65 protein-coding genes and 1 pseudogene are annotated in these 57,193 nt (G+C 37.1%); 18 read left to right on the top strand and 48 right to left on the bottom strand.

What is annotated here, in order from left to right; all coding sequences use genetic code 11:
• Positions 1 to 8: 8 nt before the first annotated feature.
• The gene (gene mscL, locus BAU28_RS09445; protein WP_071718414.1) at positions 9 to 413 is read left to right on the top strand and encodes a large conductance mechanosensitive channel protein MscL; all 405 of its coding nucleotides are present in this window, start codon (positions 9 to 11) and stop codon (positions 411 to 413) included.
• Positions 414 to 463: 50 nt separating this feature from the next.
• Here mscL and BAU28_RS09440 read toward each other — a convergent pair whose 3' ends face one another.
• Entirely contained in the window at positions 464 to 736 is a 273-nt protein-coding gene (locus BAU28_RS09440; RefSeq protein WP_071718413.1) for a DUF3917 domain-containing protein, read from the bottom strand.
• A 146-nt stretch (positions 737 to 882) separates the two neighbouring features.
• Here BAU28_RS09440 and BAU28_RS30900 point away from each other — a divergent pair, with 146 nt between their 5' ends.
• Complete coding sequence (locus BAU28_RS30900; RefSeq protein WP_420271280.1) at positions 883 to 1,014, top strand: hypothetical protein; 132 nt, start codon at positions 883 to 885, stop codon at positions 1,012 to 1,014.
• Positions 1,015 to 1,048: 34 nt separating this feature from the next.
• On the opposite strand, the gene ccpA is transcribed toward BAU28_RS30900, so the two are convergent.
• From ccpA to BAU28_RS09410, 5 genes are all read right to left on the bottom strand, one after another.
• The gene (gene ccpA, locus BAU28_RS09430) at positions 1,049 to 2,047 is read right to left on the bottom strand and encodes a catabolite control protein A (protein ID WP_002173804.1); all 999 of its coding nucleotides are present in this window, start codon (positions 2,045 to 2,047) and stop codon (positions 1,049 to 1,051) included.
• Positions 2,048 to 2,367: 320 nt separating this feature from the next.
• Complete coding sequence (locus tag BAU28_RS09425) at positions 2,368 to 3,441, bottom strand: bifunctional 3-deoxy-7-phosphoheptulonate synthase/chorismate mutase (protein WP_071718412.1); 1,074 nt, start codon at positions 3,439 to 3,441, stop codon at positions 2,368 to 2,370.
• A 205-nt stretch (positions 3,442 to 3,646) separates the two neighbouring features.
• On the bottom strand, positions 3,647 to 4,663 hold the full coding sequence (locus BAU28_RS09420) for a CamS family sex pheromone protein (protein WP_048372089.1): 1,017 nt from the start codon (positions 4,661 to 4,663) through the stop codon (positions 3,647 to 3,649).
• A 111-nt stretch (positions 4,664 to 4,774) separates the two neighbouring features.
• A complete protein-coding gene (gene ytxJ, locus BAU28_RS09415) occupies positions 4,775 to 5,101 on the bottom strand; it encodes a bacillithiol system redox-active protein YtxJ (protein ID WP_025147632.1) in 327 nt (108 codons plus the stop codon).
• Between the two features lie 2 nt (positions 5,102 to 5,103).
• A complete protein-coding gene (locus tag BAU28_RS09410; RefSeq protein WP_002173808.1) occupies positions 5,104 to 5,613 on the bottom strand; it encodes a DUF948 domain-containing protein in 510 nt (169 codons plus the stop codon).
• A 187-nt stretch (positions 5,614 to 5,800) separates the two neighbouring features.
• Here BAU28_RS09410 and BAU28_RS09405 point away from each other — a divergent pair, with 187 nt between their 5' ends.
• Positions 5,801 to 6,916 (top strand): aminopeptidase, encoded by a 1,116-nt coding sequence (locus BAU28_RS09405; RefSeq protein ID WP_025147634.1) that lies wholly within the window; start codon positions 5,801 to 5,803, stop codon positions 6,914 to 6,916.
• A 102-nt stretch (positions 6,917 to 7,018) separates the two neighbouring features.
• On the opposite strand, the gene BAU28_RS09400 is transcribed toward BAU28_RS09405, so the two are convergent.
• The 15 genes from BAU28_RS09400 to BAU28_RS09325 form a co-directional block, all read right to left on the bottom strand.
• Positions 7,019 to 7,423 carry a PH domain-containing protein gene (locus BAU28_RS09400; protein ID WP_071718411.1) on the bottom strand — a complete coding sequence of 135 codons (405 nt, stop codon included), beginning with the start codon at positions 7,421 to 7,423 and terminating at the stop codon, positions 7,019 to 7,021.
• A gap of 76 nt (positions 7,424 to 7,499) precedes the next feature.
• Positions 7,500 to 7,991: a GNAT family N-acetyltransferase gene (locus tag BAU28_RS09395; protein WP_071718410.1), complete on the bottom strand. Its 492-nt coding sequence runs from the start codon at positions 7,989 to 7,991 to the stop codon at positions 7,500 to 7,502.
• Complete coding sequence (locus BAU28_RS09390) at positions 7,988 to 8,536, bottom strand: GNAT family N-acetyltransferase (RefSeq protein WP_071718409.1); 549 nt, start codon at positions 8,534 to 8,536, stop codon at positions 7,988 to 7,990. The genes BAU28_RS09395 and BAU28_RS09390 overlap by 4 nt, the downstream gene beginning before the upstream one ends.
• Before the next feature lie 56 nt (positions 8,537 to 8,592).
• The gene (locus tag BAU28_RS09385) at positions 8,593 to 9,498 is read right to left on the bottom strand and encodes a DMT family transporter (protein WP_071718408.1); all 906 of its coding nucleotides are present in this window, start codon (positions 9,496 to 9,498) and stop codon (positions 8,593 to 8,595) included.
• Positions 9,488 to 9,901 (bottom strand): MerR family transcriptional regulator, encoded by a 414-nt coding sequence (locus tag BAU28_RS09380; protein WP_002173814.1) that lies wholly within the window; start codon positions 9,899 to 9,901, stop codon positions 9,488 to 9,490. The genes BAU28_RS09385 and BAU28_RS09380 overlap by 11 nt, the downstream gene beginning before the upstream one ends.
• 273 nt (positions 9,902 to 10,174) lie before the next feature.
• Positions 10,175 to 11,485 carry a UDP-N-acetylmuramate--L-alanine ligase gene (gene murC, locus BAU28_RS09370; protein WP_048372078.1) on the bottom strand — a complete coding sequence of 437 codons (1,311 nt, stop codon included), beginning with the start codon at positions 11,483 to 11,485 and terminating at the stop codon, positions 10,175 to 10,177.
• Positions 11,486 to 11,735: 250 nt separating this feature from the next.
• Positions 11,736 to 12,854, bottom strand: a complete 1,119-nt coding sequence (locus BAU28_RS09365) for a nicotinate phosphoribosyltransferase (protein WP_002173816.1) — start codon at positions 12,852 to 12,854, stop codon at positions 11,736 to 11,738.
• A 61-nt stretch (positions 12,855 to 12,915) separates the two neighbouring features.
• Complete coding sequence (locus BAU28_RS09360; RefSeq protein ID WP_071718407.1) at positions 12,916 to 16,722, bottom strand: DNA translocase FtsK; 3,807 nt, start codon at positions 16,720 to 16,722, stop codon at positions 12,916 to 12,918.
• Between the two features lie 157 nt (positions 16,723 to 16,879).
• Positions 16,880 to 17,833, bottom strand: a complete 954-nt coding sequence (locus BAU28_RS09355; protein WP_071718406.1) for an N-acetylmuramoyl-L-alanine amidase — start codon at positions 17,831 to 17,833, stop codon at positions 16,880 to 16,882.
• A 41-nt stretch (positions 17,834 to 17,874) separates the two neighbouring features.
• Positions 17,875 to 18,219: a thiamine transporter gene (locus tag BAU28_RS09350; protein WP_071718405.1), complete on the bottom strand. Its 345-nt coding sequence runs from the start codon at positions 18,217 to 18,219 to the stop codon at positions 17,875 to 17,877.
• A 300-nt stretch (positions 18,220 to 18,519) separates the two neighbouring features.
• Positions 18,520 to 19,134 carry a YtpR family tRNA-binding protein gene (ytpR, locus tag BAU28_RS09345; protein ID WP_071718404.1) on the bottom strand — a complete coding sequence of 205 codons (615 nt, stop codon included), beginning with the start codon at positions 19,132 to 19,134 and terminating at the stop codon, positions 18,520 to 18,522.
• A complete protein-coding gene (locus tag BAU28_RS09340) occupies positions 19,131 to 19,943 on the bottom strand; it encodes a DUF1444 domain-containing protein (protein ID WP_071718403.1) in 813 nt (270 codons plus the stop codon). The genes ytpR and BAU28_RS09340 overlap by 4 nt, the downstream gene beginning before the upstream one ends.
• A gap of 79 nt (positions 19,944 to 20,022) precedes the next feature.
• Entirely contained in the window at positions 20,023 to 20,337 is a 315-nt protein-coding gene (locus tag BAU28_RS09335; RefSeq protein WP_000838192.1) for a thioredoxin family protein, read from the bottom strand.
• Between the two features lie 84 nt (positions 20,338 to 20,421).
• Positions 20,422 to 20,931 carry a DUF84 family protein gene (locus tag BAU28_RS09330; RefSeq protein WP_002173824.1) on the bottom strand — a complete coding sequence of 170 codons (510 nt, stop codon included), beginning with the start codon at positions 20,929 to 20,931 and terminating at the stop codon, positions 20,422 to 20,424.
• 519 nt (positions 20,932 to 21,450) lie between these two features.
• A complete protein-coding gene (locus tag BAU28_RS09325; protein ID WP_002173825.1) occupies positions 21,451 to 22,524 on the bottom strand; it encodes a M42 family metallopeptidase in 1,074 nt (357 codons plus the stop codon).
• A gap of 148 nt (positions 22,525 to 22,672) precedes the next feature.
• On the opposite strand from BAU28_RS09325, the gene BAU28_RS09320 reads away from it, so the two are divergent.
• Positions 22,673 to 22,984 (top strand): PepSY domain-containing protein, encoded by a 312-nt coding sequence (locus BAU28_RS09320; RefSeq protein ID WP_000118537.1) that lies wholly within the window; start codon positions 22,673 to 22,675, stop codon positions 22,982 to 22,984.
• A gap of 158 nt (positions 22,985 to 23,142) precedes the next feature.
• Here BAU28_RS09320 and BAU28_RS09315 read toward each other — a convergent pair whose 3' ends face one another.
• Positions 23,143 to 23,997 (bottom strand): YtnP family quorum-quenching lactonase, encoded by an 855-nt coding sequence (locus tag BAU28_RS09315; RefSeq protein ID WP_071718402.1) that lies wholly within the window; start codon positions 23,995 to 23,997, stop codon positions 23,143 to 23,145.
• Positions 23,998 to 24,067: 70 nt separating this feature from the next.
• Entirely contained in the window at positions 24,068 to 24,721 is a 654-nt protein-coding gene (gene trmB, locus BAU28_RS09310) for a tRNA (guanosine(46)-N7)-methyltransferase TrmB (protein WP_025150604.1), read from the bottom strand.
• 264 nt (positions 24,722 to 24,985) lie between these two features.
• Between trmB and BAU28_RS09305 the strand changes: the two genes are divergently transcribed.
• On the top strand, positions 24,986 to 25,264 hold the full coding sequence (locus tag BAU28_RS09305; protein WP_002112336.1) for a YtzH-like family protein: 279 nt from the start codon (positions 24,986 to 24,988) through the stop codon (positions 25,262 to 25,264).
• A gap of 4 nt (positions 25,265 to 25,268) precedes the next feature.
• Here BAU28_RS09305 and BAU28_RS09300 read toward each other — a convergent pair whose 3' ends face one another.
• The 4 genes from BAU28_RS09300 to pepV all read right to left on the bottom strand — a co-directional run bounded on the left by BAU28_RS09300 (position 25,269) and on the right by pepV (position 30,717).
• Positions 25,269 to 26,066, bottom strand: coding sequence for a phosphotransferase family protein (locus BAU28_RS09300; protein ID WP_002077574.1), 798 nt, complete (start codon positions 26,064 to 26,066; stop codon positions 25,269 to 25,271).
• A gap of 250 nt (positions 26,067 to 26,316) precedes the next feature.
• Complete coding sequence (gene pulA, locus BAU28_RS09295; protein WP_071718401.1) at positions 26,317 to 28,458, bottom strand: type I pullulanase; 2,142 nt, start codon at positions 28,456 to 28,458, stop codon at positions 26,317 to 26,319.
• 203 nt (positions 28,459 to 28,661) lie between these two features.
• Positions 28,662 to 29,207, bottom strand: coding sequence for an RNA 2',3'-cyclic phosphodiesterase (thpR, locus tag BAU28_RS09290; protein WP_002173829.1), 546 nt, complete (start codon positions 29,205 to 29,207; stop codon positions 28,662 to 28,664).
• Between the two features lie 103 nt (positions 29,208 to 29,310).
• Positions 29,311 to 30,717 (bottom strand): dipeptidase PepV, encoded by a 1,407-nt coding sequence (gene pepV, locus BAU28_RS09285; RefSeq protein WP_071718451.1) that lies wholly within the window; start codon positions 30,715 to 30,717, stop codon positions 29,311 to 29,313.
• Between the two features lie 358 nt (positions 30,718 to 31,075).
• Here pepV and BAU28_RS09280 point away from each other — a divergent pair, with 358 nt between their 5' ends.
• On the top strand, positions 31,076 to 31,297 hold the full coding sequence (locus BAU28_RS09280; protein ID WP_000805512.1) for a DeoR family transcriptional regulator: 222 nt from the start codon (positions 31,076 to 31,078) through the stop codon (positions 31,295 to 31,297).
• 82 nt (positions 31,298 to 31,379) lie between these two features.
• On the opposite strand, the gene BAU28_RS09275 is transcribed toward BAU28_RS09280, so the two are convergent.
• Positions 31,380 to 32,108 carry a pseudouridine synthase gene (locus BAU28_RS09275; protein ID WP_002173831.1) on the bottom strand — a complete coding sequence of 243 codons (729 nt, stop codon included), beginning with the start codon at positions 32,106 to 32,108 and terminating at the stop codon, positions 31,380 to 31,382.
• A gap of 42 nt (positions 32,109 to 32,150) precedes the next feature.
• On the bottom strand, positions 32,151 to 33,803 hold the full coding sequence (locus tag BAU28_RS09270; RefSeq protein WP_071718400.1) for a putative polysaccharide biosynthesis protein: 1,653 nt from the start codon (positions 33,801 to 33,803) through the stop codon (positions 32,151 to 32,153).
• Between the two features lie 310 nt (positions 33,804 to 34,113).
• Here BAU28_RS09270 and BAU28_RS09265 point away from each other — a divergent pair, with 310 nt between their 5' ends.
• Positions 34,114 to 35,385: a BaiN/RdsA family NAD(P)/FAD-dependent oxidoreductase gene (locus BAU28_RS09265; protein WP_071718399.1), complete on the top strand. Its 1,272-nt coding sequence runs from the start codon at positions 34,114 to 34,116 to the stop codon at positions 35,383 to 35,385.
• A gap of 235 nt (positions 35,386 to 35,620) precedes the next feature.
• A complete protein-coding gene (locus BAU28_RS09255) occupies positions 35,621 to 37,060 on the top strand; it encodes an MDR family MFS transporter (RefSeq protein ID WP_048374327.1) in 1,440 nt (479 codons plus the stop codon).
• A gap of 58 nt (positions 37,061 to 37,118) precedes the next feature.
• Here BAU28_RS09255 and BAU28_RS09250 read toward each other — a convergent pair whose 3' ends face one another.
• Positions 37,119 to 37,442 (bottom strand): ArsR/SmtB family transcription factor, encoded by a 324-nt coding sequence (locus BAU28_RS09250; RefSeq protein ID WP_002173835.1) that lies wholly within the window; start codon positions 37,440 to 37,442, stop codon positions 37,119 to 37,121.
• Positions 37,443 to 37,871, bottom strand: coding sequence for an SRPBCC family protein (locus tag BAU28_RS09245; RefSeq protein WP_071718398.1), 429 nt, complete (start codon positions 37,869 to 37,871; stop codon positions 37,443 to 37,445). It lies immediately after the preceding gene.
• A 501-nt stretch (positions 37,872 to 38,372) separates the two neighbouring features.
• Here BAU28_RS09245 and BAU28_RS09235 point away from each other — a divergent pair.
• The gene (locus tag BAU28_RS09235) at positions 38,373 to 38,600 is read left to right on the top strand and encodes a DUF3973 domain-containing protein (protein WP_048374325.1); all 228 of its coding nucleotides are present in this window, start codon (positions 38,373 to 38,375) and stop codon (positions 38,598 to 38,600) included.
• Between the two features lie 33 nt (positions 38,601 to 38,633).
• Here BAU28_RS09235 and BAU28_RS09230 read toward each other — a convergent pair whose 3' ends face one another.
• Entirely contained in the window at positions 38,634 to 38,816 is a 183-nt protein-coding gene (locus BAU28_RS09230) for a sporulation protein Cse60 (protein WP_000621746.1), read from the bottom strand.
• A gap of 1 nt (position 38,817) precedes the next feature.
• Positions 38,818 to 39,054, bottom strand: coding sequence for a DUF2553 family protein (locus tag BAU28_RS09225; protein ID WP_002173838.1), 237 nt, complete (start codon positions 39,052 to 39,054; stop codon positions 38,818 to 38,820).
• Between the two features lie 264 nt (positions 39,055 to 39,318).
• Here BAU28_RS09225 and BAU28_RS09220 point away from each other — a divergent pair, with 264 nt between their 5' ends.
• On the top strand, positions 39,319 to 39,813 hold the full coding sequence (locus BAU28_RS09220) for a CarD family transcriptional regulator (RefSeq protein WP_053081433.1): 495 nt from the start codon (positions 39,319 to 39,321) through the stop codon (positions 39,811 to 39,813).
• 78 nt (positions 39,814 to 39,891) lie between these two features.
• Here the strand turns inward: BAU28_RS09220 and BAU28_RS09215 are convergent, their stop codons facing one another.
• The 7 genes from BAU28_RS09215 to BAU28_RS09185 all read right to left on the bottom strand — a co-directional run bounded on the left by BAU28_RS09215 (position 39,892) and on the right by BAU28_RS09185 (position 44,569).
• Positions 39,892 to 40,677: a glucose 1-dehydrogenase gene (locus BAU28_RS09215; protein ID WP_071718396.1), complete on the bottom strand. Its 786-nt coding sequence runs from the start codon at positions 40,675 to 40,677 to the stop codon at positions 39,892 to 39,894.
• Positions 40,678 to 40,690: 13 nt separating this feature from the next.
• Entirely contained in the window at positions 40,691 to 41,548 is an 858-nt protein-coding gene (glcU, locus tag BAU28_RS09210; protein WP_071718395.1) for a glucose uptake protein GlcU, read from the bottom strand.
• A gap of 33 nt (positions 41,549 to 41,581) precedes the next feature.
• A complete protein-coding gene (locus BAU28_RS09205) occupies positions 41,582 to 42,004 on the bottom strand; it encodes a DUF3888 domain-containing protein (RefSeq protein ID WP_002173842.1) in 423 nt (140 codons plus the stop codon).
• Positions 42,005 to 42,097: 93 nt separating this feature from the next.
• Entirely contained in the window at positions 42,098 to 42,331 is a 234-nt protein-coding gene (gene moaD, locus BAU28_RS09200) for a molybdopterin converting factor subunit 1 (RefSeq protein ID WP_002173843.1), read from the bottom strand.
• Positions 42,332 to 42,333: 2 nt separating this feature from the next.
• Positions 42,334 to 42,798 carry a molybdopterin synthase catalytic subunit MoaE gene (gene moaE / locus BAU28_RS09195; RefSeq protein WP_002173844.1) on the bottom strand — a complete coding sequence of 155 codons (465 nt, stop codon included), beginning with the start codon at positions 42,796 to 42,798 and terminating at the stop codon, positions 42,334 to 42,336.
• Entirely contained in the window at positions 42,795 to 43,316 is a 522-nt protein-coding gene (gene mobB, locus BAU28_RS09190; RefSeq protein WP_071718394.1) for a molybdopterin-guanine dinucleotide biosynthesis protein B, read from the bottom strand. Before mobB ends, moaE begins: the two co-directional genes overlap by 4 nt.
• Positions 43,280 to 44,569, bottom strand: coding sequence for a molybdopterin molybdotransferase MoeA (locus tag BAU28_RS09185; RefSeq protein WP_071718393.1), 1,290 nt, complete (start codon positions 44,567 to 44,569; stop codon positions 43,280 to 43,282). The genes mobB and BAU28_RS09185 overlap by 37 nt, the downstream gene beginning before the upstream one ends.
• 83 nt (positions 44,570 to 44,652) lie before the next feature.
• Between BAU28_RS09185 and moaC the strand changes: the two genes are divergently transcribed.
• Positions 44,653 to 45,138: a cyclic pyranopterin monophosphate synthase MoaC gene (gene moaC, locus BAU28_RS09180; RefSeq protein ID WP_002173847.1), complete on the top strand. Its 486-nt coding sequence runs from the start codon at positions 44,653 to 44,655 to the stop codon at positions 45,136 to 45,138.
• Positions 45,139 to 45,179: 41 nt separating this feature from the next.
• Here the strand turns inward: moaC and BAU28_RS09175 are convergent, their stop codons facing one another.
• The 4 genes and pseudogenes from BAU28_RS09175 to BAU28_RS31560 form a co-directional block, all read right to left on the bottom strand.
• Entirely contained in the window at positions 45,180 to 46,193 is a 1,014-nt protein-coding gene (locus tag BAU28_RS09175) for a molybdopterin-synthase adenylyltransferase MoeB (RefSeq protein WP_002138701.1), read from the bottom strand.
• A gap of 16 nt (positions 46,194 to 46,209) precedes the next feature.
• Positions 46,210 to 47,223: a GTP 3',8-cyclase MoaA gene (gene moaA, locus BAU28_RS09170; RefSeq protein ID WP_071718392.1), complete on the bottom strand. Its 1,014-nt coding sequence runs from the start codon at positions 47,221 to 47,223 to the stop codon at positions 46,210 to 46,212.
• Between the two features lie 128 nt (positions 47,224 to 47,351).
• A pseudogene (locus BAU28_RS30365) lies at positions 47,352 to 47,537 on the bottom strand (BclA C-terminal domain-containing protein); the annotation flags it as partial.
• Positions 47,509 to 47,589, bottom strand: coding sequence for an exosporium leader peptide-containing protein (locus BAU28_RS31560; RefSeq protein WP_071718450.1), 81 nt, complete (start codon positions 47,587 to 47,589; stop codon positions 47,509 to 47,511). The pseudogene BAU28_RS30365 and the gene BAU28_RS31560, both read right to left, overlap by 29 nt.
• Before the next feature lie 285 nt (positions 47,590 to 47,874).
• Between BAU28_RS31560 and BAU28_RS09160 the strand changes: the two genes are divergently transcribed.
• Positions 47,875 to 48,987 (top strand): RNA-guided endonuclease TnpB family protein, encoded by a 1,113-nt coding sequence (locus tag BAU28_RS09160; RefSeq protein ID WP_071718391.1) that lies wholly within the window; start codon positions 47,875 to 47,877, stop codon positions 48,985 to 48,987.
• 193 nt (positions 48,988 to 49,180) lie between these two features.
• Here the strand turns inward: BAU28_RS09160 and BAU28_RS09155 are convergent, their stop codons facing one another.
• The 3 genes from BAU28_RS09155 to BAU28_RS09145 all read right to left on the bottom strand — a co-directional run bounded on the left by BAU28_RS09155 (position 49,181) and on the right by BAU28_RS09145 (position 50,156).
• On the bottom strand, positions 49,181 to 49,525 hold the full coding sequence (locus BAU28_RS09155; protein ID WP_071718390.1) for a hypothetical protein: 345 nt from the start codon (positions 49,523 to 49,525) through the stop codon (positions 49,181 to 49,183).
• Between the two features lie 23 nt (positions 49,526 to 49,548).
• Positions 49,549 to 49,770: a spore germination protein gene (locus BAU28_RS09150; RefSeq protein WP_048374316.1), complete on the bottom strand. Its 222-nt coding sequence runs from the start codon at positions 49,768 to 49,770 to the stop codon at positions 49,549 to 49,551.
• Positions 49,771 to 49,850: 80 nt separating this feature from the next.
• Positions 49,851 to 50,156 (bottom strand): rhodanese-like domain-containing protein, encoded by a 306-nt coding sequence (locus BAU28_RS09145; RefSeq protein WP_000141214.1) that lies wholly within the window; start codon positions 50,154 to 50,156, stop codon positions 49,851 to 49,853.
• Between the two features lie 174 nt (positions 50,157 to 50,330).
• Here BAU28_RS09145 and BAU28_RS09140 point away from each other — a divergent pair, with 174 nt between their 5' ends.
• Positions 50,331 to 50,513, top strand: a complete 183-nt coding sequence (locus BAU28_RS09140; RefSeq protein WP_002173851.1) for a hypothetical protein — start codon at positions 50,331 to 50,333, stop codon at positions 50,511 to 50,513.
• Between the two features lie 49 nt (positions 50,514 to 50,562).
• Here BAU28_RS09140 and BAU28_RS09135 read toward each other — a convergent pair whose 3' ends face one another.
• Positions 50,563 to 51,687 carry a homoserine O-acetyltransferase family protein gene (locus BAU28_RS09135; RefSeq protein WP_071718389.1) on the bottom strand — a complete coding sequence of 375 codons (1,125 nt, stop codon included), beginning with the start codon at positions 51,685 to 51,687 and terminating at the stop codon, positions 50,563 to 50,565.
• A gap of 153 nt (positions 51,688 to 51,840) precedes the next feature.
• On the opposite strand from BAU28_RS09135, the gene BAU28_RS09125 reads away from it, so the two are divergent.
• The 5 genes from BAU28_RS09125 to BAU28_RS09105 all read left to right on the top strand — a co-directional run bounded on the left by BAU28_RS09125 (position 51,841) and on the right by BAU28_RS09105 (position 56,997).
• A complete protein-coding gene (locus tag BAU28_RS09125) occupies positions 51,841 to 54,024 on the top strand; it encodes a spore germination protein (RefSeq protein WP_083594639.1) in 2,184 nt (727 codons plus the stop codon).
• Positions 54,025 to 54,041: 17 nt separating this feature from the next.
• A complete protein-coding gene (locus BAU28_RS09120) occupies positions 54,042 to 55,142 on the top strand; it encodes a spore germination protein (RefSeq protein ID WP_025148921.1) in 1,101 nt (366 codons plus the stop codon).
• The gene (locus BAU28_RS09115; protein ID WP_048374447.1) at positions 55,112 to 56,197 is read left to right on the top strand and encodes a Ger(x)C family spore germination protein; all 1,086 of its coding nucleotides are present in this window, start codon (positions 55,112 to 55,114) and stop codon (positions 56,195 to 56,197) included. Before BAU28_RS09120 ends, BAU28_RS09115 begins: the two co-directional genes overlap by 31 nt.
• Before the next feature lie 93 nt (positions 56,198 to 56,290).
• Positions 56,291 to 56,476: a hypothetical protein gene (locus tag BAU28_RS09110; protein WP_002173856.1), complete on the top strand. Its 186-nt coding sequence runs from the start codon at positions 56,291 to 56,293 to the stop codon at positions 56,474 to 56,476.
• 98 nt (positions 56,477 to 56,574) lie between these two features.
• Positions 56,575 to 56,997, top strand: coding sequence for a pyrophosphohydrolase domain-containing protein (locus tag BAU28_RS09105; RefSeq protein ID WP_071718388.1), 423 nt, complete (start codon positions 56,575 to 56,577; stop codon positions 56,995 to 56,997).
• Positions 56,998 to 57,193: the final 196 nt, after the last annotated feature.

The raw sequence follows: 57,193 nt of genomic DNA, 5'->3' as shown, positions 1-57,193 counted from the left end.
AATAACACATGTGGAATGAATTTAAAAAATTCGCTTTCAAAGGGAATGTCGTTGATTTAGCTGTCGGGGTTGTAATCGGTGCTGCATTCGGTAAAATCGTTAGTTCTTTAGTAAAAGATATCATTACACCATTACTTGGTATGGTGCTAGGTGGCGTTGACTTTACAGATTTAAAACTTACATTTGGTAAATCATCTATTATGTACGGTAACTTCATCCAAACAATTTTTGACTTCTTAATTATTGCAGCTTCTATCTTTATGTTTGTTAAAGTTTTCAACACTCTAACATCTAAAAAAGATGATGAAAAAGAGGAAGAGGAAGAAATTCCAGAACCAACAAAAGAAGAAGCTCTTCTTGGCGAAATTCGCGACTTACTAAAACAACAAAACTCTTCTAAAGATAGAGCATAATTGAACGGATAAAAGGCATGCCCCTTTCGGGGCATGCCTTTTTTTATATGTTATAACGTTTCCGAATTCATATGAATAAATATAATAATACCTGCAACCATAAGTACCATAATGCTACCTGCAAATAGTGTAATACCGATAAACATTAAACTCGTACTTAAATCTATCGAAATACTTTCAGTAAAAATAGAAATTACATACGTGATAAGGGCAATTCCTGCAAGAATACTTCCTGGAACAAATCGCTTTAAGCCATTTTGTTTTAACGTTATATATGCAAAAATAGCAGTCATGCAAAGCGTAATTATCCAAAGAACGATCATCTCTTCTCCCCCCTCACAAACCTTTTCTTTCTATTATACATGACATTGCCCTATAATAGTTAAATTTGCACTTATGTGACATATAACAAGGAATAACCCCATCTATAGCAAATGTCTTCCAACATAAACTAAGGAGGTTTCAAAAAGTGTTACATGTGTTCGAATTAAATGAAACACCATTTGAGACAGGAAAAGAATTATATGCAAGATTTTTACACGTTAAGAAACATGAACATGTAGATACAGTAGGTGAACAATATTATCCTGAATATGAATAAAAGCTCACAGCTATCGCTGTGAGCTCTTTTATGCTTACTTCGTTGAATCTCTAAATTGGATACGGTGAGGTAAGATAACTGTGTGATCTTCCACTTTTTCTTTGTTCATATATTTTGTTAGTAGACGCATTGCTACTGCACCGATATCATACATTGGTTGTACAACTGTTGAAAGCTGTGGACGTACCATTAAGGCAAGGCGAGTGTTGTCAAAACCAAGCACTTCGATATCAGTTGGTACGTTTAATCCAGCGTCTTGTGCTGCGTGGATTACACCTAGTGCCATTTCATCAGAAGATACGAAAATTGCTGTTGGTTTTTCATCAATGCTCCAAAGCTTTTCAAACGCTTCTAGACCTGAATCATATGTGTAATCTCCATCGATTACAAGATTTTCATCATATGAAATACCTGCTTCTTCTAAAGCTTTTTTATAACCTTGTAACTTCTTCGCGCTTCCCGCTTTATCAATGAAAGGACCAGAGACGAAACCGATACGTTTATGTCCTCGCTCAATAAAATGCTTCATTGCATCGTAAGCTGCTTGTGTATAATCAATATTTACTGATGACGTTTCATTTTGCTCATCAAATGACGCTGCTAATACAATTGGTACTGGAGATTTTTTGAACTCTTCAACGTGAGTATCTGTAATATCTTCACCCATGAAAACAATCCCGTCCACTTGTTTCCCAAGCATCGTATTTAATAAGTGGAACTCTTTCTCTTTGTTTTGGTCAGAGTTACTTAAAATGATGTTATATTTGTACATTGTTGCGATATCTTCAATTCCACGAGCAAGTTCTGCATAAAACGTATTTGAGATATCAGGGATAATAACACCCACTGTAGTTGTCTTCTTACTTGCTAGTCCACGTGCAACCGCATTTGGGCGGTATCCTAAACGATCAATTGCTTCTAATACTTTCTTTCTTGTTGTAGGCTTTACATTTGGGTTACCGTTCACAACACGTGATACAGTAGCCATTGAAACATTCGCTTCACGCGCTACATCATAGATTGTTACGTTCATCTCTTCGCACACTCCTTCTATTTATGTTATCTATTTTTATGTATCGGTTCACTTGAATGAAAAAAAGACATCAACTCTATTTGCAGATGCCAACAATCGTCCCGAGTTCTTCCTTTTACTAATGATACGATAAAAACGCAGGCTCATACAATATTTTCCCGCAAAAGTTTCGAAAAAATTCGCTTCTTTCCTCGTATTTTCGTATTTTTTATGCAAAAAAGGGCAATTTTTGTAAAAAGGAGATGTCCCATAAGTAAAAACTTATAAAATAAGAGAAGGCTGTTCCAAAATGTCCTTTTGGACCGCCTCTTTAAAAGTTTTTACAATTTACTTCCAAATGCTTTTAATTCTTTCATAAACTCATTGAATTCCGGAATATCCATTTGCTGTGCTGCATCTGATAAAGCAACAGCAGGATCCGGGTGTACTTCTGCCATAATCGCATCCGCACCAATTGCCATCGCCGCTTTTGCAGCTGGTAATAGAAGGTCACGACGCCCTGTAGAATGCGTAACATCGACAACGACAGGTAAATGCGTTTCTTTCTTTAAAATCGGCACAGCGGAAATATCAAGCGTATTACGCGTTGCTCTTTCATATGTGCGAATACCACGTTCACATAAAATGATATTGCCATTACCCTCTGCCATGATATATTCTGCCGCATTAATAAATTCTTCGATTGTTGCTGATAAACCACGCTTTAATAATACCGGTTTATTTACAGCACCAGCCGCTTTTAGCAGTTCGAAGTTTTGCATATTGCGAGCACCAATTTGAATAACATCAACGTAATCTAATGCCATTTCAATATCATTTGGATTTAAAATTTCACTAATAACAGCTAAATCATATTCATCTGCAACTTGGCGTAAAATTTGCAAGCCTTCTAATCCAAGACCTTGAAAATCGTATGGAGATGTACGAGGCTTGAAAGCACCACCGCGCATTAATTTCAACCCTTGCTCTTTCATCGCTTCTGCAACTTGGCGTACTTGTTCATAACTTTCCACAGCACATGGCCCCATAATAAAATGCTGATTACCATCGCCAATTTTTTCACCATTAATTTCGACAATTGTATCTTCTGTTTTTTTCTTACGAGAAACAAGTAGCGCCTTACGATGATCGTCTTCTTGTAACTCTAAACCAGCTTGGAAAATTTGTTTGAAAATATGTTGTAAAGTTGATGTTTCAAATGGACCATCATTCTTTTCTGCAATTAAATTAAGCATATTTCTTTCACGTACAGGATCAAAACGTTTCACACCTTGTACTTCTTTTAAATTCCCAACCTCTTGCACGAGACGGCCTCTTTCACTTAGTAATTCTAATATTTGTAGATTGAGTTGATCGATTCCAGAACGTAAACGATCCAATTCTTGTGATGCCATAAGAAAGCCACCTTTTTCAAAATTCTATATGTTACAGTCATTAATTTTTTTAAGATAACTTATTATAGCTGATACATATGCAGTTGTCACACGATATACAACAAAGAGTGACGTAGTGAACAGATAGAAAGAATACATGAGAATTTCATGCAAATATAGTAGTTTGCAATGAAAAAAAAGACAGTATTTAAACTGTCTTTTTTTATTATAGGAAAGAAACAAACGGCTTATCGCTGTCCTTCTCTTTTATAATAACAGCCTCGATTTTACTCTCGGACTTGATTTGTAATTGTACTTTAGCATCTTTAGGCAATTGTTCTAACATACTTTGAACAGCAATTTGAGAGAGCCCCATTAATTCTGATTTACCATTGTATTTAACGACAATATCCAGATTTAATTTATCCATACGATTTTGCTTATATGAAATCTTAGCATTAACTGGAATATAATCTCCTTTAGAAAATTCCTTTATCGCTTTAGAAAAATCATTTAGCTTTTTATTATCTTCTCCATGTGCTCCCTCAAATTCTTGAGAAGGATACGAATACGACTTTTCATCAATAGCTTCCCAATTCCCAAGATTTGTATCGTTCTTTTGAACAGAAGCGCTAGAAATATAAGTACCATTCTTTAAAGAACTTGTACTTTCTTGCTTAAATATAGCAAACGTAATTGGAGATTTGTTATATTTATCATTTTTATTAATAGCTTCTATAAGCTTCTTAGCGACTTCAGTACCTTTAGAAATAGCTTCCTCATTAGATACATTTGAAGACATAGCTAAACCAATAACTACACCAGACAAGCTTAGTTCGTTTGAATTTTGTTTGCCGAAATAGTCCTGTTCTATAATATTAGTCACAACCGGTACTTCTTGTTTCGTAACTAATTCATCAATAGTTTTCTCTGGAATATACTGATTTAATTGTAATACGTAATTTTCTGTATCGAATTGTTTTGAAGCAATATTCATTAAACCACTTTCATATTCTGCTAAATCTAGTTTAGAATTCGTTGTAACATTAACTGTATTAATTACTTTTTGTTCCTTTAAAGGAATAACAGTTCTATAGTACTCCTTAGAAACCGCAGTTCTTGGAATCATACTTTTTTCTTTCGTATCTTTCTGTACAACTTCATCCTTCTTACCAATAGTATCATTACTGCAAGCCCCCAGTAATAAACTTACGGTTGTGAAGAATAATGCCATTTTCTTCATTGCTTAAAACCCACTTTCAAAATTCAATTTACTTAGTTCTAATGTATTTATAGTGTACCACTAAATATATTGCAACAAAATAAAAAAGAAGCAAGCCTCTCGCTTGCCTCTCTACTTTACATTCTCTTCTAAAGCTTCTTTTTTAATATTCCAATGAGATGTATGCCATACTACCATTCCATCTTTTATGTATAACACTTGCGGAGATTCATGCTTAATACTGTACTGCTCTGCAACATGGTTCGAAACGTCTCTCGCATCTTGTACGTATAAGTAATACGCTGGTACTTCTCTTTCTTCACCACAATACGCTTGAAACTCTGTATATGCACCGTGGCTAATTGGACATGTTGTACTATGTTTAAAAAGAACATATGGCTCGTTCTTTTCTACTAACGCTTCAAGTTCTTCAATCGTTTCAATTTTTATCATACTCATCATTACTCACCTCTCATACGAAGTCTAGAGCGTTTCTCTCTCTTTTCAGCCTTCTGCTCAGCTCTCTCTAGTTTACGCTCTTCTTTTTCAATCTTTTTCTCTTGTCTCGTAGCACGGTAATGGTTGTATACTTCAATTGCTGCGCTGCTCCACTGTACAACTTGTGCTACTTTATCTGCATTATTTTCAATTTCGTCCGTAACAGACTCTGACACATTGCGAAGCTTCGTATTTAAAGAGTGAATCGTCGTTCCGATTCCATCCACACCTTCTACTACTTTATTTAGCGACTGTGACTTCTGTTGAATATCATCAGCTAACGCATTTGTCTTATGTAATAATTGCTCCGTCTCTACACTTATTCCTTGCATTTGCTTTTCTAAACCTTCTAACGTGCTTGCAACGTTTTCTAACGTCTTCTGAACCGATAACAACGTTCTGCATGCATATACTACTAATACAGCGAAAGCAACTGCAATAATAGCCGCACTTACATATAAAAGAACTTGCATTTCATCACTTCCTTTATCTTTTTCATACTTTCTCCTATTATACAATCATTTTCCGTTTCATTCTAATCCCTATCTTTTCATTAGAATTTTCATACTTATTCGTTAACTTTAACATAAATCATTCAACAAATTCCACTAAGTAGGTTACAATAGGAGAGGATATATAATTAGTAAGGAGGCTTTACATATGAAAGATCCACGCATTGAAAAGTTAGCATACAATTTAATTAACTACTCTATTCGCTTACAAAAAGGTGAAAAAGTATTAATTGAAAACTTTGGCTTACAAAAAGAACTTGTAACTGCACTTGTAAAAGAAGCATATGCAGCTGGTGGTTTCCCATTCGTTTCTTTAAAAGACCACTCAGTAGATCGCTCTTTATTAATGGGTGCTACTGAAGAACATTTCGAACAAATTGCTACATATGAAGCGAGCGTAATGAAAGATATGGATGCTTACATCGGCCTTCGCTCTGGTGATAATATTAACGAACAAGCCGACGTTCCAAGTGAACGTATGAAAATTCATGGCCAAACAGTTGGTAAAAAAGTTCATAGAGACATTCGTGTTCCGAAAACACGCTGGGTTGTTCTTCGCTACCCAAATGCTTCTATGGCACAGCTTGCTAAAATGAGCACAGAAGCTTTCGAAGACTTCTACTTCGAAGTATGTAACTTAGATTACGGAAAAATGGATAAGGCGATGGATAGCCTTGTTGCATTAATGAATAAAACAGATAAAGTTCGCTTAACTGGACCTGGAACTGACTTAACATTCTCTATTAAAGACATTCCAGCTATTAAATGTTCAGGTCATTTAAACATCCCAGATGGTGAAGTATACTCTGCGCCAGTTCGCGATTCTGTTAACGGTACAGTTTCTTACAATACGCCATCTCCTTATAATGGTTATACATTTGAAAATGTACAACTTAAGTTTGAGAACGGCCAAATCGTTGAAGCAACTGCAAACGATTCAGAACGCATTAACAAAATCTTCGATACAGACGAAGGCGCACGCTACGTTGGTGAGTTCGCAATCGGTGTAAACCCATACATTTTACATCCAATGGGAGACATTCTATTCGATGAAAAAATCGATGGCAGCTTCCACTTCACACCCGGACAAGCTTATGATGATGCATGGAACGGCAACAATTCTAACATCCACTGGGATTTAGTATGCATTCAACGCCCTGAATACGGCGGCGGTGAAATTTACTTCGACGACGTATTAATCCGTAAAGACGGACGCTTCGTTGTACCTGAGTTAGAAGCTTTAAACCCGGAGAACTTAAAATAACATGAAAAAGCGCCCGGAATTCTATCCGAGCGCTTTTTTATTAATACGCTAATAATTTTTTAGCCACATCTTCTGGTACTTTAAAACTCATTTTCTTATTTGTTATTTCTTCCCAGACATATCTATTTTCACATTTGGATTCTCTTTTTCAACAAGCAATAACAACTGTGTCATATCTTGTGGCATCGCAATCATATGTACTTTATATGTATTCGTCGTAATTTCAAGAGACTTTCCGACCTGACGGATAATTCTCACATCTTTTAATACAATGTCATCATTTAAAATACCGTACTTTAATACACCATTTTCTACTTTATGTTTTTTAATAAACACCTCCCAAACGAGTGGTACATTTACAATAAAGCATACACCCATCCCAATCAACACTGACATCCACTGCTCTTTATTTATGAAAAACATGACAAGTGGATACACAAACATAGAAGCTAACGTGAGACTAACGAAAATCAACGATGACTTACTTCTTTGAATCGGAAAGTTCATACCTACATCACCTAACCTAAATTATACTATATTTCCCATTTTCGTTTATAAAAAAGGCCATTTCTGAATGACCTTTTTAAACGATGTACCTATAAAATTTCTTATCTACTTCTAGCACCGGAAAACTTTTTGGCAACTCTTCTATACTCACACTTTGGAACCCATTCTTCTCATAAAAGCGATGCGCCGCTAAAAATTGCACTGTCGTTCCTAAATATATATCTTTTACCTTTTTATGCTCAGCCCATAAAATCGCTGTTTGCAACAGCATTCGTGATACTCCCCATTCTTTTCCGCGGAACTCTTTCTTCACAAACATTTTCCTTAGCGCTACTTGATGATTCTCAATATCTAATAAAGCTATCGTTCCAACTACTTTCCCATCATAAGTTGCCACCCAAAAGTTTCCGTGATTCCTTTGATAGAACGTTTCTATTTCTAGTAAGTCAGGCTGCTCTTCTTTCGTAATGGGGACATTGTATTCTTTTTGCTGAATATGAACAATGAGATCTACTACTTCATCTTGAAACTTACTTTCATATGGCACAATGAAAACTTTCTCGTTCATCGAATCTCCTTCCATTCCGAAGCTAGTAAACTATACACAGCAATATCCTGAAAATGATCATACAGCCATTCTTCATCTCTTAAAATACCATCTAACTTAAAACCTAAACGTTCTGGAATTGCGCGGCTTTTCGCATTTTCAACACCGCACCGAATTTCAATTTTATTCAGTTTCAAATTTTCAAATGCATAATGAAGCACAGCCTTCACACTAAGCGTCATAACACCTTTTCCGCCAGCATCTTCTGCAAGATAATATCCAAGACTCGCCGCTTTCTTTCCCCAGCTCACCGGATGAATGCCTACCATTCCAACAAGCTTTCCTTTATAACGGATACCACTTTCAAAACCGTCTCCCTCTGCAAATTTCTTTAACCACATCGGAAAAATCTCATCATAAGCATCAGCAGATTTTGTCCCATCTACCCAAGGGAGCCATCTTCTTAAATGGTTACGGTTTTGATCTATTAATTGATATAATTCCTCTTTATGATACTTCTCTAATAATTGTAGTTCAATTTCGTCATCTACTCTGAGTGTGAACATGTTTTTTAGCCCCTTTTTATTTTTCTTATTATTCTAACATCTTTAAATAAAAAATGTTAAATATTCACACTTTCTTTTGGTTTTATTTGTATAAAACCGGAAGAATACACTACTCCCGTAATAACTAATATTATCCCTATACATTGTACGGCTGTTATATTTATTCCTTCTACAAAAGAAATAATCATAGTAACAACAGGCACTAAATTAAAAAATAAAGATGTTCTCGCTGCACCAATTTGAGCGATTCCATTATTCCACCATAAGTAACCAAGCACACTCATTCCAATTGCCATAAAGATGATAGATATCCAAGCTAATAGAGGAATTTCTAACACTGGTACTACACTCTTTTGCGTGAAAGATATCATAATAAGAGCAAGTGCCCCAATAGTCATCGTATATGTCGTCGTTTGTATTGGACTACCCGTCTTAATAAATCTTCTACTTAATACGCCGTATAGTGCCCAGCAAATATTCCCTAATAAAATATATAAATCACCTTTTGAAAACGATAAATTTTGTAGTATTGCAAACGAACCTTGTGTAAGGACAAAAACAACACCAAGTAGTGCAAGTAACATTCCAATCGCTTGGTGCTTCACTATTTTCTCTCGTAAAATTACACTTCCTAATAATGTCGTAACAAGTGGATTTGTCGCCATAATAAGCGCTCCATTAATAGCTTCTGTATGTTTCATTCCTAAAAAGAAAAAGAAGTTAAAACCGAATACACCAACTATACCAAGCAAAAGGTAATAAACCCTATTCTGCCTCCATACTTCCACTTTAAAATCTTTTCGTATTTTTAAAAGACATAACATCACAAGTGCAGCAATCCCAAAACGCCATGCCGCTATATGAATCGCTTCGAAATATTGCACCGCATATTTCGAAGCATTAAATGTCCCACCAGTAAATATGGAAAATCCTAATAACTGAGCATATACTTTATTCTTCATTGTCGGCCTCCGAGTCTTTTCCCTCTAGAAAACCGTAATAAATTTCTAATTTCTCCTCTGTTAACTGAACTACTTTTTGCAATTGCTCCTGTTGTTCTTTTAACCGCTCTAAGTGAGTTGTTAAAATTGAAATTCTCTTTTTTACTTTCGTAGGTACTTCCTCTTTCCGCTGTTTGATTTCCTCTATAATGCATCCATCACTTGCAAACTCAGCCATCTCTTCTAATGACATTCCAGTTTGCTTTAATGAATATAAAAATTTTAATAGCCGCACATCACCTTCTGTATACTGCCGAATACCACTATTTCGCGTTGGTGGTGGTAATAAACCTAATTTCTCATAATAGCGCAAAGTGTGAATACCCATCCCCGTTAACTCTGCTACTTCACTGATTTTATACATGTTCTCTCCCCCTTGTTTTTACATTTTCATCTTACAACCTAGAGTTGACTCTAGGTCAATACATAAAGTGAAATTTTAATCAGTGGGGGTTTTGTTCATCCCCCACTGATTATTAGCCCACACCAATCGGGCTTTTACGGGCAGTTGATCTCCCACCTAACTCCTTTGCTTTACAGCCGAATTTTGAGGTGGGAGTCTTACTGCTCGCAAATAGCGGGATAAAAATCGTACACAACAAAAAAAGACGCACAGCTCAGCTATGCGTCTTTTTTCTTACTTCTCTGCAACTTGAACTTCTTTTACGTAAGCTGCTTCGAATTTTTGGATGTCACCTGCGCCCATGAAAATAAGAACGCCGTTTTTATGTTTCTTTAATACCTCTGTTGTTGTATCTGTAATTAGCTCTGCACCATCGATACGTTTTTGCAGATCTTCAATTGTTAATTCACCTTTGTTTTCACGTGCTGAGCCGAAAATATCACATAAGTATACTTGGTCAGCTTTGCTTAGGCTTTCTGCGAACTCATCTAAGAATTTCTCTGTACGTGAGAATGTATGTGGCTGGAATACAGCGACAACTTCACGCTCTGGATGTTTTTGACGAGCTGCTTCAATCGTTGCATTAATTTCTGTCGGATGGTGTGCATAGTCATCAATGATAACTTGCTCTCCCATCGGCTTTTCATTAAAGCGACGTTTTACACCTTCAAAAGTTGTTAATTGATGTTTTACTGCTTCTACATCAACGTTTTCATAATGGCAAAGCGCGATAACTGCTAATGCATTTAATACGCTGTGATCGCCGTATCCTGTAATTTTGAACGTGTCATAATACGTATTACGAACGAATACATCGAATATAGTACCATCAGTTCTCTTTTGGATGTTACGTGCTTGGAAATCATTATCTTCTCCAAATCCATAGAAAATAACAGGTACTTTTGCTTGAATTTTTTGAAGTTCTTCATCATCACCACATGCAATAATACCTTTTTTCACTTGCAATGCCATCTCTTTGAATGCACTAAATACATCATTGATGTCTGCAAAATAATCTGGATGATCGAAATCGATATTTGTCATAATTGCATAGTCTGGATAGTAAGACAAGAAATGACGACGATACTCACAAGCTTCAAATACAAAATACTTACTATTTTCTACCCCATGCCCAGTTCCATCTCCAATAAGGTATGATGTTGGGTGTGCACCTTGCATTACATGGGCTAACAAACCAGTTGTTGATGTTTTTCCATGTGCACCAGTTACAGCAACACTTGTATATTTGTTCATAAGGTCACCTAAAAAATGGTGGTAACGGTGTACTGGGATATTTAATTCTTTCGCTGCTACGATTTCTTCATGCGTATCTGGAAATGCATTTCCTGCGATAATCACTTGTCCTTCTTTAATATTATTTTTATCAAAAGGAAGGATGGAAATACCACGCTTTTCCAATGCTGTTTGTGTAAAGAAACGCTTTTCATAATCAGACCCTTGAACAGTATGCTTCATGTCATGAAGAATTTGCGCTAATGAACTCATTCCTGTTCCTTTAATTCCTACAAAATGGTAAACTGTCATCTTAAAGAACCTCCAACATTTCGAACTAATACAACGGCCTATCTATAAGACAGTATATGAATCTTTTCTTATTTTGGTAATCATCATACATTTCTGATGCAGTGAATTTCTTTTTACCTTCACCTATCAGGATAAACTCGTACGTACTTCTTTTATGTCCATAACACATTTATTATAGCAAAAAACAAGCCGCTATACTATGATAACAGAAAAACTGATAGGGTCAATCACCTATCAGTTTTTCTCGCTTTTACATATCTTTTTTTGTTTCTAATTGAACACGCTCTAGACGTGGGTTTGGACGGTATTTTCGACCAGCTTTTGCTTCTGGTTTTCCATTTAATTCTACGTTATCACCAGTAAAACCAATATTCATTTTTAATAAGCTGCTTCCTACTCCGTATATATCGACAGGAACATTTTGAGCTTCAAATTCACGAATACGCTTCTCATCAAATCCACCAGTTACAACGATATCTACATGTTGGAACCCTTCCTCATCAAGAGCCTTACGAAGTGCAAATACAAGCGATGGATTTACACCACGAGGATCAAATGTTCCAAGTACTTCTGGGTGACGAATGAAGTATTGATCAATCATTGTACGAGACGTATCGACACGTACACCTTTTAATATTGATCCAAATTCACGCGCTACACGAAGTGCATCTGTAATGACATCATTGTTGTAATCAATTAATACGACTAATTCATCCTCTGGGAATTTTTTATGATATGCTTTTGCAGCTTCAACAACATCACCATTAAACATTTGAATTAATGCGTGAGGCATCGTCCCCATACCACTTCTGCCCCACCATTCATTCATTGCATGCGTCGCTTGTGCGCTCATACCTCCGATGTATGCCGCATAACCGTCACCAGCTTGTTGCGTATAATGATCATCACGATCTCCCATGAAAATAACCGGTTTTTCTTTGTCTACGCTACGTGCAGCTTGGACAACGTTATATACGTTTGTCGCAACTGATGTACGACGAGCTAAAATCCCATCAATTACACCTTCTAAAAAGCCGAAGTATTCATAAGGACCATGAATTGTTAAAACCGTTTCAAATGGACTAATATTATCGCCATCCTTTAAAGAATGGATTTCTAATTCCTCAGGATTTTTGGCGAATGTTTGTAGCAATGCAATTACCTCATCTGTTCCGCAAAGAACTGCATGTTCTTTTTGGAAAAATTGCATTGTTACAACACTTTTTGGGCGAAATTCTTCAATGATTTCTCTAGTTTTTAAAAAGTAAACGGCAGAGAACCAACCGTCTCCAACACGTTCATCAAATTTAAATGTTTTATTTGTTAGTCGATTTATTTCACCTTTTAATTTTAATTCAATTTCTTTCATGTCGCTTTACTCCCTACTTTACTATCCAACATTTTCTCTTAGTATACAGCAAAACCGCGTACTATACATTCGTTTCCTGCATAGCAGCAAATTCATCCTCGGAAATAAGGACATCTCTCGGTTTCGTTCCTCTTGCTTCAGAAATAATCCCTTGCGATTCCATCTCTTCAATTAGACGTGCCGCGCGATTATAACCGATACGGAATTTTCTCTGTACAGAAGATGTGGACGCTCCCCCTTGCTCTACAACAAATTGACATGCATCAAAAAATAGTTCATCTTCAGACTCACTCTGCTCTGATTTTGCTAATAAATCCTCTTGCTTAAATAAGTAGTTCGGCTTCATTTGCTTTTTCACATGGTCAACTGTTTTTTCAATCTCATCATCCGATACGTATACGCCTTGTACACGAACTGGTTTAGACGTGCCGTTTCCTAAAAATAGCATATCACCACGGCCAAGTAATTTCTCCGCGCCCCCAATATCGATAATCGTACGCGAATCAACTTGAGACGATACTGTAAATGCGATACGCGTTGGAATGTTTGATTTAATTAAACCTGTAATAACGTCTACAGATGGACGCTGCGTCGCAACTAATAGATGAATTCCACAAGCACGAGCTTTTTGTGCAATACGACAAATTGCTTCCTCAACATCACCAGGGGCAACCATCATTAAGTCCGCTAACTCGTCAATGACGATAACAATATAAGGTAATGTCTCACCCGGAATTTCTCTCTCACTTACAATCGTATTGTAACGAGTTAAATCACGAGCACCAGCATGCGCAAACAATTCATAACGGCGTTCCATCTCTTCAACCGCCCACTTTAACGCAGCTGTAGCTGCTTTTACGTCAGTAATAACAGGTGCTACAAGATGTGGAACAGAATTATATGGTGCAAGCTCAACCATCTTCGGATCAATTAGTATCAACTTCACTTCATGCGGCTTCGCTTTATATAAAATACTCGTTAAAATTGCGTTAATGCACACACTTTTCCCTGAACCAGTTGCGCCTGCAATAAGTCCATGTGGCATTTTTCGAATATCCGTTACAATTGGATCACCTGAAATATCAAGTCCAAGCGCAACTGTAAGCGGTGATTCACTCTTTGTAAATACAGGACTCCTTAAAATTTCACGAAGGAATACTGGCTTACTTTCCTTGTTCGGAACTTCAATTCCAATGGCACTCTTCCCTGGAATTGGCGCTTCAATTCGAATATCTTTCGCAGCTAAACTTAATTTAATATCATCACTTAAATTTGTAATTTTATTTACTTTCACACCTGGGTCTGGTTGTACTTCAAAACGAGTTACTGCCGGCCCTTGTGACACATTAATAACATGTGCTCCAACATGGAAATTATTAAATGTCGTATTTAATAATTCTTCCTGTTCTTCTAGCCACTCTGTATTATCTAACGCTGCCTGCTGTGGAATCGACAACAACGTTAATGACGGAAGTTCATATTCCGGTGGCGTCTGTAGTACGTTGCGCATATCGTTCTCTCTTTGATTTACAACATATGCTTTCTCTTGTACTTCCGTACTTGAAATTGGCTCTTGTACTTGTTCAGCTACCACTACTTGCTGCATTGGCTTTTCTTCCACTTGTGCTTCTACCGCCACTTGCTGCATTGGCTTTTCTTCCACTTGTGCTTCTACTACCACTTGTGCTTCTACTACCACTTGCTGCACTGGCTTTTCTTCCACTTGTGCTTCTACTACCACTTGCTGCACTAGCTTTTCTTCCACTTGTTCAGCTACTACCACTTGCTGCATTGGCTTTTCTTCCACTTGTTCAGCTACTACCACTTGCTGCATTGGCTTTTCTTCCACTTGTGCTTCTACCGCCACTTGCTGCACTGGCTTTTCTTCCACTTGTGCTTCTACCGCCACTTGCTGCATTGGCTTTTCTTCCATTTGTGCTTCTACCGCCACTTGCTGCATTGGTTTTTCCGCTACTCGTTCACCGAAAGTAGATTGCGTTACATTCGTTCTTGCCGCATGTCTTTCCATTAACTTCTTTCTGTCTTGTTTTAGCATAACAACGTTAAATGGGACATGGCGCTTTTTCTCACGCTTCGGCTCTTCTGTTTGTGTAGCAGGCTGTTCTTCAGCAACTTGTTTCTTTTCCTCAGCTTCTTCAATTAAAACATTCGCAAAGCTTTGAACATCTTTCTTTGTTTGCTCATCCGCTTCTGAATCTAGTACGAACACTTCACGTTCTTCCTTGAACTCAATTGTTTCTTGCTGAGAAATTACTGGTTGCTCTGCAACTGGTGTATTGTCCACCAACTCTTTATTTATCGTTTCTTCCATTGCTATTTCTTGAGAAGTTTCCTCTAATATGAATTCCGTAACTGGTTCTTCTTCCTCAGATTCTTCTAACTCCGCAGCTGCTACTTCTTCCTCAGATTCCTCTAACTCCACAGCTTCTGCTTCTTCCTTAGATTCCTCTAACTCCATAGCTTCTGCTTCTTCTTTAGATTCCTCTAATTCCGCAGCTTCTGCTTCTTCCTTAGATTCTTCTAACTCTATAGCTTCTGCTTCTTCCTTAGATTCCTCTAATTCCACGGCTTCTGCTTCTTCCTTAGATTCCTCTAATTCCACGGCTTCTGCTTCTTCCTTAGATTCCTCTAACTCTATAGCTTCTGCTTCTTCCTTAGATTCCTCTAATTCCACAACTTCTGCTTCTTCCTTAGATTCCTCTAATTCCACAGCCTGGGCTTCTTCTTTAGATTCCTCTAATTCCACAGCTGCTTCTTCCTTAGATTTTGCCAATTCTGCTTCAGAAGCATCTGGTATTTCTACAATGATCGTTTCTTCAAGCTTTTCATCTGCTTTTACAATCACTGCATCTTCTAAGGACTCTTCTTCGACTTGATTTGCTACAACTTCAACAACAGTTTCTTCTATTTCTGTATTACATTCATTTTCTTCTGTTAATATCGAATCCACGTGCTCTACTTTAGAACCTACTGATTCTTCTTGTAAAATTTCTTCGTTATCTTCTGTAGATGATAACGCCACTACATCTTGCTCCTGCTTCAAGGCTTGTACCGTTGTAGCCTCTTTTTCCATATGCTGTCCTACTGTTTTATGAAGCTGATCATCACTCTGGCTTTCTTCTAATGAAGGGGCTTGACGTTCAACTTCATAACCGTTTTTCTCTAACCATGCATCCACAACCGATTTTTCTTCTACTTTATTACTTCGTTCGTTCACTTCGTTCTTAACGGATGAACTCCCTTGTAGACCCCTCGAAAAGTCGGATAATGTATATCCCTTTTTCTCTAACCATGCGTCAACGACAGCTTTTCCTTCAACGGATATTTCAAGATCTTCTCTTTCCTCTTCTTCCGCCTGTACAACCTTCGTTTCTACTGAAGGACGATTGTATCCATAAATCGGAGAAATCATTTCTGTTGGACGAAATGGTCTACGGTTACTTTCTTGTGACGGTACAGATGCTCTTTTTACGACAGGCTCTTGTTTCTGTTCATATTGCACTTCCGGTTCTTCATATGTAGGGACTGCTTTTTCCACATATGGTCGTCTGCTTCTTTCCACTTTTATTCCTCTTTGAGTAGGTTGTTCTTCATATGTTCCTCTTTGAACAGATTGTTCTTCAAAGCGGGGTAATTCTCTTACATCCTCCTCATCGAAGCCATTGTCTGGTATTAATGGAAAACGGCATTTCCCTGCATTCCGACTTGCCATTTGTGCTTCTCTTGCTTCAGTGTAGTGGTTTACACGAGGAATTTTCGGCTGACTTTCAATTTGTTCCGGTACTTCTTTATTCATCGCTGTTTTTTCTTCCTCTTTGTTAAACAGCTTTTTCATCCAATCTAACATGCTTACCACTCTTTCTACTAAATAGTAACATCCTTTATTGTATCAGCATTCGGCAAAAAGTGCAGGTAAAATTAAGCACATTAGATTTATCCATAATATTCTAATTTACGAGTGTTTTGCATATAGAAAAAAGCAACCTTTCATATAAGGCTGCAGTTTAAGCTTTATTTTTTCGATATTCATCTACACTATCCGTCACGCTTTGTAATAAAGAATTTACATACTGTGGGTCAGATAATTTTTTGTCTTCTTCTGGGTTTGACATAAATCCGAGTTCTAATAGTACTCCAGGCACTTTCGACCAATTAAATCCAGAAAGGTCATCTCGAAATTTAATTCCATTTACTTTCACCTGATGATTTTCCCTCATTTTATTTACAATTGTTTGAGAGATTTGAAGACTTTCGGCATAGATTTCTTTCGTATATTGATTTCCTTCTGCTGGCGTCAATACAGCAAATCCACTTTGATTTGGATTTTCAGAACCATCCGCGTGAAGACGTAAAAATAAATTCGCCTTATGATCATTCGCGAATGTCGCTCGTTCCTTATTACTTATATCAACCTCATGTGACGTTCTCGTCATCAATACTTGTATACCTTTTGCTTCCAGTTTTTCTTTCAATATAAAAGCCATTTCTAATACAAGAACTGATTCCCTCTTTTTCGTTACAATCCCTGTCGTTCCGTCTGTTACTTTATATTTTTGTGTAGTTGCTCCTGGGCCAATCGGTTCTAAATTTAAATTCGCTTTTTGTTGATGCCCTGGATCAATTACAACGAGAAACTTTCCTTGTTTCTCATTACTCTCTACTTTTTCCTCATTATTTTGCGCTGGATGCTCAGTTTGCTGCGTAGGTAGGACTTCTTCTTTCTTTTCTTGGGCCGGCACTTCCTCCTGCCTAGGCTCTGCTTGTTCACTCATTTGAATAGATTGTGGCTCTTCTCTCTTTTCTTCTTCCTGCTGCTTTTCTACCGGTGCGTCTTCCTTGTTATCTTTGCTTTTTTCTTGTACAGAAGATGTTGCTTCTTTTTGCAGTTGTTCTTGTGAACAACCTCCCATATATATTCCAATGACTGCAATAGCACACATTATTTTTATATACTTCATTTTTCTCCCCTATCACTTTGCACCGGACTCAAAGCATTTTCTTATAGATTTTTTATAACCTCATCCATATTCCCGATATGAATAGGTTGCCACGTTTCTGTACCGCGCTCTACCGTATAAACTGGATAAGTATCCTCATCCACATTAACGAAAATAGGATCTCCCATATCCGTTTCATATCCAATAACAATCCATCCTTCTTGCCATTTTCCACTTTCTTTACTTATTAATGAATTTTTATGTTTATCATACCGATAACCAATTTGTCCTTCTTCTAATTCATTTTCACTAAATACATATATTTCATAGGACCCCAATTCAATATCTTGTTGTTTTGAAGTTTCAATTCGTTTCAGAAGTTCTGCTACTTTTAGTTGTTGTTTCATACGTCTATCCCCTTCTTTTTTCTAAATTTTAACTAGATTGTTTATAAAATACAATATAGATTTTAAGAAAAAAGTTACAAATAAAATAAGGATGTCCCATCAGTCGAATTTCCGACTAGGTGACATCCTTACTTTCTCTTATACCATCTTGAAATTATATTAACAATGTTCCAAATATATCTATCGTAACTTACAATATATCAACGATTCGACAAGGAACATCGAATTACAGACAAAAGTTCACAAAAACAATAAAAGAGAGGCTATCCCAAAAGGACACCCTCTCTTTTATTACATCAATTAAAACTTAAATTCTTGTCCAACTTCAAAGCTATCTTCTAATACAAGAATACCTTTTTCTTGTGGAGCGTCTGGAAGCTCTAACTCACGTGCAGAGCAAATCATTCCTGAAGAAGGAACACCACGAAGCTCAGCAGGTTTAATTAACATACCACTTGGCATTACAGCACCGATTTTTGCAACAACAACTTTTTGTCCTGCATCAACGTTTGGTGCACCACATACGATTTGTAATGTTTCTGTGCCAATTTCTACTGTACAAATGTTTAATTTATCAGCATTTGGATGCTTTTCTTTTTCAGCTACATAACCTACAACAAATTTCGGCGTGAAATCTGCTTCTACTTTCTCTTCAAAGCCGTTCTTCGCTAAAATTTCGTTAATTTTTTCAACAAATTCTTTCGTTAATGTAACGTTTCCTTTGTCTGTTACCTCTACATAAGAAGATGCATTAAAGATGTTAAAGCCTGCTGTTACATTGCTTTCACGGTCATAAACACGAGCAACATCTCCTTTGCGGTCAAATGTACGGTTTTCTAAAGTAATATCTTGTAAGGTAACAATTAAAGTGTCACCAATTCCTTCAAGGTTGTAAAAAACGTTCACTTCGTTCATCCTTTCTCTTTTCCATCTGTCTTCTTCCGATTCTTCGCTAAAATAAAGATTGGTTCGAAGTCTCCATCTTCATATACGAATGAAAGTGATGTAATCGGAACATGCCCTTCGGCAAAAAATTTCATTGTCATTTGTGCAATAATATCATAACCGATTTCGTTGACGATATCAGCAATAATTAATACATCTTGGTGAGGAACAGCAACAACCATATCACCAGAGATTTTTTCACGCATCGATTGTAGTAACGATTCGTTTAAAATACGACTCGCATCATACCCATCATTTGTGTTTAAAAAGTAGAATGTATTACCGGCTACTGTATCCTGTTTAAATTCATAACCTAATGAACGAGCATTAAATAATGCCATTTCACGTACTTGTTGCTCTGTAAGTTCTAATTTTTGTAATAAATGCTCATCAATGAGTCGATACGTTTTATTAGAATCTAGCGCATAGTAAATACGTGTTTCCGCCGTATGATCCGTCATAATAAACGAATTTCCTTCTTCTGCTTGTTTTGGGAAAGAAGTAGAGCGAATAACAGGTAAAATTTTTGCCGTGCTATTTTCTTCTTTATGCATTGCAATTAGCGCTTCTTGTACGTAATAAGCGACCTCTTCAATCGCTTTTTCTTTGTTCACTTCCCATTTTGCCACTACTCCTGGCAGTGATACGTTAATACCTTTTTTCGAGTTTTTTTGTTCAATACGAAGAACTTCTTTCTCGCTATCATAATGAAAGTCCCATTCTGGTCGAGATAATTTCTTCATTAACTCGTCTTTCATCTTTTTACTTGTCATCTTCATCTCTTTTTCCTCCCTTCCAAAAAAATAACCTCCCCCGCGAAGGTAGAGGTTGTTTTTACAATTCAATTGGCTAATTGTCTTATTTTAAACCTTCAATAAACTCTTCGATTTGCTCTTGTGTTTTACGGTCTTTGTTTACATAGCGTCCAGTTTCTTCCCCTTTATTGTACGCTACAAAGCTCGGAATGCCAAATACGTCTAATTTCACGCATAGATCAATAAACTCGTCACGATCTACATAGTAAAATGAGAAATCGCTATACTTCTCTTCTACTTCTGGCATAAATGGATCAACGAAACGGCAATCCGGGCACCATTCTGCTGAGAACATGAAGACTACATTCTCTTCATTTTTTAATTCTTGGAATTGTTCCATGCTTTCTAATGATTTCATCTATATTTCCTCCTCTAACGAGTGCACTTTTTTCACACTATAATCTTTTCTTTATACTACCATACATCGCGCACGGTGCAAGGTTTATGCTTGCTTTTCATCATACTTATATTGCCCAACTAGTAACTTAACAACGTGTACAAATAATTCCGTTCGGTCTACATAATCATCTGTAAAAATACCGATGGCACCTTCGTGACTACGAATATCTTTTCGCTGCACAAACTCTTCCATCACTTCACTTAGCTCTTTTCCTTCTTCAAGAGATGCTAAAAAATCATCTGGTAACTTAATACGTGCCCCGCCCGCAACAAATGTTTTACCGTCAATCGTCGCTAAGGCACCCCAGTTACACATAAATAACCCATGCTCCGTTTTCATAACGCCGCCTTCGAGTCCAATACCGATATGCGCTTCACCTTCCTGCAGCGCTCGCTTCGCTCTATTAATCGCCCCTTGCATCGTTTCTTCATCTGAAAATGGCTGAGCTGATACTCCTGACGGAACAGAAAGGGACATAACCGTCACATCTGTCCAAACCTTCTCCACAGCCCCAACCTTCGTCTTATTCTTCGATCCAACTACTACCTTCATCTCGTTCACCCCTATATAAATTCACACTCATATTCCTTCTACAATCAAGCTTTTCACTTTCACGCCTTCAAAACTTCGAGCCTCGAACATAAAAACAGGCTTACTCTCTCTTCATACCTGGGGTTTATACATCGCTCGAGCACCACTTAGGCACTAACCGCTACCACTCATCGATGGGTCATTTATTCAATCCAAAAAAAGAAAGAACTTTTCCAAAATCATTCCCGGCCCCTAACATTAAAACAGGCTTACTCTCTCTTCATACCTGGGGTTTATACATCGCTCGAGCACAAATTAAGCACTAACCGCTCCCTCACATCGATGGGGCATCTATTCAACCAAAAAAAGAAAGAACTTTTCCAAAATCATTCCCGGCCCCTAACATTAAAACAGGCTTACTCTCTCTTCATATCTGAGGTTTATACATCGCTCGAGCACCACTTAGGCACTAACCGCTCCCTCACATCGATGGGGCATCTCTCCTACCTAAAAAAAGAAAGGCTCTTCAGCCCTTCTTCTTTAAGCGTTATCCTTAATCGTCTCTAATGTCGTTTTATCCGTCGCTCTCACAAGCTTCGTAATTAATTCCTTCGCAGCTGCATAATCATCAACATGCAAGATCGAAGCATGTGTATGAATATAGCGGGCACAAACACCAATTACTGCTGATGGGATACCGGAGTTACTTGTATGTACACGGCCCGCATCTGTACCACCTTGTGAAATAAAGTATTGGTACGGAATATTATGAGTTTCTGCTGTATCTAAAATAAATTCACGCATTCCTCTATGCGTTACCATCGTGCGATCATAAATACGAAGAAGAGCTCCTTTTCCTAATTGACCGAACTGCGTCTTATCACCAGATGCGTCATTTGCTGGACTTGCATCAAGTGCATAGAAAATATCTGGTTGGATCATATTTGCAGCAGTTTGTGCTCCGCGAAGGCCTACTTCTTCTTGTACAGTAGCACCAGAGTATAATGTGTTTGGTAATGTTTCATCTTTTAATTCTTTTAATAATTCGATTGCAAGGCCACATCCGTAACGGTTGTCCCAAGCTTTCGCCATAATTTTCTTCTCATTTGCCATCGGCGTAAACGGGCAGATTGGCACGATTTGTTGTCCTGGTTTTACACCAATTTCAATCGCATCTTCATAACTATCTGCACCTATATCAATTAACATATTTTTTATATCCATTGGTTTTGCACGTTGCGCATCACTTAATAAATGCGGAGGAATTGAACCAACAACCCCAACAACAGGACCATTCTTCGTCATAACTTGTACACGCTGAGCTAATAGTACTTGGCTCCACCAGCCACCTAACGTTTGAAAACGAAGCATCCCATTTTTCGTAATTTGCGTAACCATGAAGCCTACTTCATCCATATGACCTGCTACAAGAACGCGTGGTCCAGTTTCGTCCCCTTTTTTCAGACCAAATACGCTACCTAAACCATCTTGAACAATTTCATCCGCATATTTACTTAATTCTTGCTTCATAAAGCGGCGTACATCATGTTCAAAACCTGACGCACCTTGTAATTCTGTTAACGTACGAAATAATTGTAATGTCTCTTTATTCACGAAGTCCCCTTCTTTCAAACCTTAGTAGAATACCTCTTTTATTGTAACGAAATTTTCGAAATGTTTCTAGTTTCTTCTTTTTTAGTTGCGTTTGCATTATAATTATTATTGGTACACTATTTTTATTTTATAGAATTGAGGTGAATATATGAGCTGGAAAGGTTTAGTAGCAGGTCTTGGCGTTGGATTCGCAGCTGGTTATTTCGTTGCAAACAAAGTACAAGAACAATCCCATATTTCTTCAGAAAAAGCATTGAAAATGGTGAAACAAGCATTAAGTCATAAAGGTGAAATTACTGGCTCTTGGGTACATATGGTTCCAGAGACGTTTGAAAAATATGATGTCGCGTATGAAGTTTATCGCGGTGGTCTTACAACAATGTTAGATGATATACAAGAACGATTTGAATTTTTAGTTGATGCTAAAACAGGTACTGTTTTAGAGGTTATAGCAGCATAAAAAAGAGGTTTCCCATTAGGTGAACCTCTTTTTTTCGAAAAATGTACGATAGTAATTGAAATTATATCGCGTTTTTTAAATATATCGATTTACCGACAAAAGCTGACAATAATAAGAGGAGGCTGTTCCAACAAACATTTTTGGACAACCTCCTCTTATTATGCTTCTATACTTGTTTTTCTCTCTACCTTTTCTACGATATGCCCTTCCTCATCCCACTTCACAGCGCGATAATATGCATCATGATAAAAAGTAAACCACGCCTCTTTTTCAGCACCATACTTCATCCACTTTTGCTTATATTCTATTGATGTCATCGGATAATCATCGTATGCCATTACCCATAATACATTTTGATGTGCATGCGTTGGCAGAAGGTCCGCTAAATGAAGCATCGTTTCTCCCTGGCTTTCAAGGATGATAACGGCATGTCCATCACTATGACCACCCGTATGCGCCATCTTTATTTCATCCGTAATTTCTATTTCTTGCTGAAAGATAACAACTTTATCTACGATTGGCTCCCAATTTTCCTTCCAATATGTATTACGCGATCTAATATTCGGATTTCTCATTTCATTCCACTCAGTTTCACTTACATAAATCGTTGCGTTCGGAAACGCCGGAACAAGATGATTTTCCTCCCATTTTGTTAAACCAGATGCATGGTCAAAATGGAGGTGCGTCATTAAGACATAATGAATATCCTCAGGCTTTAGTCCGAGCTTTTCTAAAGATTCATAAACCGATGATTCTTCTGTTACACCTTGATTTCGCTTCATTTTCTCATTCAATTTACCGTTCCCTATCCCTGAATCAATAAGCATGTTTCCTTCTTTCGTTTGCAAGAGTAACGGATCTGTTCGTAAATAAATATGATTTGTATCATTATGTTTATATTTGCGTGACCAAAGTACTTTCGGCACAACTCCAAACATTGCACCTCCATCTAAATGTGTATTCCCGCCTTTTAGCCATGTCACTTTTATATTTCCAATTTGTAACTGTTCCATCTTCCATCCCCCTTTTCCCTTTAATTTTAACACAAGATTCTGATTATTTTTCATATAAAAAACCTATGCATTACTGCACAGGCTCCGTACGATATTTCGCTTCCACTCGGTAAATACGATGACCTTTACTAGAGAATTTCTCTTCGTACTCTGTCATAATGTTTCCTTCATAATCACTATTATGAAGATCTAGGCTAAGGTAAGTTAATAACATACCATACTCGGCCATACTCATAAGAGAATATTCAAATAAACCTTGGTTATCAGTTTTGAAATGAATTTCTCCACCCTCTACTAACACTTCTTCGTAATTGCGTAAAAATGTTTTATATGTTAAACGACGCTTCGTATGACGATTCTTCGGCCATGGATCTGAGAAGTTTAAATAAACGCGGTCAATTTCACCTTTTGCAAAGAAAACTGTTAAATCTTCAGCATCTTTATTAATTAACTTTAAGTTTGGTAATTCTTCTTCAATCAATTTATCAAGCGCATCTACAACGACACTTGTGAATTTTTCAATTCCGATATAGTTAATATGCGGATTTGCTTTTGCCATATCATACATAAAGCGGCCACGACCCGTACCCACTTCAATATGAATTGGTTGTTCATTTCCAAATACTTCTTTCCAGTTACCAGCTCGCTCTTCTGGGTTTCCAATTACGATATGTGAATACTCATTAATTCGATCCATTGCATAAGGTTTATGTCTTAAACGCATAGATGTCTCCCTCTCTTTACAAAACTATTTTAAAGGAATGATTCCTTCTGTCTGTTTTAATCAATCTATCAAACAAAAAACCAAGTACGTACGAGCACTCGGTCCGTTTCTTTCAAGTATAAGATGTACCATTTTGATAAAAACTACATACAGCATTAAACGAAACTCCGATGTTTCGTTAGCCAATGATTAACTACTCCATGACGAGCAGCTTTTTCTCCTACATGTTCCAAAGAGAACAACAATCGAAAGGATGATCCGTTCATGCCAATTAATCAACAGCATCAATTAGAAGTGTTAAAAGATATTTTAATCAACCATCAAAGTGATTGCTGCGGGACAGTTTCTGAATGCGAGCAATTAGAGCGCCTCATTCAATCGTTACTCGCAAACGATAGTATAAGTAGTGACGCTAAAGCAATGCTAAACGATGTATATTCTTATAGTCAATCGGGTAAATCTTCCTCTAATTTGGACAACCATATTTCCAATAATCAAGAACAACTTACTCAGTGGATTGCTGGAATGGACAATTTTTCTTAATACTTTATTCTGAAGCAAGTAGTTGCTGTAAATATTGGTGCCAATATTTAGCTTCTGCTTGCTGCTTTTTTGTTGTGTGCCATTGAATAGATAAAATCGTTTGTGCTATAACATACCATCTCATACGCCTAAGCAATGATTCATCCAGTTCAACATCATAATATCCGAGCCACTCACTCCATTCATGGCGCGGAACATACCAATATAATAACATACCAAGGTCTAAAGCTGGGTCAGCAATCACAGCTCCATCCCAATCAATTAAAAACAATTCATCTTCATCCGACAATATCCAATTGTTATGGTTTACATCACAATGGCATACAACGAATTCATCGTACTCAATATCTTTTAATGACTCAGTTAAATATTGAAGACCTTGCTGAATTGTCTCATCGACTCTTATATCTCCTCTTAAAACAAGCTGTAATTGTTGTAATAACTCTTGCGCATGAAGCGGCTGCTTACCAAGCCGTTGAATCATCTGCACAAGTGCTTTAGAAGAGTGTATTTTCTTCAAAAGTTTCGCAACACGTTCTAGTTTCATATCCTCCGGCTCTAGCTTCTGTCCCGGAAGCCATTTTTGAGCGGAAATTACATCACCATTCGTTACCCTTCTTGTCCAAAGTAATTTTGGAACAATTCCTTCTGCTGACAATACCGCTAAAAAGGGCGATGTATTCCGCTTTAAAAATAACTTTTGTTGTCCGTTTTGCGCAATATATGCATCGCCCGTTACTCCACCAGCCGGTATAAGACTCCACTCTTTTCCTAATAATTGTTCCAACCATTCCATATTCATTACCCGTTAACAAATCCTTATCTTTTATAGTTATGAAAAGAAAAACCGCAACATTTCTACACATGTTGTGGGTTCATATATATTTTACTGTAGTTGAATGAAAAGAAAACTTGGCATAAGCCGAAAGTAGGACAAATCGCCTACTCTTCTAGTTTATTTTACAAAACCACTCGTAGAATGACAACTTCTCAAAATCGTCACCTTTGTCAATTCTACATTTATTACATTCTCATCGTCAAGTAGCGATTTGTCACATTATCGTCAATATATACGCGCTAGTTGGAGCCATTTGAAGTTCCTTTCCTCTAAATGAAGAAATTGGCTGTACTTTCGCTTGTTTTTCGTCTACTAACACATGCCACGTTTCTTCTTTAGGGAGTTGGACTATTTCAGGTTGCAAACTGCTATTGAATAAAACGATAATCTCTTTCCATGGCCCAAAAGATTCTACGTGTTGTAAATGGTATGCAAGGACTTCTGTGGATGTTTGTAAAAAAGTCATATACTTTTTTATGAGGTCAGCATTTTGTAATCGAAATGCCCCATGCTCCTTCCGAATCGCAATTAACCCTTTTATATAATTAACTGTCTCCATCTCTTTCTCTTTTTGATCCCAATCTAATCGATTAATTTCATCAGTGGCATTATAACTATTTTCATTTCCGTTCTTAGTACGATAAAATTCTTGCCCGGCATGCAAGAAGGGAATTCCTTGTGAAAGGATAACCATTGCGGTTGCTAAACGATGACGCTTTTTCAAAATTTCTTCTGATTCTTGATTGCTACGCACTAGTTTATCCCACATCGTCATATTGTCATGACATTCTACATAATTGATGCTTTGCACTGGCTCTAGAAACAACCCTGTTTCTTTCACACTTAAAAGACTACCACCTACTATATACTGCAAATGATTACAGTCTACATGCCCACCAAATGCAAAGCCGCGTTTATTTATATTAAAAGTACTTCCTTTTATCCCATCACGAAATTGATCATTGAACTGTGCGATATGCGGCATTTTATTTGCATTATTTAACGTAGCTTTTTCCTCAAGAGGAAGCGGTGTTTGTAAATCCCATCCTTCTCCTAATAACAGCGCATCACGCTTTATTTTTCGTACTTCTTTTTCTATCACATTCAGCGTTTCAACATCTAAAATTCCCATTAAATCAAATCGGAACCCATCAACATTGTATTCTGTAAGCCAATATAAAACAGACTCTATAATAAATTTCCTCATCATTCTCCGTTCAGATGCTATATCATTTCCAACTCCCGTCCCATTAGACGGCATACCATCCTTACCGTGCCTGAAATAATATCCTGGCACCAATTTTTCAAATGAAGATGTCTCTCTTTCATATACGTGGTTATATACAACATCTACAACAACTCGGATGCCGTGTGCATGAAATGTTTCAATAAGTTGTTTACACTCTACTATCCTGTTATACGGATTAGAAAGGTCTGTAGCATAAAATCCTGTTGGAGCATTGTAATATAATGGATTGTAACCCCAATTATATGCGGAGGAAGGATTCGCCTCATCTATGCCACCAAAACAATATAAAGGCAATAGTTCAACATGTGTAACACCTAAATCTTTTATATGAGATAATCCAGTTAACGTTCCATTTCGTCCCGTCGTTCCCTCTTCCATCAACCCTGTATATGTCCCTTTTTTATGCACTCCACTATTTGGATGCATAGTAGCATCACGAATATGCAGTTCATACAATATGGTATCTGTCATTGACTGTAATGGTGGTAATTGTTCTCGTTTTGTTACATTTGTCTTTTCTAAATCGATAACAACGCCATATTTCCCATTCACAGTCACTGACTTTGCGTATGGATCTACCGCTTCATTCCATATTAAATTAATACAAACAAGAAATGTATATTGCGCTCCGTCTAAATCGCCTTGTAATGTCTGAATCCAAACTCCGTTTTCTTCCCTGTACATTTCATGATCGGTATATTCTTTATCACTTTTATAAATTCTTACTTTCGCAAGCCTCGCAGTTGGAGCCCACACTTTAAATGTTGTTGCTTCTTTTTGATACACAGCACCTAAATCTGTACCTTCGTAATAATACTTCTCATCGAAAATCGCTGTTCGAATCACAGCACCTATTTGTAAATCTGTTTCTTCGTTCCGTTCATCTCGTACTGTATAATACTTCCCCACATCTAGCGGCTCTTCTATAAAGCACTCATACTTCGTTGCATCCGGAAGTGCGATAGTATGAGCAATCGGTAAATCTTTCACATTGTTTCCTTCTTGTAAACGAAATGTCCGACTTGTTCCATACGCATGTGGGAGCAAAATTGTAATTTTATTCATTTCATCTAAATAAGCATCAAATGGACGTTTTACTTTCAACATAGAAAATCACCATCATCCTCAAAATTAAAATAAAGTGAAACCTTAATGAGGAAGGGATTCATCCCCCACTCATTATTAGCCCCCACCAATTGGGCCTTTACGATCAGCAAATGATAAGGCTTTTCTTATCAGCAAGACTCCATACAGTAACTCCATTATTCTCTATAGTATATTCACCTGTATAAAAAACGTTTTCATACATTCTATTTTTGTAATTTTATTTCAGCAATCGCTTTATACTTCGGTGTTTCCTTCACGTGAGACTCGTATAAAGTAATCGTATCCGCTCGAAATGATATTTCAGCCACTTCTTTTATATTTTCTAAGTCAAACTTTTCTTCTCCTACCCATTTACGGGCAACAGTAATGTGCGGATGATACGAACGTGTTTCTAAAGAAAACCCATTCCCTTCACAAATAGCATGCACTTGCTTTTGTAACTGAAACAAATCGTGATTCTCACTTACCTTCGCCCAAAAAATACGAGGCTCGTCTTCTCTGCCAAACGTTGAAAATCCTTGTAATGTGAAAGATAGTTCCTTTTTTTCTATAAGTGTTTGTAATCCATTCTTTATTCCTTCTAACTGTTCCTCTGTCGCACTCCCTAAAAAAGAAAGGGTAATATGATAGTCTTCCTTATGTACCCACGAGCGAAATGGTAATTCCTCCTTCATGTCCTCTTTATAATTAGAGAGCACTTCTTTTATATGATTTGGTAAAGTAATTGCGACAAAATAATGCGGCTCCATGTACATCTTCTCCTTCTTTATATTGTTGCTTTTCTTTCTTATCTCATTCAGCTAAAAAGAAGCCGCTCTCTAAATTAGAGAGCGGTCATAATTGCAACATCCTTTATTTTGCTAATTCATAAATCGCTTGAGCATAAATTGCTGTTGCTTTTAATAAATCTTCAATTTCAATGTACTCGTCTTTTTGATGAGCAAGTTCTTCTTTTCCTGGGAATAACGGACCAAATGCAACGCCAGCTTTCAATGAACGAGCATAAGTACCGCCACCAATCGCTAACAATTCGGCCTTTTCACCAGTTTGTTCTTCATACACGCGCTGTAAAGTACGAATTAATACATGATCTTTATCAACGTGATGTGGGCGAGAATTTGAATAATCCGCTACTTCAAATCCGTGATTATGGGCATACCCTTTTAACTTTTCAATCGTTTCTTCAAAGTTAGTCGTAACTGGATAGCGCACATTCAATCCTAAATTACCACCGTTTTCTTTCGTGTAAGAAAGACGGCCAACATTCACTGTTAGCGGGCCACTAATATCGTCTTTATAAGAAATACCAGCTTTTTCTCCAAGAATATCGTCTGTAAATGTTTCTGTTACAAACGATGCAAATGAAGTCGCTTTTCCATCAAGAGAAACTGTCGTTAAGAAGTTTGCCAATAACAAACCTGCATTTTCTCCCTTTTCTGGAGTAGATCCGTGAGCTGAAACTCCTTTAACTTGCAACGTTATCGTATTTCCTTCTACAATTGCTTTGCCTATTTTCTTAGCAGTTTGTAAATACTCTTCATATGCTACTGTAAGTGCATTTACATCTTCTCCTGTAATCACTGCTTCTGCAAAATCAGGAACCATATTTAAACGACGGCCTGACTCAAATGAAATAAGCTTATATGCGCCGTCTTTCTCTTCGCTACCATTTTGCACAACTTGTATATCAGAAATTCCTTTTTCGGCATTAATAATTGGAAAATCTGCATCCGGCGCAAAACCGATCGTTGGCATTTCTTCATTTTTAAAATAATGATCTACACACTTCCAATTACTTTCCTCATCTGTTCCTAAAATCATTCGAACACGTTTTGAAAGAGGCAATCCTAATTCTTTTACAATCTTCATTGCGTAATAAGCTGCCATCGTCGGCCCTTTATCATCAATTGCACCACGTGCAAAAATCTTCCCGTCGCGAATATCAGCACTATACGCAGGAGTTGTCCAGCCGTCTCCTTCTGGTACAACATCAACGTGACAAAGAATACCTACTAACTCTTCTCCTTGTCCCATTTCAAGATGGCCTGCATATCCTTCTAAATTTTTCGAAGCGAAACCTTCAGTTTCTCCTTTATGTAACATGAAAGATAAGGCTTTTTCTACACCTTCACCAAATGGTGCGCCCTCTTTCGCAGATTCTTCTTCCCATACACTTTTAATTTGTAAAAATTGTTGTGTATCACGAATTAAATCATCTTTTCGTTTTGTAACTTCTTTTGTCCAATTAATCGTTGACATCACGCATCCATCCTCCTTCTATATTCTCTCTTTTATCATAGCAAACCAAAATCTCTTATGCCATATACCGAAACTCAATAACGAACAATTGTAATATTTCTGATATTTCTTATTAGTTTTTCTTTTATTTTTTCAAAAAAATTTGCAGGAATTTGGCGTTTTACGTAGAAATTTATGAGTTAGTTGACTGACCAGACATACAATGTCAACTACCAATATTTTTCTATATGAATATTTGTTAAACTTTTGTAAAATTTAAGTAAGTTAAGGCATGAATTTTGTCATGTAGAGTACAATGGTAGTAACGACCTTCTTTCCTGAATGGGGTCAAAAAAACTAGTAGAGGAGTGGTTTTCTCTTGAAACCTACAACTACTCGTATGCTAACACGCATTAAATCAATTTATATGTACATCAATGAAAACGGAACGGTAACGACGAAAGACCTTGTAGATGAGTTCGGGATCACACCGCGAACGATACAACGTGATCTAAATGTGTTGCAGTTTAATGAACTCGTGTATAGCCCTTGCCGCGGTAAGTGGACAACAACAGGAAAGAAAGTGAGAATGACCTCATAACGAAAACAATTGTATGTAAAATAAATACATACCCCTTTCTAATTATATAGAAAGGGGTTTTTTCTGCGCCTTAAAATCGGCATTATTTTTCGTTATCTACTTGATACGTCTTTAACATTTCTACTTCTTCATCTGTCAATTCACGATACTGTCCAAGTTCTAGCTCTTCATCCAACACTAAAGGTCCCATCTCTGTTCTCTTTAAGTAAACAACTTTTTTCCCTACCGCTTCAAACATACGCTTCACTTGATGGAATTTTCCCTCTGTAATAACGAGCTCGATTTCCGAAATATCATCGCTTTTTAAAATTGTAAGTTCGCCTGGCTTCGTTTCATAGCCATCATCTAAAATAACACCTTTTGCAAACTCTTTTATATCATCTTCCGTTACAACGCCTGAAACGTGTGCATAATATTTTTTCGGCACGTGCTTTTTCGGCGATAATAATTGATGCGTTAGCTTCCCATCATTTGTTATTAATAGGAAACCTTCTGTATCAATATCAAGTCTTCCAACCGGGAATGGATCAAAAATCGCATCTTCTAATTCTAATAAATCTATTACTGTTTCATGATTATCATCTTCCGTCGCTGAAATAACACCTTGTGGTTTATGCATCATTAAATAAACAAACTCTTTATATTCCACAACTTCACCGTGAATCATAACTTCTTGCTCTTCTACATTCACATGAAACTTCGCATCTTTCACTGGCGTTCCATCAATCTTCACAACGCCGTCTTTCAATAATTTTTTTACTTCTTTTCTACTTCCGTATCCCATATTCGCTAATAATTTATCTAATCTCATATTCTTCACCTTCTTTATTTATCATAAGAAAAGGGGACGTATTTACGCCCCTTTTGATTTCAACTTTATTTTGAATCTACTACCAAGTTTACGCTGGATTTTCTCTAAAGCCTCTCCGCCAAATACTCTTTCTAGTACTCCTGTGCGAATCGCTAACAATCCGTAAACAAGGCCACCAATACCTGCACAAATCGCAACTGTAATAAGAGCACCAATACGGCCATCAGGCGAAATCATGAAGGATAGAAGCCATTGTGATAGCTTTACAGCAATAACCATTACAAGTGTTAATATTGCAATTTGGAATGTTCTCTTATATACAACACCAAATGAATAGTTTGCATGTTTTTTGATTTGTTTATTCGTATACCATACGGAAGCTAAGAAGCCGACTGCAGTAGCTAAAATCGCCCCAACTGTACCGAAATAACGAATAAAGATTACGTTGCATACAAACTTCAAAATAACACCCATCACAAGCGCAATAACCGCGTGTTTCTGCTGGTTAATCCCTTGTAGGATTGCCGCTGTTACCGTGAACAAAGCAAACAATAGCGCGACTGGTGCATACCACATTAATACTTGTCCACCTAGTGGATCTGAATCGTAAAAAGCAGTGTAAATCGGATATGCAAGTGTAGAAATACCGATAACTGCTGGCAATGTTAAAAACATATTTGCCTGGAATGTTTGTGTAATTTGTAATTTTAAATAACGGTATTGCTTTTCAGTAAACGACTTTGTAATCGCTGGCACGAGCGTTAAACTAAACGCTGTTGCAAGTGATACAGGAATCATAATTAATTTATGCGTCCACATCGTGAAAATACCGAGCGCTCGCTCTGCGATATCCCCTTGACCAATTGCCTGCATAATAGAGTTAAATGTCAATGTATCAATTTGTTGATATAAAGGAATTGTTAACCCAATTACAACGTAAGGAATTGCATACGCAAATAATTCTTTAAACAATTGAACGGTACTTACTGTCGATTCTGGTACAGTTTGCTCAATTAAATATTGATCCAAATATTTTTTACGTTTTAACCAGTACCAAACTAATACGCCGAGCGCTCCAACTGCTGAAACGAATGCAGCGAATGTCGCAACCCCAACTGCTGTTGCTACTGTACCGCCAAGCACTTTAATAACGATGAAACTACCCGCTAATAAAAAGACGATACGAATAATTTGCTCAATAATTTGTGAAACCGTAGTCGGTCCCATCGATTGGTGACCTTGGAAATAACCACGAATCAAACTTGCTGCCGGTACAACAATAAGCGCAAAACTTACGAGGCGAATAATCGTCGTAACTTCTTCTATCTTATTTTGTAAACTTTGTTTACCAAGCATTGCTTCTGCAAATAATGGTGCGGTCATGTACAGTACTAAGAAGGAAAGAACTCCTGTTACTATCATCATAACCATTCCCGAACGGAACATTCTCCGGCTCGTTTTATAATCTCCAAGTGCATTATATTTGGAAACAAACTTCGAAACAGCAAGCGGCACCCCTGCCGTTGCAATACTTAAAAATATCGTATATGGAATATATCCATATGTATAGAGCGTTCCGCCTTCTGTGCCTACTAATGCATGAAACGGAAAGACGTAAATCATGCCTAAGAACTTTACTAAAAATGTCCCTAACGTCACAATAAGCGTTCCGCGCAGAAATTTTGAATCGGACATACAAAAATCCTCCTACTTCTTATATAAAGTGAAACTTTAATCAGTGGGAAGGCTTCACCCCCACAGATTATTAGTTGAACCAATCGGGCTTTTACGGGCAGTTGGCCTCCCGCTTCAAAACTCACTTCTTTGCTTCTGCTAAGTCTTAGGATAGGAGTCTTACTACCCGTTAATGCGGGATAACGCTGAACTCTAACTTTTGTATTGTACCACAATTCTCTCCTGAAGCAGTACTTCACTCTATTTTTCTTTTAAGAGAAAACATGCTATTCTTTTAGGCAGGAAATGTAGAAAATGAGGTCGATATATTATGCATTATGATGTTATTGTCATCGGCGGCGGTCCCTCAGGGCTAATGGCTGCAATCGGTGCTGCTGAAGAAGGCGCAAATGTCTTACTTCTTGATAAAGGAAATAAACTAGGACGTAAACTTGCGATTTCTGGTGGTGGTCGTTGTAACGTAACGAACCGTCTACCACTTGATGAAATCGTTAAACATATACCTGGAAATGGTCGCTTCTTATACAGCGCTTTTTCTATTTTCAGTAATGAAGATATTATTACATTCTTCGAAAATCTCGGTGTAAAACTGAAAGAAGAGGATCATGGCCGCATGTTCCCAGTATCAAATAAAGCACAATCTGTTGTAGACGCACTTTTAACACGATTAAAAGATTTAGGTGTGAAAATACGTACGAATACGCCTGTTGACACGATTGAATATGAAAACGGTCAAACGAAAGCAGTTGTATTGCAAACAGGTGAAGTGTTAGAAACAAATCACGTCGTTATCGCTGTTGGTGGAAAATCTGTTCCTCATACCGGTTCTACTGGAGACGGATACGCATGGGCTGAAAAAGCCGGACATACAATTACAGAGCTTTTCCCAACAGAAGTACCAATCCTTTCAAACGAACCATTTATTCGTGACCGTACATTGCAAGGTCTTGCTTTACGAGACGTAAACTTAAGTGTATTAAACCCGAAAGGAAAAGCTGTCATTTCTCATAAAATGGACATGCTCTTCACTCACTTCGGCCTATCTGGTCCTGCCGCTCTTCGTTGTAGCCAATTCGTTATAAAAACGATGAAGAAGTTTAAAACAAACACGGTGCAAATGAGTATCGATGCATTGCCAGAAGAAAATAGTGAGCAACTGTTCCAACGCATGCTGAAACAAATGAAAGAAGATCCGAAAAAAGGAATTAAAAACGTTTTAAAAGGCTATGTTCCTGAACGTTACTTCCTATTCTTATTAGAAAAAAATGAAATTGACGGTAGCGAACAAGCTGGACAAATTTCTCATGAGAAGATTCGTGCACTTGTGAAAGACTTTAAAGAATTTACCGTTCATGTAAATGGTACTCAGCCGCTTGAAAAAGCATTCGTTACTGGCGGAGGTGTATCCGTTAAAGAAATTAACCCGAAAGAAATGTCTTCGAAATTCACGAATGGTTTATATTTCTGCGGAGAAGTTCTTGATATTCACGGTTATACTGGTGGCTATAACATTACATCTGCCCTTGTTACTGGTAGAATCGCCGGAACAACAGCTGGGCAAAATGCGAAAATGCAATACTAAAAGAAACAGGGATTCCTGTTTCTTTTTTATATGTTGAAATAATAAAATTGCATATAAAATTATATCGACCGTTTCTTCAAAATTATTAGCGATTTTTTCAATATATAAGCACTCCGACAAGGAACGACAAATCTCCTATCCTTATAATTCCTGTTTCTTTTTTGTTGCTTTATATAGCTTAGTACCTTTATATTTTATATTGTTGAATATTTGAAAAAGGGTAAGGGGAAAACAAATGAGAAAAAAAGTCATGATGTCTTTAATGCTAATGACGTTTCTTTCTGCGGTAGAAGGAACGATTGTTAGTACAGCAATCCCTCGTATAACGAGTGATTTGTCAGGCGTCGAACTTGTTAGTTGGGTATATGCAATCTATATGCTTGCAACAGCTGTTTCGACTCCAATATACGGAAAACTAGCTGATTTATTCGGCCGTAAAAAAGTTTTGCTCATCGGAGCAACAATCTTCTTAATCGGTTCTGCACTTTGCGGAGTCGTTACATCAATGGAACAATTAATCTTCTTCCGTGCTCTTCAAGGTATAGGGGCTGGGGCTGTTATGCCGATTACAATGACGATTATTGGAGACTTATATAGTGAAGCGAAGGACCGTGCGAAAGCACAGGGCTGGATGAGTGCCGTTTGGGGTGTATCTGGTGTTATCGGACCGTTAGTAGGTGGATTTTTAGTTGATTCCCTTTCTTGGCGCTATATCTTCTTCTTAAACGTTCCGTTTGGAATTATCGCTTGCTTAATGATTGCCACTTCTTATAAGGAATCTATTAAGTCCTCTAAGCAACATATTGACTACCTTGGTGCAACAGTCTTCTCATTAAGTACAATTGCTTTACTATATGCACTATTAACAGGTAGCAGTAAGCAAAACTGGGGAGACATTACAATTATCGGCCTATTAATCTTTGCCGCTGTGTCATTCATTATTTTCTTATACATCGAGAAAAAATCTCCGGAACCATTAATTCCGCTAGCACTTTTCTCTAACCGTACATTATCTACTATAAACATATTAACGCTTATTGCTGGTGCAATGATTATTAGTATTACAGTGTACCTTCCAATTTGGAGCCAAGGTGTATTAGGAAAAAATGCAACAGAGGCTGGACTCATTTTAATGCCAATTCCTGTTATGTGGACATTCGGTGCTATGTTCTCCGGTAATTTAGTTGGCAAGTTACAAACAAAACAAATCATTTTACTTGGAGCTAGCATTTTATCAGTTGCTTCATTCTTATTATTTACATTATCAACAGATTCACCATCATTCCTTATTTATGTTGCAGTCGGATTATTCGGCTTAGGAATGGGACTTGTCACACCAATTTACATGGTAACAATTCAAGCAGCTGTACCGGCTCATACGCGCGGAACAGCAGTCGGTTTAAACACATTCATTAATACATTTAGTCAAACGTTAGGTGCTGCAATTTTCGGCATGGTCTTCAATACGATGATACATGCACGTGGCATCAAAAACCTTGACCTCGTATCTTCTGGTGGACATGGAGGATCTGCGGCAAACGTAGTAACTGAATCACAAGAAGCATTAGCCTCAAGTATACACGTCATTTATATGAGCACTTTCGCATTAGCGGTATTAACATTAATTATCGCTTGGCTCCTATTAAAGCCAGCTAAACAAACAAGTGAGCAATAGCAATAATAAAGAGGATGACCATTTCGGTCATCCTCTTTCCTTATATGAGCGTTAAAATCTATTCTTCATTCTCCACAATATATTTAAGCATAGACAATTTATTATCCCAAAATCGTTCATAATACGAGAGCCACTGCTGTAATTCCGCTAACGGCTCTGGCTGCAAACGATATATCTTTTCTCTTCCACTCTTTCTTCCACTCACTAAATTCGCTTCTGAAAGAATATGCAGATGCTTCACAACAGCCGTACGACTCATCGGAAAATGATCCGTTATTTTTGAAATTGGTAACTCTTTATCACTTAATAACCGTAATACTTCTCGGCGGGTTGGATCAGCAATTGCCTGAAACACATCGTATTTTACTGCCGACGATGCCACTTAGCCCTCAACAACCTTTTTCAGTTTTTCATTTACAATCGCTACCCAACCACCATTCATTCTGTCGCGAATAATAGAGCTCTTCGCATTCGCTTTCGGAAGAATTTCATCAGGATGTTTCCAGCCGCCGTGGATTAACGTAAATTCTGTTTTATCCCCTAAGTCTTTCAAAATAAACGAAACGATCCAGCCATCTGTATCCCATGAGAAAGATAAACGATTCGGTTCATCAATTTCTAACACTTTACATGGCGATGGCCCAAAAGGTGATTGTATATGAAACTCATGTCCTACCTTTAGTTCGAAATCATTTGGCATAAACCATGACGCAATTCCTTCTACAGTTGATACTGTATCCCATACTTTTTGAATAGATGCATTAAAAATAACCGTTTGTTTAATGTCGTTTAATGTATTTTGTTGTTCCATTTTATTTCTCCTTTATTCGGCATTAATACATAACACCTTTTAGTTGTATTCAGATAATATAACACCTTTTAGTTTCATGTCAATAAAGTGAAACTTTAATCAATGAGGTTTTGTCCATCCCCCACTGATTATTAGCCCACACCAATCGGGCTTTTACGGACAGTAAGACTCTTTTTACTGTTGAGAAATTCTCAACATTTTTTCAACAGGACAAACACTCTCTCACCATTCCTTCATAATATACTCACAAAGGCAATAAAAAATAAAAACTTCGCTCAATATGAAACTCCATCATTCATATCGAGCGAAGCGCCTAACTTATCTCACCTATACTTCGTCTCTCCTCCTTCCCTCGTGGACAATACGTGAGATATGTGAAATCAGAAGGAATATGCCCACCATTTGGGTAGGTAGTTATTTCTCTTCTCCTCAACATTTCCTTAGGAGCGAAATGACTACCCACTCATTTTTTTAACCAACAATGAAAAGGGGATGAAAGCTATGTTCTACTGCATTAACTGTTCTGAAATTCACCACGAAAAACATCCGAATGATAAAGTATTTAAAAACGGTTTTTATATTGATCCATTTTTAGGTGATCGTTATCACCTCGGCATGTGCACTGATGCTCAGGAACATGCAACAGAGGAAGTTCTTTTAACGACAAAGAAGATAGATACAACGCAATCTATTATGAATATTTTACCGACACATGTTGTCCCAACATAAAGCATAAAAAAGAGCTGGCTCCCCAGCTCTTTTTTATGCTTTATAAACAATCATCGCTGAAAAACAATAAATTTGATTTTCATCATCATTAATTGAAACACCAACTTGATACTTTATATCTACAAAATTCCCATCATCAATTTTTTTCAAAAACACATTTACAGCGTCTTCTAAATCTTTTTCATGACTTTCATCAAACACTTTCACACGAATCATGTTAACACCATCCTAGATCGCAGCCCTCCGCCGCTTGATTATTGCCACGGTGCGTATCTATGATGCGATAAAACTTTCCGTCTTCATATATATATCCGTCTTCTAACACATATTGTTTATCTTCAGTATAGACATAAAACTTACCTATCATAAATTTACTCGTATATAATTCCAAATAATCTGGCCTAAATTTAGCTACAACTTTATTTGTAATATCAATCCTAATTGTGCGCCCCACCTTCTCTCCCTCCTCTACAAAGAACGGATTTAGGTATATTGTATTAGCGATTTTACATTTTATGCTTAAAAATAAGTGGATATGCCCTCTTTCTTCCCCTGTACTATTTTTCTAAAAAAATTCCTCATATATATTCAACATATAAGAGCAAAAAAAACCATAAAAAACCACTTTTATATATTGACTTCAATATATTTTTTGTGATATTATATAAAATTTGACATTTTTACATCAGTATGTTATCATTAAAAATGGTTACCACATATGGAGGTGGATGATTTGTTTCAAATTGGTGATAAAATCGTTTATCCAATGCACGGTGCAGGAATCATCGAAGCAATTGAAGAGAAAGAAATATTAGGTACTTCGCGTCAATATTGTGTTATACGCATCATTAGTAAAGATATGCAAGTAATGCTTCCGATGGATCAATTACAAAAATCAGGTATACGTTATATCGTTGATAAGGATACATTAGATGGTATACTTCTTGAATTTCATCATGGGGAATCAGACCCATCACTCTCATGGAAACAAAGATATACAATGAATATGGAAAAAATGAAGAACGGCAACCTTCAAGATAGCGCAGAAGTTGTTCGTGATTTACTTCGCCGTAATAAAGAAAGAGCATTAAATGCGAGCGAAAAACAAATGCTAGATAATGCGCGCAAAATGGTTATTAGCGAAGTTGCGCTCGTACAAAATGTCTCAGAACATCAAGCAACAGAATTTCTTCAAGATACAATCAATCACTAATTTAAAAAATAGCCGAACGCTATTTTTTTTTGGCAGAAAAAAGGACAAAGAGATAAGGCTCTTTGTCCTTTTGTTATATTACCCACGTCCAGCTTGAAATGATGGGTATAAAGTCATTCCACCATCTGCAAATAACGTAATTCCGGTTACGTAACTCGCCTCTGCTGAAGCAAGCCATGTTGCTATTGCTGAGATTTCTTCAGGTTTTCCAATGTAGCCCATCGGAATCATACTTTCTACGTCAGCACGCTGTTTAGGATCAGCAAACTTTTCAGCATTGATTGGCGTATTAATTGCACCTGGTCCAATATTATTGACTCGAATGCCTTTTGGTGCATACTCTAACGCTAACGTTTCAGTCATAAGCTTAATCCCCCCCTTACTTGCCGCATAGTGCACGAATAATGGCCACGGGATTTTTTCATGAACACTAGACATATTAATCACCGATCCTTTAATACCGTGTTCCACAAAATATTTAATCGCTTCACGACTTCCTAAGAAAGCACCTGTTAAATTTGTATGAATTACTTTATTCCAATCCTCTAACGGCATTTCATGCGATGGTACAGCATTTTCTATGCCTGCATTATTAATCATAACGTCAAGCGTCCCAAATTCTTTAACAGCAGATTGAATCAAATTTATAACATCCAATTCAACCGTAACATCACCTTTTACAGCAATCGCTTCTCCGCCTATTTTTTTTATTTCTTCTAATACATCGCTCGCTTCTGATTCTCTTGAGCGATAGTTAATAACAACTTTCGCCTTCTCCTTAGCAAACCGTACTCCCATCGCTCTTCCAAGACCAGTTGCTGACCCTGTAATAATGACGACCTTCCCTTCTAAATCGCTATACATTTCAATACCTCCTTTAGCTTTTTGCGACCCCTAGCATAATTCCAGCTGCAATAATAAAAACGATACCAACAACAATCCCAATTAATTGACGCTTCGTTTTCCTTTCACCTAATATAAGAATTCCGCCAAGCGTCGAAATAATAATCCCCATTTGCGAAAGGGAAAAACTTGTTGCGACTCCGACACGCGGCTGCGAAATGAATAAAAACATATTTCCAGCTGCCCAAATTAATCCCGGAAGAATATTTCGAATCGCATATTTATTGAATGGATGATGTTTAAATGTGAGTAAAATCCCGCCTAATACCATACCGACCGCTTGTGGCAATAAGGCTGACCAACCGTTCACGTTAAATAATCGAATAACTACTACGTAAACTAAATATCCGACTGTTGAAATTAATAAAATAATAATTCCTTTTTTAAAATTCCCTGCTTGCTCTGCATTCTTTTCTTCTTCACTTTGGAGTGATGTTAAAATAACACCGATAATAATACAAACAAGCGCCAAAACTCCAAGAACGACTGATATCGTCGTTGACCATTCATGAAACACGATAACCCCAAATAAAGTCGTCGCAACTAATTGAAGCCCTGTTGAAATCGGCATCGTTCTCGTAACACCCATTAAATCAATACTTTTCAACTGATTCGCTTGACCAAGCGCCCAAAACAAACCGGACACGATTCCAACCCCGATAACCGTAGGAGTTAATACTGGCTTCACAAAAATATAAACAACAATTGAAAAAATAAGCGCTCCGAACGTTGTACCGAGCGTTTGACTATAAGGTCCCCCGCCCAGTTTCACGTTAAATAGCACAATACTTCCCCAAAATATGGCTGGTAAAATCGCTAAAAATATATCCATCGCTCATTACCTTTCTCTACAAAATGTCATAGGTTACCGCTCTAAATCATTAGAGTGAGCTTTTATTTTCTCTTTTGTTCGCTCACAAACCTTATCTGCAGTAGCACCAGAAACATTTTTTTCTCGCTCCACTTTTTTTATTTTTATGTGATCCAAATGATCTTCTAAAGTGAGTGTAATACGATCATTCGGCGGATTATGCGCCCCTTGAAATGTAAGAAACTGTATCGTAACTTCAAATCTAGGAACAAACTCATCTTTCTTGCCTAGACGCTTTATATTTGTAACTGAATCACATTCATATTGATCTTCTGTCACTTGCCTTATAACTGAATAATACCGATTAAGTAGCGCACTCTCTAAAAGTTGTTCCTTCGATTCTTTTGCCCAAGAATAGCTTGGAGAAGAGAAGAAAACAGAACATATCATTGCAATCATTACACATATCTTTTTCATAATTCCCTCCTTATTCTATACAATAGTGTTCTCCAAACTGCCATAAAAAAACGACTTCTCCTATTCAGGAAAGTCGTTTTAATGAATCCAATATTAACCACCGCTCACTGGTGGTATTAACGCAACAATATCACCAGATTGTATAGCATCATCTTCATTCGCGTACTCTTCATTAATTGCAACCATAATTGGCGCTGACACTGGTACATTATATTCCTTCGCAACAATTTCTTTTAATTGTGCAACAGTAATATTTTCTTCCTCTATTTGTAATTCACTTACTCCTGCTTCTTCTTGCAAGTTCGCAAATAACAATACTCGAATCATATTTATAGCTCCTTCCCAGGCTCTCCTGCTGGATATGGCGTTTTTTCTAATTGATCACCAATCCATGAGTCACCATCTTCCCAAAACTCCTTTTTCCAAATCGGAACAATTTGCTTAATGCGTTCCATAATATATTCATTCGCTTCATAGGCCTCTTTACGGTGTGGTGTTGATACAGCAACAACAACCGCGATATCAGAAATTTGTAGCGTGCCGATGCGATGTGTAATCGCAACATGTGTACTAGGCCACTTCTCCTTCACTTCTGCCCCTATTTTCTGTAGCATCTTTTCTGCCATCGTCTTATAAGCTACATACTCTAAGTATAGTGTACGACGCCCTTTCGTAAACTCCCTAACTGTTCCAATAAACGTTGTGACAGCACCGCATTCACGGCGAATTACTTTCTTTGTCACCTCTTCAATCGAGATTTCTGTATCAATTACTTCATAATACATATTTGTCATTTCGCACTCCTAACCGTTTGTAACAACCAGTCTATATACAACTTTTCTTCTGTTATATGAAATACTTTATATTCTTCTCGTAAACTTAATGGAGCATCATGCCACGTAATAACCGCTACTACATTTTCTACTTTATGTAAAAGTTCAGCGTCTTCCGCGGAACGAAGTAACACTACTTTTGGATATTTCTCCGCTTTATAACCCTCTATTAAAATCATATCCACTTCAAAAAATCCGTACAAGCGGATAATTTCTTGCAAGGACCATTCATCTCGCAAGGAGGACAAAGATAGTAATCCAGCGCCTTCTACACTACTTACTACAGCACCAGCTTTTCTGTGTCTTTCACTATCTTTTTGCGCTACTTCGGGAAAACCACCATGGCCATGATGCTTAATTGTAGCAACCTTCATTTCGCTTTGAGCTAATGCATGTACCATTTTCTCTACAAGTGTTGTTTTTCCGCTATTTTGATACCCTACTATTTGTAAGATTGAAGAGGCTTTGCCCACGGCCAATCACTTCCTTGAGAGTATTCTAACAATAATACGGACACTTTCATTCCTGTTTCGAACCCTCTCGTTCCTCCAGGCAACACGATAAAAGCATTTGCATCCGCAAGTGAAGATACCGCACTCGATTTATCTAAACCGACTGGCACCACTTGTAATGACCCATTAACGATCGTCACGTTTGCTCTTACAAAGCGAGTAAACGGATTTGGTTTTGGAAAATCTTTTTGTAAAGTAGCGTCCGCTCTATATATGTGAGGCTCCTTCGCATACAAATACGTTTTCATAATTGGATGCACAAATAATTCGAAACCTACATAACAAGCCGACGGATTACCTGATAAACCGAAGAGTAGCTTTCCATCAACTTCAGCTACTGTCGTTACACTTCCCGGTCTCATCGCTATTTTATTAAAGAGTACATTCGCCTGTAACCTTTCATAAATAGCTGGTAAATAGTCATAATCTCCTACCGAAACACCGCCCGTTGTAATTAAAATATCAACCTCATCCATCGCTGATTTAACAGCTGTAAAACATGCATCTAACTCATCGGCAAGTTGTCCATAATAACGCACTTTCCCGCCAACTTTCATAATTTGAGCTGCAATCATATAAGAGTTACTATTTCTAATTTTCCCTGGCTCTAACGGCTCATGTACTTCCAGTAATTCACTTCCTGTCGTTACAATACCGACAACAGGCTGCTTTACAACTTTTACAGTGCTATATCCAAACGTCGCTAATAACGCTGCAACACCTGGATTAATTGCAGCACCTTTTTTAACAAGCACTTGATTTTGTTTTATATCTTCCCCTTTAAACGATACGTTGTCACCATTTTTGAAAGGGCGTTTTAACTTCATATATGTTTTTCCGTTCTTCTCGAATCCTTCCGTCAATTCTAGCATTACGACTGCATTGCAATCTTCTGGAATAGCTGCTCCTGTCATAATACGAACCGCCTGAAAAGCTTCTACTTCTTCTGTAAAAACAGATCCTGCTCCGATTTCTCCTATTACTTCAAATTCAACCGGATGCTCTTGACTTGCTTCTTTCGTATCTTCTGCTCGAATTGCGAAACCATCGTAAGGAGAACGATCAAAATGAGGAACATCGTGATCTGAGACAACATCCTCCCCAAGAATCCTCCCATAACTTTCTGTAATAGAAACTTCTTCTACTTCACCATGCTTAGCATATTTCATAACCCGCTCTACTGCCTCAGCAACTTGAATCGGGATTCGTTTTTCTACCATTGTTTCTCACCTCGTATTTGCAAAATATCTAATCTCGATTACACTTTATATATTAAATAGCAATTACTTCAAGGAGGAATTCCATGTCTTCATTCACACACTTCAATGACCAAGGGCGCGCTAAAATGGTTGATATAAGTGACAAAAAAATAACCGTTCGAACAGCAATCGCACGCTCTAGCATTGTCGTTACAAAAGAAATTCACGATAAAATCTCTCACAATGAAATTGGTAAAGGTGACGTATTAGCCGTTGCACAAATCGCAGGCATTATGGCTGCGAAACGTACTTCTGATATTATCCCAATGTGCCACCCCTTATTATTAAAAGGTGTTGACGTCTCTTTCGATTGGAAACAGTCAGAAGAACAATATCGACTACTCATTGAAGTAAAAGTTAAAACAGAAGGTAGTACCGGCGTTGAAATGGAAGCTTTAACAGCTGCTTCTGCTACCGCTCTTACCGTATACGATATGTGTAAAGCTGTTGATAAAGGTATGATTATTGGCGAAACGTATTTACTTGAAAAAACGGGCGGAAAAAATGGAGATTACATTAGAAATTCTTAATCCTACATTTCTCCTTTGAACCTAAAGGTTTTCCTTTAGGTTCAACCTATGTATCTTGCATATAATCGTTTCGCCACATTCATATCATTCGTCCCATGAATAAATGCTCTGCCATCTGTAAATAAAACAAAACGATATTCTTCCACCAGAAATGATAATAAATACGGCGTGGCCTTTACATCCACACTTTTTTGTAAGCGCTTTTTAATTTCTTCTAAATTAAACCCCTGACGCACACCTGGGCGGATTTGAACTGTATTTCGTCCACATAATACTTCTGTTTTCGTTTGTGCTTCAAATGTTAAACTCGGATATGTCCGTAGCTTTCCACAAGATAAACATGTATCCTTTTTCTGCCTATTCACTTTAAATGCCATCTGTTGATTATTCCAAAGATCAAATGATAGCATCGTTTCACGAAGTGCCTCAAAATCTTCTACTAATATTTTTAAAGCTTCTGTTATTTGATGCGCAACTACTAATTGTACTGCTGGCTGTATAATACCGGCCGTATCACATGTCGCTCCGCTCGCCGGATGTTCCATTAAACATCGAAAACACGGCGTTTTTCCTGGCAAGATTGTATACGTTACTCCGTAGCTTCCAACGCATCCTCCATATATCCATGGAACGTTATACATCTGGGATATATCATTAATAAGAAGGCGCGTTTCAAAATTATCCGTCGCATCTAATATTAAATCTACACCTTTAATTAACTCTTCCATTTCTTGCACCGTTACATCCGTCACAACCGGTACAATTTCTACTTCGGAATTAATAGCTTTTAAATGTTCTGCGGCCGCTATCGCTTTCGGCTTATAATGCTTTGCATCTTCCTCTGTATATAATTGTTGCCTTTGTAAATTGCTCCATTCTACATAATCACGATCAGCAATTGTTATTTTTCCAACCCCTGCTCTAACTATTGCTTCTGCATTCGCTGCTCCGAGCGCACCAGCACCAATGACGAGCACGTGCTTTCCTCTTATTTTCCGCTGCCCTTCTTCCCCAACACCAGAAAATAGCATTTGTCTTGAATATCGCTCCTGCATACGACATCCCCCTTTCTTATCCTCCTATATAAGACATTTCAATTTTCGGACGATTCTTCGCACTTTCTTCTGTCCGTTCATCTGAATATCGATCTTTTCTATCCTCCCATACATCTTGTATGGCTTTTAATAAATCATTATCCGAAAGGTTTTCCCTGAGAAGTTTCCTTAGATCCATTCCTTCTGTCGCAAACAAGCAAGTATAAAACTTTCCATCTGCTGAAATTCTTGCTCTCGTACAAGAAGAACAAAACGACTCAGAAACAGAGGTAATAAAACCAACCTCTACATCCGTTCCAACGTATCGATAGCGCTTCGCAACCTCACCAAAATAATGAGATTCAGCTGGTTCAATTGGATATACTTGATGAATCATATCGATCAATTCTTGTTTCGTAATAACTTGATCAAAATTCCATCCATTCGTACTGCCCACATCCATAAACTCAATAAATCTAAGTGAAATTCCTTGTTCTTTAAAATACGTAGCCACCGGAAGTACTTGATGATCGTTCATCCCTTTTTTTACAACCATATTTACCTTCACTTCAAGTCCTACTTCTTTCGCTGCCATAATTCCCTTTAATACGGGTTTCGTATTAATATTCCGGCCATTAATTGTACGAAACACTTCATCATCTATCGCATCCAAACTAACATTTACTCGGTGTAATCCAGCTTCTTTCAACGCCTTCGCTTGCTTCGTTAAATGAATCGAATTTGTCGTTAATCCTATATCTACTAAACCATCAAGCTTTGCAAGACGTGCGATAAGTTTTGTTAAATCCTTACGGAGCAATGGCTCGCCACCAGTAAGTCTAATTTTCCGTACACCGATGCTAACAAATACTTTTGCTAATCGCTCGATTTCATCAAATGTCAGTAAAAACTCATCTTTCAAAAAAGCATAATCAGGCCCAAACACTTCTGCCGGCATACAATACGTACACCGAAAATTACAACGATCAATGACAGAGATGCGCAAATCTTGAAGTGGGCGTCCGAAAAAATCTTTAACCTTTTCCTGCATCGCCACTCTCCCTTTCTGCCAAATTTATACCTATCTTCATTCTATTATAATATATTTTCGAACTGCGATGTTTTTGCTCAAACAAATAAAAAACCTTGAAGCATAAAAGTTTCAAGGCTCTCCTCTTATTAACTTAAGCGAATAATTGTTAATACCGCTCCCGGTATAGTCATTGACAATGTCGTAGAAGTAAGTAAACCATTTAACTGTAAACGAACAGCTGCTCCCGCTGGAAGATTCGCAATCATCGTAGCACCAAAACTAGTTGTAGCTACTAACGGGGCATTAATAGTTCCTGATAAAGCTGATCCATGTCATTCCAGTTGGCACTGGAGGAAAAGTCGGGCCGACAAGATCTGGCGATATTTTAACGCATTATCCGAAAGAAGTCTCCTTCCTCAAGCGTTGTGAAGGACAATAGTCCAACGGTAGGTGGGAGATGAATTTCGGTTTGGTGTAGCCAAAAAAATTGTTTTTTCTATTTATTTCGCCTCTGATATAATCAGTCTTATAAGAGATAAAGTTTGGTATAACAATGAAATTAGATAATAATGACGCAGTGTTCATGTTGTGCTATCACCTTTGGTGGCTCGCCATAGATAAAGTAAAACAGTTTATGGGAAATCAAGGAAAAAAGTGAGATGAACTGATATGAAAAAGCATAATAAGGCGTACAAATTTCGTCTGTATCCAACAGAAGAACAGGCATATCTGATACGTAAAACTTTCGGGTGTGTACGCTTTGTATATAACAAAATGCTGGCTGAACGGAAAGAAGTATATGAAAAGTACAAAGAGAACAAGGAAGAACTAAAGAAACAAAAATTACCTACTCCTGCGAAATACAAAGCAGAGTATGAATGGTTGAAGGAAGTCGATTCATTAGCGTTAGCAAACGCTCAATTAAACTTGCAAACTGCGTATAAGAATTTTTTTAGTGGTCAAAGTGATTTTCCTGCATTCAAAAGTAAAAAAAGTAGAAAATCCTATACAACGAATAGGGTAAACGGAAATATTATGTTATTTCATGGTTATATTAAATTACCGAAACTGAAAATGGTACGACTGAAGCAACATAGAGAGATACCGCAAAACCATATCATCAAATCATGTACAATTTCTATGACACCTACTGGTAAATACTATGTGTCCATCTTGACTGAATATGAAAAAGAGATTGTACAAAAAGAAGTAGAAAGTATGGTTGGATTAGATTTCGCAATGGCTGAATTGTACGTGAGTAGTGAAGATGAGAAAGCCAATTATCCTCGCTTTTATCGTCAGATGTTAGACCGATTAGCAAACGCACAACGAGTATTAGCAAGACGTGTGAAAGGTTCAGAGCGTTGGAATAAACAACGCGTTCGTGTAGCTAAGTTGCATGAAAAGGTCGCAAATCAACGTAAGAATTTCCTTCATCATAAGTCTAAAGAATTGGCTACGAATTTTGACGTTGTAGCAATAGAAGACTTACATATGAAAGGAATGTCACGAGCACTTCGCTTTGGTAAAAGTGTTGCGGACAACGGTTGGAGGATGTTCACGACATTTTTAGCATATAAGTTACAAGAACAAGGAAAACAACTTGTAAAAATAGATACGTGGTTTCCTTCTACAAAAATATGTAGTAGTTGTGGAAGCAGAAAAGATATGTCATTATCTGAACGCACGTATGAGTGTACTTGCGGATTAAAAATAAGTCGTGACTATAACGCAGCTATGAATATCAAAAAGGAAGCTATACGCTTATTAGCATTGGCATAAATAGTAACAAAATAACCTTTGGAACAAGGGTGTCCTAAGACGAATTCGTTAGCTATCAAAAGTAACGATTAACCGAGAAGCCCCCACTTCAAGTAAGCTCGTAAGAGATACTAAGTGGTGGGTAGTTCACAACAATTGCTCCTATTTTTATGTAGTACAAGCTCTTCTTTCAAATAAAAACTCCCCTAATCTCTTAGGAGAGTCCTGCAACTGAATCTGTATTATCTGTATTTGGTGCTGCTTGCATAGTATTTGGTGCTGCTTGCATAGTACTCGACGCATTTGCACCTTGACCCGTATTTGTTCCTGTTAGAGTGCCAGCAGGAGTACCTCTCGTAAATGTTGTCGTCACACTATCTCCCGGTTGTAAACAAAGATTCGTCTCAGTTCCGATTATCGTAACAACATCAATACAAGTTGGTCCCGTTGAACCACTATACGTTTTTGAAGCAGTAAACGAAGTATCCCTCAAATTATCACCCGTAAATATATTCCCAGTATTATTAACAATAATAAACTCTTTAATATGCGCAGGCATAATTACACTCTACCTTTCCTTTACTAACCTAGCGTACGTGTACTCGTCGCTAATGGCGGAAGAAACACCGATGTTACAGGCACAACAGCTGCCATACGTTTTCCATTTAAAAATGTCGCCGCGCTAGAACCACCCGCGCCTGTATATATTTTTGCTACAGCAAAAGGTGAGAGATCATAACAATCGCCGACATTGACAGCTCCTGTATTATTTATAATTTTCACTTTACGCATGTTAATTCCCATTTTACCTATCCCCCCTTTATATACTGTATGCAAAAGAAAAAAAACTTGAAACAGATACGTTCCAAGTTTTTACAAGCTAATTATTTAGTTTCACCTTCGTATTGAAGCATACCGCCAACCATATTCACTGTTTTAAATCCTTGCTCATTTAAATAATGGCATACATTTTCACTACGCATTCCCGAACGGCAAATAAAGATATATTCATTCTCTTTCTCAAAGAAATCTACTTTATTTGGGATATCGCCCATTTTAATATGTACAGCTTCCGGGATTTTCCCTGCTGCTACTTCTTCATCTTCTCTTACATCTACTAAAAATAATGTTTCTCCATTTTCTAGACGTTCTTGCACTTCTTCTGTAGTAATTGTTTTTACTTCTGTCATATGTCGTTCCTCCTTATATACAATAAAACTTTCAGTTTCTTCTTTAAATAAACAGCTCTCATCAATTTTAGCATGCAATAGAATGAACGCAAAGAATGGAAAATTTATTCTTTACAAACATAACTCGCGCATTGTATCCTCAATATACTTGTTTAATGAAAGGAGTCGACTAAAATGACACTTTTTCTTTTCATTATGGGCAGCATTTTCTTAGTTTCTGCAGTTATTGCTCTTAGTATGAAAAATAATAAAAAGATAAAATCCCCTCAAGAAATGGCATTTTTATTTCTATTACTTAGTATAGCTTTCTTCGGTTTATCAATTGCTACATATCTTTTCCGTCTACAAATCATGTAAAAAAAGGTGCCTCCTACAAACAATGCACCTTTTTCACATCATATATTTCCTACACAAAACTAGATACTTTCCGATTTAAAAACTCATAAACTTTCTTTTCAAATAAATGAACATCTAACGCTCCAGCCATATGCCCATTTATACTTTCAATTTCATACACTTCTGCATACTTCCCCTGTTTTTGCAAAATATCTACCATTTTATAATTGGAACGAGGCGGCTGAAGTAAATCTTGTTTACACGGAATCATGAGTACATTCGCTTCTATGTTAGAAAGAGCCTCTTCTAAAGAAACAAATCCATGCGCAATATCATGTAATAAGACTGCTTTCGCAGTGTACATCCATGAATTTGCATCTACTACATCTATACTTTTGCATGTCACTTTATTTATTTCTTTCTCAAATGATGTTAATGCAGAAAATTTTTGATAAGGTGCTATTTCTATACTATTACGTGGAAATGCCGTTTCATAAAACTGTTCATCAAACGCATTAATAAACATCATTCTATTCGCTAAATGAAGCCCCTTCATTGGCTGTTCCTCTCCGTACTTTCCACCTTTCCAATTAGGATCTAACTGAATTGCTTCAATCGCATTTTGCGCTACATTTACCGACGTTATAATTGGATTTTGAGGATTCGTAATAACTCCAATCATTCGCTCTACCATATGAGGATAGTGAACAGCCCATTGCTGTGCAATCATTCCTCCTGCAGATGGCCCCATTACAGCATACAATCTAGTAATATCCATATCTTTTATTAGTTCATATTGCATACGTGCTACATCTAGAAATGTAAAAATCGGAAAATCCATCGCATACTCAAAACCCGTCATCGGATCTATCAATTTCGGTCCCGTTGTAATGACATACGGGTTCTTCACCTGTACATTGCAAAGGTTATCAGTACATATTACAAAATATTTATTTGTATCAATTGCTTTCTCAGGTCCAATTAATCCATCCCACCAACCAAACTCTTCATCATGCTCTGTATATTTTCCCGCTGCGTGACTTGTTGCACTAAAATGATGGCAAACCAAAATCGCATTTGACCTTTCTCTATTTAAAGTACCATAAGTCTCATATCCCATTTGAACAGGAATTTCCCTACCATTTTCAAATGTAAATTCTTTCAAAACAAACTTTTCCTTTTTTACAATTTGCACAGACTCACCTTCTTCTTGTCATATTATGAACTTCTTTACTAAAGGTTTTTTTCTACGCAAACCAATCTCCTCCTGCTTTTCATAAATAAATGAATAAGATACAAAATTAGCCACAAAATAGCACTATATTACAAAATCAAAGAGGGCATACATATGATTTGGAATTGGTTACGTAAGAAAAAAAACTCAAATACAGCAGATACAAAAGGGACAGATGACTCGAAACAACAACCTAACGATCAAGAGAACAATAACACAAAGCAGACTAGAAGCATGAAACATAGCAAAGATAAGAATAGCCAGCAAAAAAATACGGAACAAATTGAGGAGCCTTCCAAGCAACAGGATTCTTCTCAAAGCAAACAACAAGATACTAAACAAAACGAGTCTTCTCAAAATAAACAGCAGGATACTAAACAAAACGGGTCTTCTCAAAATAAACAGCAGGATACTAAACAAAACGGGTCTTCTCAAAATAAACAGCAAGATGCCCAACAAGGCGACTCTTCTCAGAACAAACAACAAGATACTAAACAAAACGGGTCTTCTCAAAATAAACAGCAGGATACTAAACAAAACGGGTCTTCTCAAAATAAACAGCAGGATACTAAACAAAGCGAGTCTTCTCAAAATAAACAACAGGATACTAAACAAGACGATCCTTCTCAAAATAAACAGCAGGATACTAAACAAAACGAGTCTTCTCAAAATAAACAGCAGGATACTAAACAAGACGATCCTTCTCAAAATAAACAGCAGGATACTAAACAAAACGGGTCTTCTCAAAATAAACAGCAGGATACTAAACAAGACGATCCTTCTCATAACAAGCAACAAGCTGCTGGAAACAACAGTATTTATGACTTTAGTAAACCAAAACAAGACCATATTCATTCTCTACAAGATTTAATAGAGAAACTAAAAAGGTCTAGTGATTTTGTTAATTATCATACATCTGATGATGAAACGATGCCTTATTGGATTTCTTACTATCGTCCTTCACTTGATGGGGAGAAATTACAAAAATATTTAATGCCTACTCTGTTAGAACGACCTTGTACTTCATTAGAAGAATTAAAAGAACGTATCCCGATGAGTGGTATTACAATTACGAACGACTTACAAAAAATTGAGGATATGGTTTTAAAGGGACATGCGATTATTCAATTGAACCAGCAAGATCAAAAATGTATGCTTGCAAACATTGCAATTGATAATTATCGTGCGCCAACTCCTCCTTTAAACGAATCAACTGTTATCGGCCCTCAAGAAGGTTTCGTAGAGGATATTGATACAAATATTAATTTAGTTCGAAAGCGTCTTCCTGTTTTAGATTTACAAACAAAAGAAATGATTGTCGGCGAGTTTTCAAAAACAAAAGTTGTCATGATGTATTTAGACAACCTCGCTGAAAAAGAAAATGTGGATTTTCTCGAGGAATCCTTACGCGCTCTTAAATATGACCAAATTAACGATAGTGCTTATATACAAGAATTAATGGGTGAAAAGTCGATTTTCCCTCTCTATATCAATACAGAACGCACTGATAGAGTCACAAAAGCACTTATTGATGGAAAAATCGCTATTTTCGTTGATGGTTCTCCAAGTGTCCTATTAACACCTGTATCATATTTCGATTTTTTCATTTCACCTGAAGACTATAACGTATCTTGGCTATACGCGACATTTTCAAGAATTTTACGCCTTATCGCCGTTCTATTTTCGATCTGTGCTACACCGTTATACGTTGCAGTTTTAAATTATCATTATGAACTCATTCCAAGTGATTTGCTTGAAACTTTGATTTTATCAAGGGCACAAGTACCGTTTCCACCTTTAATTGAAGCACTCTTTTTAGAACTCGCGATTGATTTATTAAGAGAAGCTGGTGCGAGGTTACCGATGAAGGTCGGTCAAACACTCGGTATTGTAGGTGGTATCGTAATCGGACAAGCATCTGTACAAGCTGGTTTAACGAGTAATATTTTATTAATTATCGTTGCATTATCCGCACTTGCATCCTTTATTACACCTATTTATAAAATGGGTAATGCCGTTCGATTACTACGTTTTCCATTTCTCGCATTCGCAGAAATAGGAGGACTCTTCGGTATATCTCTCGGATTTATCTTTTTATTTACCCATTTGTTTAGACTTACTTCTTTACGTAAGCCGTACGCTCTCTTTTATCCAACGAGACAACAATCCTTTAAAGATTCTTGGATTCGCTTTCCATTAACAATGATTGATACACGAGATGTACAAGCAAGGCCACAACATGTAAAAAAATCAGCAAAAGGGATTTCAACAAGACATCGATCGGACTTTGATGATTAAGGAATGAGGTGCATTTGATGAGTAAAGTTCAAGAAAAATATCAAATATCTCCTGTCTTTGTTTTCTTCTTAATTCACAGTGCACAGTTCGGTGCTGGCGTTCTTGGATTCGCTCGCATTATTGCAAAAGCCGCTGGGTACGACGGCTGGATGGGAGTTGTAATCACAGGAATCTGTATCCATATTCTTATATGGATGATGTATTACTTATTAAAAGAAACAAACGGGAATTTAATTGATTTACAAAGGCAAACATTTGGAAAATGGCTAGGAAACGGCATTAATATCATCTTTGCAGCTTATTTTTTAACCGTCAGTATTTCCGTCATCCGAACATATGTTGAAATTATTCAAGTATGGATGTTCCCTACCGCTTCCACTTGGATGTTAACACTCTTTTTATGCTTAGTTAGCTATTACATTATTTCTTCTGGTTTTCGTGTAATTACTGGCATTTGTGTTATCTCAGTTGGCGGTACATTCGGATATTTATTTCTTTGCCTATTCGTTTTGAAATACTCACATTGGGATAATTTACTACCGATTTTCACACATTCTTTTTCAGATATTTTAAAATCCGCCAAGCTGGCAATCTACAGTATGACAGGGTTTGAGATTTATCTTATGATTTATCCATTTGTAAAAAATCCTAAGCAATCGCATAAATTCGCTCAATACGGGGCACTATTTTCAAATCTTCTATATTTATTTAGTACACTTTTAGCCTTTGCATTTTTTAGTGAAAAACAATTATTAAAAACAATATGGTCTCAACTTTCTATGACCCAAGTAATTCAATTACCATTCATAGAAAGGCTAGAATATATTGCAATTTCAGGTTATGCACTCGTTATTATTACCAGCTTTATCCTTCCTTTATGGGCGGCAACAAGATCAACTCACGAAATATTTCGCGTAAAACAAAGAGGGATTCTAATCGCTTTTATCCTTATCACCCTCATCGTTTCGCAACTTTTAACAAACAGACACAATATTAATAATTTTATTAGTAATGTATCCAAAGTTAGTTTTTGGCTCATCTATGTATATATCCCTATTTTATTTATCATTGTGTGGGTGAAAAGAAAATGGAAAAAATCAAAAACAAAAGCAAATTAATACTTATTTCTTGCATAACACTCTTCAGTCTAACTGGATGTTTACAAAAAAATATTGTCGATGATGTACAGCTTATTCAAGGAAGTGTTTTTGATGTAGCAAAAGATAATAAAGTAAAAGTGACATTCGTTTGTCCTATTCAGAAAAAAGGAAATAAGGTTCAAGTTTTTGAAGGCAGTGCAAATGCGGTAAAACAAGTAAAAGCAGACACATCTTTAGAGTCTTCTCAACCATTTGCTAGCGGACAAATGCGTGTTGCTCTATATACTATAAGACTTGCGAAGAAAGGAATGTCCACTTCATTTGATACATTACTTCGAGATGTGAATATAGGGAACGCTTTATATGTTTCTTTAATAGAGGGAAATGGTACTGAACTTTTAAAAGGAAAATATACGACTTCGTACAACGTTGCAATTTATATAAAAAAATTGCTTGAACATAACATGAAAACTGGTCCTTTACCAACGGATAACCTGCATATAGGAGCATTCCGTTATTATCGAGAAGGACAAGACTACTACATCCCGATTTTAAAAAAACATGCTGATAAAATAAAAATCAACGGAATTGGTCTTTTTAAAAAGGATAAATATATCGGTAAAATTGCGAAAAAAGATATGTTTATATTTAAAGGACTGCTAGAGAAACATAAATTAGATTCACATGAATTTAAAACGGATTCTGCGTACGTAATGATTAATAATATTCGTTCTGTTCCAACTTGCGATATAAAAATAAAAAACGGGAAACCTTCTTTTTTCATTCACGTTAAGCTTGATGCCCGTATTCAAGAACTATCGAAGCAAATTAACTTAGAAAATGTCAAGAACATAAAAAACATTGAAAAAGCTATCCAAAAACAATTGGATACACAAGGTAACAAACTAATTAAGCAGCTTAAATCTTTAGACGTCGACCCTCTCGGGCTAGGAGCAAAATATAAACAGCATTATCGTCCCTTCAAATTAGAAGAGTGGCGAAGAATGTATAAAGATGTTCCAATTAAAGTGAAATACACTGTCAACATTACAAATTCTGGTGTAATTGAATGATAATGATTGAACTCCTCCCTCCGGCATGATACAACGGAGAGAGGAGTTTTTTATTACCAAATATAGAGAGAAAAGATATTCACGGGGGAGCTTATGTCTAAAAAATTAGTAAAGCCTATTTTAAATGGTATTTTATTTCTCGGCGTCTTTTTATTTGCTCATACATACTTAAAAAATGTTTCTTTCACACGTTATTTACTTGTCATTATACCGATGCTACTCATCGGAATATTTAGTATCGATCTTATTTTATCCATTTTAATAAAAAAAGAAGAATAACGAGCGAACATCTTATTTCTCATAAGATGTTCTTTTTATTTAATAACTACCTTATGTTACAATAAACTTCGGCATAACGTAAGAAAGGATGAAACAACATGACAAACGAAAAAGGTTTAGATAAAGGATACGAACTTGTTGCGAAAATGCATGAAGTATTCGGACATCCTGTGACAGGTACTCCAACAAAACTAACAGAAGGGCGTGCAAAAATTCGTGCTAGCTTTATGCAAGAAGAGTTAGAAGAATTTCTAGAAGCAACAACTGTCGAAGATCAATACGATGCACTTATTGACCTTATTTACTTTGCATTCGGAACGTTTGCAGAAATGGGCGTACGTCCAGATAAAGGATTTGAAATTGTAAACAATGCCAACATGGCAAAACTATTCCCTGATGGAAAGCCTCGATTCCGCGAAGGCGATGGCAAAATTTTAAAACCAGAAGGATGGCAAGCACCGGAACCACAACTTCGTGCTGAAATCGAACGCCAGCGTCAAGAGGCGGAAAAAAACTGCTAGGAGATCCTAGCAGTTTTTTATTATGTCTTTTTTCACCGATATATTTTTCACGTAATTCATTAATGATCCGCACGTCCTGCTGCTCCCGCTCCCGTTCCAACTCCACCGGTCCAAGGCTGTTGTTGCTGTTGACCGTGGTGTTGCTGTTGACCGTGGTGTTGCTGTTGACCGTGGTGTTGCTGTTGACCGTGGTGTT

Origin of the sequence: Bacillus paramycoides (genome assembly GCF_001884235.1) — a bacterium.
Classification (GTDB): domain Bacteria; phylum Bacillota; class Bacilli; order Bacillales; family Bacillaceae_G; genus Bacillus_A; species Bacillus_A paramycoides.
The sequence above is the reverse complement of the archived record's forward strand: the minus strand, read 5'-3'. Positions and strand labels throughout refer to the sequence as shown.

Coding starts and splice junctions, on each gene's coding strand:
- murC (WP_048372078.1), bottom strand. CDS start 11,485: ATGACAGTTTACCATTTTGTAGGAATTAAAGGAACAGGAATGAGTTCA.
- BAU28_RS09360 (WP_071718407.1), bottom strand. CDS start 16,722: ATGTTAGATTGGATGAAAAAGCTGTTTAACAAAGAGGAAGAAAAAACA.
- ytxJ (WP_025147632.1), bottom strand. CDS start 5,101: ATGAGTATGATAAAAATTGAAACGATTGAAGAACTTGAAGCGTTAGTA.
- BAU28_RS09305 (WP_002112336.1), top strand. CDS start 24,986: ATGCCAATTAATCAACAGCATCAATTAGAAGTGTTAAAAGATATTTTA.
- BAU28_RS09405 (WP_025147634.1), top strand. CDS start 5,801: ATGAAAGATCCACGCATTGAAAAGTTAGCATACAATTTAATTAACTAC.
- BAU28_RS09215 (WP_071718396.1), bottom strand. CDS start 40,677: ATGTATAGCGATTTAGAAGGGAAGGTCGTCATTATTACAGGGTCAGCA.
- BAU28_RS09175 (WP_002138701.1), bottom strand. CDS start 46,193: ATGCAGGAGCGATATTCAAGACAAATGCTATTTTCTGGTGTTGGGGAA.
- BAU28_RS09390 (WP_071718409.1), bottom strand. CDS start 8,536: ATGTTCACACTCAGAGTAGATGACGAAATTGAACTACAATTATTAGAG.
- moaE (WP_002173844.1), bottom strand. CDS start 42,798: ATGACAAATATGTATTATGAAGTAATTGATACAGAAATCTCGATTGAA.
- pulA (WP_071718401.1), bottom strand. CDS start 28,458: ATGTTGAAAGTAAAACGTCCATTTGATGCTTATTTAGATGAAATGAAT.
- BAU28_RS09245 (WP_071718398.1), bottom strand. CDS start 37,871: ATGGAACAACAAAATACATTAAACGACATTAAACAAACGGTTATTTTT.
- BAU28_RS09265 (WP_071718399.1), top strand. CDS start 34,114: ATGCATTATGATGTTATTGTCATCGGCGGCGGTCCCTCAGGGCTAATG.
- mscL (WP_071718414.1), top strand. CDS start 9: ATGTGGAATGAATTTAAAAAATTCGCTTTCAAAGGGAATGTCGTTGAT.
- BAU28_RS09320 (WP_000118537.1), top strand. CDS start 22,673: ATGAGCTGGAAAGGTTTAGTAGCAGGTCTTGGCGTTGGATTCGCAGCT.
- BAU28_RS09350 (WP_071718405.1), bottom strand. CDS start 18,219: ATGAAACAACAACTAAAAGTAGCAGAACTTCTGAAACGAATTGAAACT.
- glcU (WP_071718395.1), bottom strand. CDS start 41,548: ATGGATATATTTTTAGCGATTTTACCAGCCATATTTTGGGGAAGTATT.
- BAU28_RS09425 (WP_071718412.1), bottom strand. CDS start 3,441: ATGGCATCACAAGAATTGGATCGTTTACGTTCTGGAATCGATCAACTC.
- BAU28_RS09275 (WP_002173831.1), bottom strand. CDS start 32,108: ATGAGATTAGATAAATTATTAGCGAATATGGGATACGGAAGTAGAAAA.
- BAU28_RS09385 (WP_071718408.1), bottom strand. CDS start 9,498: ATGAAGAATAAAGTATATGCTCAGTTATTAGGATTTTCCATATTTACT.
- BAU28_RS09145 (WP_000141214.1), bottom strand. CDS start 50,156: ATGACAGAAGTAAAAACAATTACTACAGAAGAAGTGCAAGAACGTCTA.
- BAU28_RS09230 (WP_000621746.1), bottom strand. CDS start 38,816: ATGATTCGTGTGAAAGTGTTTGATGAAAGTCATGAAAAAGATTTAGAA.
- BAU28_RS09235 (WP_048374325.1), top strand. CDS start 38,373: ATGTTCTACTGCATTAACTGTTCTGAAATTCACCACGAAAAACATCCG.
- BAU28_RS09365 (WP_002173816.1), bottom strand. CDS start 12,854: ATGAAAGAAATTGAATTAAAATTAAAAGGTGAAATAAATCGACTAACA.
- moaC (WP_002173847.1), top strand. CDS start 44,653: ATGTCTTCATTCACACACTTCAATGACCAAGGGCGCGCTAAAATGGTT.
- BAU28_RS09120 (WP_025148921.1), top strand. CDS start 54,042: ATGAGTAAAGTTCAAGAAAAATATCAAATATCTCCTGTCTTTGTTTTC.
- moaA (WP_071718392.1), bottom strand. CDS start 47,223: ATGCAGGAAAAGGTTAAAGATTTTTTCGGACGCCCACTTCAAGATTTG.
- BAU28_RS09205 (WP_002173842.1), bottom strand. CDS start 42,004: ATGAAAAAGATATGTGTAATGATTGCAATGATATGTTCTGTTTTCTTC.
- BAU28_RS09330 (WP_002173824.1), bottom strand. CDS start 20,931: ATGAAGGTAGTAGTTGGATCGAAGAATAAGACGAAGGTTGGGGCTGTG.
- BAU28_RS09300 (WP_002077574.1), bottom strand. CDS start 26,066: ATGAATATGGAATGGTTGGAACAATTATTAGGAAAAGAGTGGAGTCTT.
- BAU28_RS09125 (WP_083594639.1), top strand. CDS start 51,841: ATGATTTGGAATTGGTTACGTAAGAAAAAAAACTCAAATACAGCAGAT.
- ytpR (WP_071718404.1), bottom strand. CDS start 19,134: ATGAACGAAGTGAACGTTTTTTACAACCTTGAAGGAATTGGTGACACT.
- BAU28_RS09395 (WP_071718410.1), bottom strand. CDS start 7,991: ATGAACGAGAAAGTTTTCATTGTGCCATATGAAAGTAAGTTTCAAGAT.
- BAU28_RS09150 (WP_048374316.1), bottom strand. CDS start 49,770: ATGGGAATTAACATGCGTAAAGTGAAAATTATAAATAATACAGGAGCT.
- BAU28_RS09270 (WP_071718400.1), bottom strand. CDS start 33,803: ATGTCCGATTCAAAATTTCTGCGCGGAACGCTTATTGTGACGTTAGGG.
- BAU28_RS09220 (WP_053081433.1), top strand. CDS start 39,319: ATGGAGGTGGATGATTTGTTTCAAATTGGTGATAAAATCGTTTATCCA.
- BAU28_RS09140 (WP_002173851.1), top strand. CDS start 50,331: ATGACACTTTTTCTTTTCATTATGGGCAGCATTTTCTTAGTTTCTGCA.
- pepV (WP_071718451.1), bottom strand. CDS start 30,717: ATGTCAACGATTAATTGGACAAAAGAAGTTACAAAACGAAAAGATGAT.
- BAU28_RS09340 (WP_071718403.1), bottom strand. CDS start 19,943: ATGAAGATGACAAGTAAAAAGATGAAAGACGAGTTAATGAAGAAATTA.
- BAU28_RS09105 (WP_071718388.1), top strand. CDS start 56,575: ATGACAAACGAAAAAGGTTTAGATAAAGGATACGAACTTGTTGCGAAA.
- BAU28_RS09315 (WP_071718402.1), bottom strand. CDS start 23,997: ATGGAACAGTTACAAATTGGAAATATAAAAGTGACATGGCTAAAAGGC.
- BAU28_RS09410 (WP_002173808.1), bottom strand. CDS start 5,613: ATGCAAGTTCTTTTATATGTAAGTGCGGCTATTATTGCAGTTGCTTTC.
- BAU28_RS09185 (WP_071718393.1), bottom strand. CDS start 44,569: ATGGTAGAAAAACGAATCCCGATTCAAGTTGCTGAGGCAGTAGAGCGG.
- moaD (WP_002173843.1), bottom strand. CDS start 42,331: ATGATTCGAGTATTGTTATTTGCGAACTTGCAAGAAGAAGCAGGAGTA.
- BAU28_RS09115 (WP_048374447.1), top strand. CDS start 55,112: ATGGAAAAAATCAAAAACAAAAGCAAATTAATACTTATTTCTTGCATA.
- thpR (WP_002173829.1), bottom strand. CDS start 29,207: ATGGAGCCGCATTATTTTGTCGCAATTACTTTACCAAATCATATAAAA.
- ccpA (WP_002173804.1), bottom strand. CDS start 2,047: ATGAACGTAACAATCTATGATGTAGCGCGTGAAGCGAATGTTTCAATG.
- BAU28_RS09155 (WP_071718390.1), bottom strand. CDS start 49,525: ATGCCTGCGCATATTAAAGAGTTTATTATTGTTAATAATACTGGGAAT.
- BAU28_RS09335 (WP_000838192.1), bottom strand. CDS start 20,337: ATGAAATCATTAGAAAGCATGGAACAATTCCAAGAATTAAAAAATGAA.
- BAU28_RS09110 (WP_002173856.1), top strand. CDS start 56,291: ATGTCTAAAAAATTAGTAAAGCCTATTTTAAATGGTATTTTATTTCTC.
- BAU28_RS09420 (WP_048372089.1), bottom strand. CDS start 4,663: ATGAAGAAAATGGCATTATTCTTCACAACCGTAAGTTTATTACTGGGG.
- BAU28_RS09440 (WP_071718413.1), bottom strand. CDS start 736: ATGATCGTTCTTTGGATAATTACGCTTTGCATGACTGCTATTTTTGCA.
- trmB (WP_025150604.1), bottom strand. CDS start 24,721: ATGCGTTTAAGACATAAACCTTATGCAATGGATCGAATTAATGAGTAT.
- BAU28_RS09160 (WP_071718391.1), top strand. CDS start 47,875: ATGAAAAAGCATAATAAGGCGTACAAATTTCGTCTGTATCCAACAGAA.
- BAU28_RS09355 (WP_071718406.1), bottom strand. CDS start 17,833: ATGAAGTATATAAAAATAATGTGTGCTATTGCAGTCATTGGAATATAT.
- BAU28_RS09380 (WP_002173814.1), bottom strand. CDS start 9,901: ATGTATAAAATCAGTGAAGTAGCAGAGTTAACGGGGATGGGTATTCAC.
- BAU28_RS09400 (WP_071718411.1), bottom strand. CDS start 7,423: ATGAACTTTCCGATTCAAAGAAGTAAGTCATCGTTGATTTTCGTTAGT.
- BAU28_RS09255 (WP_048374327.1), top strand. CDS start 35,621: ATGAGAAAAAAAGTCATGATGTCTTTAATGCTAATGACGTTTCTTTCT.